58 protein-coding genes and 2 pseudogenes (1 of these 60 cut by a window edge) are annotated in these 57671 nt (G+C 41.4%); 56 read left to right on the plus strand and 4 right to left on the minus strand.

What is annotated here, in order from left to right; all coding sequences use genetic code 11:
- Nucleotides 1-138 precede the first annotated feature (138 nt).
- The 19 genes from AC58QG_RS02025 to AC58QG_RS02115 all read left to right on the plus strand — a co-directional run bounded on the left by AC58QG_RS02025 (nucleotide 139) and on the right by AC58QG_RS02115 (nucleotide 16064).
- Entirely contained in the window at nucleotides 139-597 is a 459-nt protein-coding gene (locus tag AC58QG_RS02025) for a cupin domain-containing protein (protein ID WP_497360260.1), read from the plus strand.
- A 697-nt stretch (nucleotides 598-1294) separates the two neighbouring features.
- Nucleotides 1295-1864 (plus strand): dihydrofolate reductase family protein, encoded by a 570-nt coding sequence (locus tag AC58QG_RS02030; protein WP_497360262.1) that lies wholly within the window; start codon nucleotides 1295-1297, stop codon nucleotides 1862-1864.
- A 300-nt stretch (nucleotides 1865-2164) separates the two neighbouring features.
- Nucleotides 2165-2413 carry a hypothetical protein gene (locus AC58QG_RS02035; protein ID WP_497360264.1) on the plus strand — a complete coding sequence of 83 codons (249 nt, stop codon included), beginning with the start codon at nucleotides 2165-2167 and terminating at the stop codon, nucleotides 2411-2413.
- A 342-nt stretch (nucleotides 2414-2755) separates the two neighbouring features.
- Nucleotides 2756-3328 carry an SF0329 family protein gene (locus tag AC58QG_RS02040; RefSeq protein WP_497360266.1) on the plus strand — a complete coding sequence of 191 codons (573 nt, stop codon included), beginning with the start codon at nucleotides 2756-2758 and terminating at the stop codon, nucleotides 3326-3328.
- A 510-nt stretch (nucleotides 3329-3838) separates the two neighbouring features.
- Complete coding sequence (locus AC58QG_RS02045) at nucleotides 3839-4870, plus strand: NADH:flavin oxidoreductase/NADH oxidase (protein ID WP_497360268.1); 1032 nt, start codon at nucleotides 3839-3841, stop codon at nucleotides 4868-4870.
- Between the two features lie 192 nt (nucleotides 4871-5062).
- A complete protein-coding gene (locus AC58QG_RS02050) occupies nucleotides 5063-5233 on the plus strand; it encodes a helix-turn-helix domain-containing protein (protein ID WP_497360270.1) in 171 nt (56 codons plus the stop codon).
- A 119-nt stretch (nucleotides 5234-5352) separates the two neighbouring features.
- Nucleotides 5353-6834 (plus strand): spore germination protein, encoded by a 1482-nt coding sequence (locus tag AC58QG_RS02055; protein WP_497360272.1) that lies wholly within the window; start codon nucleotides 5353-5355, stop codon nucleotides 6832-6834.
- A 32-nt stretch (nucleotides 6835-6866) separates the two neighbouring features.
- Complete coding sequence (locus AC58QG_RS02060) at nucleotides 6867-7952, plus strand: Ger(x)C family spore germination protein (RefSeq protein WP_497360274.1); 1086 nt, start codon at nucleotides 6867-6869, stop codon at nucleotides 7950-7952.
- A 37-nt stretch (nucleotides 7953-7989) separates the two neighbouring features.
- The gene (locus tag AC58QG_RS02065) at nucleotides 7990-9081 is read left to right on the plus strand and encodes a GerAB/ArcD/ProY family transporter (RefSeq protein ID WP_497360276.1); all 1092 of its coding nucleotides are present in this window, start codon (nucleotides 7990-7992) and stop codon (nucleotides 9079-9081) included.
- A gap of 259 nt (nucleotides 9082-9340) precedes the next feature.
- On the plus strand, nucleotides 9341-9865 hold the full coding sequence (locus AC58QG_RS02070; RefSeq protein ID WP_497360278.1) for a hypothetical protein: 525 nt from the start codon (nucleotides 9341-9343) through the stop codon (nucleotides 9863-9865).
- A gap of 201 nt (nucleotides 9866-10066) precedes the next feature.
- A complete protein-coding gene (locus tag AC58QG_RS02075; RefSeq protein ID WP_497360280.1) occupies nucleotides 10067-10738 on the plus strand; it encodes a class I SAM-dependent methyltransferase in 672 nt (223 codons plus the stop codon).
- A gap of 175 nt (nucleotides 10739-10913) precedes the next feature.
- Nucleotides 10914-11201, plus strand: a complete 288-nt coding sequence (locus AC58QG_RS02080; protein WP_497360282.1) for a hypothetical protein — start codon at nucleotides 10914-10916, stop codon at nucleotides 11199-11201.
- A gap of 135 nt (nucleotides 11202-11336) precedes the next feature.
- A complete protein-coding gene (locus AC58QG_RS02085; RefSeq protein ID WP_497362761.1) occupies nucleotides 11337-11543 on the plus strand; it encodes a hypothetical protein in 207 nt (68 codons plus the stop codon).
- Nucleotides 11544-11763: 220 nt separating this feature from the next.
- On the plus strand, nucleotides 11764-12264 hold the full coding sequence (locus AC58QG_RS02090; protein ID WP_497360284.1) for a hypothetical protein: 501 nt from the start codon (nucleotides 11764-11766) through the stop codon (nucleotides 12262-12264).
- Nucleotides 12265-12450: 186 nt separating this feature from the next.
- The gene (locus AC58QG_RS02095) at nucleotides 12451-12903 is read left to right on the plus strand and encodes a helix-turn-helix domain-containing protein (protein WP_497360286.1); all 453 of its coding nucleotides are present in this window, start codon (nucleotides 12451-12453) and stop codon (nucleotides 12901-12903) included.
- Between the two features lie 443 nt (nucleotides 12904-13346).
- Nucleotides 13347-13739, plus strand: coding sequence for a hypothetical protein (locus tag AC58QG_RS02100; protein ID WP_497360288.1), 393 nt, complete (start codon nucleotides 13347-13349; stop codon nucleotides 13737-13739).
- Nucleotides 13740-14052: 313 nt separating this feature from the next.
- The gene (locus tag AC58QG_RS02105) at nucleotides 14053-14691 is read left to right on the plus strand and encodes a GNAT family N-acetyltransferase (protein ID WP_497360290.1); all 639 of its coding nucleotides are present in this window, start codon (nucleotides 14053-14055) and stop codon (nucleotides 14689-14691) included.
- 627 nt (nucleotides 14692-15318) lie between these two features.
- The gene (locus tag AC58QG_RS02110) at nucleotides 15319-15540 is read left to right on the plus strand and encodes a DUF6440 family protein (RefSeq protein WP_497360292.1); all 222 of its coding nucleotides are present in this window, start codon (nucleotides 15319-15321) and stop codon (nucleotides 15538-15540) included.
- A gap of 224 nt (nucleotides 15541-15764) precedes the next feature.
- Entirely contained in the window at nucleotides 15765-16064 is a 300-nt protein-coding gene (locus AC58QG_RS02115; RefSeq protein ID WP_497360294.1) for a hypothetical protein, read from the plus strand.
- 992 nt (nucleotides 16065-17056) lie between these two features.
- On the opposite strand, the gene AC58QG_RS02120 is transcribed toward AC58QG_RS02115, so the two are convergent.
- Nucleotides 17057-17641 (minus strand): TetR/AcrR family transcriptional regulator, encoded by a 585-nt coding sequence (locus tag AC58QG_RS02120; protein ID WP_497360296.1) that lies wholly within the window; start codon nucleotides 17639-17641, stop codon nucleotides 17057-17059.
- A 195-nt stretch (nucleotides 17642-17836) separates the two neighbouring features.
- Here AC58QG_RS02120 and AC58QG_RS02125 point away from each other — a divergent pair, with 195 nt between their 5' ends.
- From AC58QG_RS02125 to AC58QG_RS02150, 6 genes are all read left to right on the plus strand, one after another.
- Nucleotides 17837-18517: an NAD(P)H-dependent oxidoreductase gene (locus tag AC58QG_RS02125; protein ID WP_497360298.1), complete on the plus strand. Its 681-nt coding sequence runs from the start codon at nucleotides 17837-17839 to the stop codon at nucleotides 18515-18517.
- A gap of 110 nt (nucleotides 18518-18627) precedes the next feature.
- Entirely contained in the window at nucleotides 18628-19620 is a 993-nt protein-coding gene (locus tag AC58QG_RS02130) for an LLM class flavin-dependent oxidoreductase (RefSeq protein WP_497360300.1), read from the plus strand.
- Nucleotides 19621-19640: 20 nt separating this feature from the next.
- Nucleotides 19641-19883: a DUF896 domain-containing protein gene (locus AC58QG_RS02135; protein ID WP_497360302.1), complete on the plus strand. Its 243-nt coding sequence runs from the start codon at nucleotides 19641-19643 to the stop codon at nucleotides 19881-19883.
- Nucleotides 19884-20221: 338 nt separating this feature from the next.
- A complete protein-coding gene (locus AC58QG_RS02140; protein ID WP_497360304.1) occupies nucleotides 20222-20722 on the plus strand; it encodes a DUF4871 domain-containing protein in 501 nt (166 codons plus the stop codon).
- A 535-nt stretch (nucleotides 20723-21257) separates the two neighbouring features.
- On the plus strand, nucleotides 21258-21785 hold the full coding sequence (locus AC58QG_RS02145) for an RsfA family transcriptional regulator (protein WP_497360306.1): 528 nt from the start codon (nucleotides 21258-21260) through the stop codon (nucleotides 21783-21785).
- A 56-nt stretch (nucleotides 21786-21841) separates the two neighbouring features.
- Nucleotides 21842-22057, plus strand: coding sequence for an alpha/beta-type small acid-soluble spore protein (locus AC58QG_RS02150; RefSeq protein WP_497360308.1), 216 nt, complete (start codon nucleotides 21842-21844; stop codon nucleotides 22055-22057).
- A 313-nt stretch (nucleotides 22058-22370) separates the two neighbouring features.
- Here the strand turns inward: AC58QG_RS02150 and AC58QG_RS02155 are convergent, their stop codons facing one another.
- Nucleotides 22371-22568 carry an alpha/beta-type small acid-soluble spore protein gene (locus AC58QG_RS02155; RefSeq protein WP_497360310.1) on the minus strand — a complete coding sequence of 66 codons (198 nt, stop codon included), beginning with the start codon at nucleotides 22566-22568 and terminating at the stop codon, nucleotides 22371-22373.
- 288 nt (nucleotides 22569-22856) lie between these two features.
- Here AC58QG_RS02155 and AC58QG_RS02160 point away from each other — a divergent pair, with 288 nt between their 5' ends.
- The 24 genes from AC58QG_RS02160 (at nucleotide 22857) to AC58QG_RS02275 (ending at nucleotide 49065) form a co-directional block, all read left to right on the plus strand.
- Complete coding sequence (locus AC58QG_RS02160; protein ID WP_436236338.1) at nucleotides 22857-22988, plus strand: hypothetical protein; 132 nt, start codon at nucleotides 22857-22859, stop codon at nucleotides 22986-22988.
- 167 nt (nucleotides 22989-23155) lie between these two features.
- On the plus strand, nucleotides 23156-23341 hold the full coding sequence (locus tag AC58QG_RS02165; RefSeq protein WP_497360312.1) for a hypothetical protein: 186 nt from the start codon (nucleotides 23156-23158) through the stop codon (nucleotides 23339-23341).
- Nucleotides 23342-23758: 417 nt separating this feature from the next.
- Nucleotides 23759-24208: a hypothetical protein gene (locus AC58QG_RS02170; protein WP_497360314.1), complete on the plus strand. Its 450-nt coding sequence runs from the start codon at nucleotides 23759-23761 to the stop codon at nucleotides 24206-24208.
- Nucleotides 24209-24432: 224 nt separating this feature from the next.
- Entirely contained in the window at nucleotides 24433-24966 is a 534-nt protein-coding gene (locus AC58QG_RS02175) for an RNA polymerase subunit sigma (protein ID WP_497360316.1), read from the plus strand.
- A 155-nt stretch (nucleotides 24967-25121) separates the two neighbouring features.
- A complete protein-coding gene (locus AC58QG_RS02180; RefSeq protein ID WP_497360318.1) occupies nucleotides 25122-25253 on the plus strand; it encodes a hypothetical protein in 132 nt (43 codons plus the stop codon).
- Nucleotides 25254-25327: 74 nt separating this feature from the next.
- Entirely contained in the window at nucleotides 25328-25915 is a 588-nt protein-coding gene (locus AC58QG_RS02185) for a hypothetical protein (protein WP_497360320.1), read from the plus strand.
- A 219-nt stretch (nucleotides 25916-26134) separates the two neighbouring features.
- Nucleotides 26135-26695 (plus strand): hypothetical protein, encoded by a 561-nt coding sequence (locus tag AC58QG_RS02190; protein ID WP_497360322.1) that lies wholly within the window; start codon nucleotides 26135-26137, stop codon nucleotides 26693-26695.
- 140 nt (nucleotides 26696-26835) lie between these two features.
- The gene (locus tag AC58QG_RS02195; protein WP_497360324.1) at nucleotides 26836-27258 is read left to right on the plus strand and encodes a hypothetical protein; all 423 of its coding nucleotides are present in this window, start codon (nucleotides 26836-26838) and stop codon (nucleotides 27256-27258) included.
- A 523-nt stretch (nucleotides 27259-27781) separates the two neighbouring features.
- Entirely contained in the window at nucleotides 27782-28606 is an 825-nt protein-coding gene (locus AC58QG_RS02200; RefSeq protein ID WP_497360326.1) for an XdhC family protein, read from the plus strand.
- Nucleotides 28603-28920, plus strand: coding sequence for an XdhC family protein (locus tag AC58QG_RS02205; protein WP_497360328.1), 318 nt, complete (start codon nucleotides 28603-28605; stop codon nucleotides 28918-28920). The genes AC58QG_RS02200 and AC58QG_RS02205 overlap by 4 nt, the downstream gene beginning before the upstream one ends.
- 115 nt (nucleotides 28921-29035) lie before the next feature.
- Nucleotides 29036-29644 (plus strand): nucleotidyltransferase family protein, encoded by a 609-nt coding sequence (locus AC58QG_RS02210; protein WP_497360330.1) that lies wholly within the window; start codon nucleotides 29036-29038, stop codon nucleotides 29642-29644.
- A complete protein-coding gene (locus AC58QG_RS02215; protein WP_497360332.1) occupies nucleotides 29634-31796 on the plus strand; it encodes a xanthine dehydrogenase family protein molybdopterin-binding subunit in 2163 nt (720 codons plus the stop codon). Before AC58QG_RS02210 ends, AC58QG_RS02215 begins: the two co-directional genes overlap by 11 nt.
- Complete coding sequence (locus AC58QG_RS02220) at nucleotides 31789-32256, plus strand: (2Fe-2S)-binding protein (protein WP_497360334.1); 468 nt, start codon at nucleotides 31789-31791, stop codon at nucleotides 32254-32256. The genes AC58QG_RS02215 and AC58QG_RS02220 overlap by 8 nt, the downstream gene beginning before the upstream one ends.
- A gap of 26 nt (nucleotides 32257-32282) precedes the next feature.
- A complete protein-coding gene (locus AC58QG_RS02225; protein ID WP_497360337.1) occupies nucleotides 32283-33104 on the plus strand; it encodes an FAD binding domain-containing protein in 822 nt (273 codons plus the stop codon).
- A 264-nt stretch (nucleotides 33105-33368) separates the two neighbouring features.
- A complete protein-coding gene (locus AC58QG_RS02230; RefSeq protein ID WP_497360339.1) occupies nucleotides 33369-34334 on the plus strand; it encodes a PLP-dependent cysteine synthase family protein in 966 nt (321 codons plus the stop codon).
- 218 nt (nucleotides 34335-34552) lie between these two features.
- The gene (locus AC58QG_RS02235) at nucleotides 34553-35368 is read left to right on the plus strand and encodes a sugar phosphate isomerase/epimerase family protein (protein ID WP_497360341.1); all 816 of its coding nucleotides are present in this window, start codon (nucleotides 34553-34555) and stop codon (nucleotides 35366-35368) included.
- Nucleotides 35369-35495: 127 nt separating this feature from the next.
- Nucleotides 35496-36392, plus strand: coding sequence for an ABC transporter permease (locus AC58QG_RS02240; RefSeq protein WP_497362762.1), 897 nt, complete (start codon nucleotides 35496-35498; stop codon nucleotides 36390-36392).
- An 18-nt stretch (nucleotides 36393-36410) separates the two neighbouring features.
- Complete coding sequence (locus tag AC58QG_RS02245; protein ID WP_497360343.1) at nucleotides 36411-37298, plus strand: carbohydrate ABC transporter permease; 888 nt, start codon at nucleotides 36411-36413, stop codon at nucleotides 37296-37298.
- A 62-nt stretch (nucleotides 37299-37360) separates the two neighbouring features.
- Nucleotides 37361-38974, plus strand: a complete 1614-nt coding sequence (locus AC58QG_RS02250; RefSeq protein WP_497360345.1) for an extracellular solute-binding protein — start codon at nucleotides 37361-37363, stop codon at nucleotides 38972-38974.
- Between the two features lie 118 nt (nucleotides 38975-39092).
- A complete protein-coding gene (locus AC58QG_RS02255; RefSeq protein WP_497360347.1) occupies nucleotides 39093-42866 on the plus strand; it encodes a beta-galactosidase in 3774 nt (1257 codons plus the stop codon).
- Between the two features lie 17 nt (nucleotides 42867-42883).
- Nucleotides 42884-44872 (plus strand): alpha/beta hydrolase family protein, encoded by a 1989-nt coding sequence (locus AC58QG_RS02260; RefSeq protein WP_497360349.1) that lies wholly within the window; start codon nucleotides 42884-42886, stop codon nucleotides 44870-44872.
- Nucleotides 44848-45888, plus strand: a complete 1041-nt coding sequence (locus AC58QG_RS02265; RefSeq protein WP_497360351.1) for a zinc-binding dehydrogenase — start codon at nucleotides 44848-44850, stop codon at nucleotides 45886-45888. The genes AC58QG_RS02260 and AC58QG_RS02265 overlap by 25 nt, the downstream gene beginning before the upstream one ends.
- A gap of 63 nt (nucleotides 45889-45951) precedes the next feature.
- Nucleotides 45952-47121 carry a GNAT family N-acetyltransferase gene (locus AC58QG_RS02270; protein ID WP_497360353.1) on the plus strand — a complete coding sequence of 390 codons (1170 nt, stop codon included), beginning with the start codon at nucleotides 45952-45954 and terminating at the stop codon, nucleotides 47119-47121.
- A 12-nt stretch (nucleotides 47122-47133) separates the two neighbouring features.
- A complete protein-coding gene (locus AC58QG_RS02275; RefSeq protein ID WP_497360355.1) occupies nucleotides 47134-49065 on the plus strand; it encodes a family 20 glycosylhydrolase in 1932 nt (643 codons plus the stop codon).
- On the opposite strand, the gene AC58QG_RS02280 is transcribed toward AC58QG_RS02275, so the two are convergent.
- On the minus strand, nucleotides 49055-51130 hold the full coding sequence (locus AC58QG_RS02280; protein WP_497360357.1) for a helix-turn-helix domain-containing protein: 2076 nt from the start codon (nucleotides 51128-51130) through the stop codon (nucleotides 49055-49057). The two genes, AC58QG_RS02275 and AC58QG_RS02280, sit on opposite strands and share 11 nt — an antisense overlap.
- 305 nt (nucleotides 51131-51435) lie before the next feature.
- Between AC58QG_RS02280 and AC58QG_RS02285 the strand changes: the two genes are divergently transcribed.
- The 5 genes from AC58QG_RS02285 to AC58QG_RS02305 all read left to right on the plus strand — a co-directional run bounded on the left by AC58QG_RS02285 (nucleotide 51436) and on the right by AC58QG_RS02305 (nucleotide 56393).
- The gene (locus AC58QG_RS02285; protein ID WP_497360359.1) at nucleotides 51436-52581 is read left to right on the plus strand and encodes a Gfo/Idh/MocA family protein; all 1146 of its coding nucleotides are present in this window, start codon (nucleotides 51436-51438) and stop codon (nucleotides 52579-52581) included.
- A 64-nt stretch (nucleotides 52582-52645) separates the two neighbouring features.
- Nucleotides 52646-53923 (plus strand): Gfo/Idh/MocA family protein, encoded by a 1278-nt coding sequence (locus tag AC58QG_RS02290; protein ID WP_497360361.1) that lies wholly within the window; start codon nucleotides 52646-52648, stop codon nucleotides 53921-53923.
- Between the two features lie 105 nt (nucleotides 53924-54028).
- A complete protein-coding gene (locus AC58QG_RS02295) occupies nucleotides 54029-54772 on the plus strand; it encodes a glucosamine-6-phosphate deaminase (RefSeq protein ID WP_497360363.1) in 744 nt (247 codons plus the stop codon).
- Between the two features lie 174 nt (nucleotides 54773-54946).
- Nucleotides 54947-55366, plus strand: coding sequence for a hypothetical protein (locus AC58QG_RS02300; RefSeq protein WP_497360365.1), 420 nt, complete (start codon nucleotides 54947-54949; stop codon nucleotides 55364-55366).
- Nucleotides 55367-55529: 163 nt separating this feature from the next.
- A complete protein-coding gene (locus tag AC58QG_RS02305; RefSeq protein WP_497360367.1) occupies nucleotides 55530-56393 on the plus strand; it encodes a phosphotransferase in 864 nt (287 codons plus the stop codon).
- 116 nt (nucleotides 56394-56509) lie between these two features.
- Here the strand turns inward: AC58QG_RS02305 and AC58QG_RS02310 are convergent.
- Nucleotides 56510-56706 (minus strand): annotated as a pseudogene (locus AC58QG_RS02310) (SPFH domain-containing protein); the annotation flags it as partial.
- Between the two features lie 658 nt (nucleotides 56707-57364).
- Here AC58QG_RS02310 and AC58QG_RS02315 point away from each other — a divergent pair.
- Both AC58QG_RS02315 and AC58QG_RS02320 read left to right on the plus strand, forming a co-directional pair.
- Nucleotides 57365-57523 (plus strand): hypothetical protein, encoded by a 159-nt coding sequence (locus tag AC58QG_RS02315; protein ID WP_497360369.1) that lies wholly within the window; start codon nucleotides 57365-57367, stop codon nucleotides 57521-57523.
- Nucleotides 57524-57535: 12 nt separating this feature from the next.
- A pseudogene (locus AC58QG_RS02320) lies at nucleotides 57536-57671 on the plus strand (Imm30 family immunity protein); its annotated part runs 188 nt beyond the window's last position; the annotation flags it as partial.

Genomic DNA, 57671 nt, shown 5'->3' on the forward strand with positions numbered 1-57671 from the left:
AAGCAATTTATCCTATTAAATCCGTCTAAAGCGGCTCTATAATTTCGGTAGTCCGACAACATTCTTTCAATGTGCTTTTTTACTAGTTGCTGTCGCTACATTCATTGGAAAACATTATCAATTAGGAGGTAATTATATATGTCAAAATTATTAGATGTAATGGGACCACAAATTCAACTCGTTACGGATTTATCGGGAAATAAGGATTATTGCCTAATGAAGGCTGAAGTTCCACCTGGTGTTATTGTACCTGTTCATAGTCATGATGATCGTGAAACCTTTGTTGTTCTAACAGGGGAACTTGAGGCGTTTACGGAAGACAGCTGGAAAACAGTTAAGGCTGGCGATACTGTTGATATTCCGGGAGATGTAAAGCATGCTTGGAGAAACTCCTCAAACGAAACAGTAAAATTGCTGGTGGTATCGACAGTGAAAATGGGAGAATTTTTCAATGAAATTGGTGTTCCGGTTGAGAATGTGAAACCAGGTCCTCCTACGCCAGAAGTTTTACAGCATTTTGTTAAAGTAGCGATAGCTTATGGCTATTGGCTGGGAACACCTGACGATAATGCTTCGATCGGTATTAAGCTAGGCTAACACTTTTCATCAGAGAAAAAGGGAAATCCGCTTTAAAGTAACAGGTTCCGTTTTGAGGTGCAAATTTGAAATTGACACCGATTTCGGACGCATATTTGGCTTAGACCTGGTATAGGCTCTGCTTTTTGCATTGCTATTACAAAAGTATCTATTTTCATTTGATCCTGAATGATCCCTGCGACTCCCTTATTTCCATTGGCATCTTTTATAAAGATCGCAATCAAGCATAATCGACTACAACCCTGTCCGGGGCAATTGGTGACAGAGTCAAAACGCACTTTCTTGACTTCTCTGAAATGACTGACGAGGAAGGAAGCGCTTATGGAATCCTTGTTAAGAAATTGTATTCTGTTCACAAAAAAATAACCTAGAATGAGTGATAGTCCTTCAAAGGGTTGAAATACTTAACACAGGATCGGTCATGTGAGGAAAATGATGTAATAGAATGGTACAAGTACTTCGTGAAATGTTTGTACGACGGTGAACTATAGTTCAGGAGCTGCATTGAAGCAGCTCTTTTTTGTTCATTAAAGTAACGGGCAGATTTGCGCAACATTGTTATTTTCGAAGTAAATTCAGATTTCCACTTGACCCTTACGTAACGTAATGATTTATAGTGAACGTAAGAGCAGGACGAAACACGGGCCTACTACCAAAAAATCGAAGAACTAAATTCGAAATCGGAGGAGAAGCAAACATGAGAAAACTCGTATTATTCATGCATGTGTCGCTGGACGGGTATGCGTCGGATTCGAACGGAGGACTAGATTGGATTCCGTACAACGAGGAATTAGAGAAATACGCCGAGGAGGTCGTAGCCGAAGTCGGATCTCCCGTATACGGACGTACGACGTATCAGATGATGGAGAGCTACTGGCCCACGGTGCTGGACAATCCGAATGCGTCGAGGCACGGTATGGAGCATGCCAAATGGCTGCAGGATGTTAAGAAGATCGTCATTTCCGGCTCGATGGACATTGTCGAATGGAACAATACGATGCTGATCAAGGACAATATCGCAGAGAAAATCAAGGCGCTCAAGGAGCAGCCTGGCAAAAATCTCGTTATCTTCGGCAGTCCGGGGGCGGCGAAGACGTTGCTTGAGCTCGGCCTGATCGACGAATTCCTGTTGACGATTTGTCCGGTCATCTTGGGCGGCGGAAAATCGGCATTCCACGGCGACTGTGAGAAAATCAGGCTCAAGCTACTGTCCAGCCGAACGCTCAAGTCGGGCATTATCGCAACCCGCTATGAGTTGGAGAAATAGCCGTGCCGTACAAGATGCTCCACTAACGAGAAACGTTTGTTCAATACACAGCAACGGGAGGCTGCCGGCACGTGTCGGGTGACAAGAACATAGTCCCATTAATTGCCGCGTAAAACGCGGTCTTTTTATTTTATGGGATCTCAGGTCAGAGACTTTTTTTGGCCAGTGGATCGACTGCCTTTTCTCAACTAACGGGCAGATTTCGTTAATAAAGCATCACTTAGAGGAATTATTTAATATTACACCGTCTTTTTCAGCATTAACTTGGATTAATTTATTAATCCAACAGAGTCTAATTCAATGAAGCCTTTTGAAACATTAAATACAATACTAGGATTTAGAACGATTTATTATTTACTTAAAGACATTTTCAAAGGTAAGAGATTAATTGGTCTAAGAGTAGTAGATATTTATTCAGAGGGAGCATTATCAAAGGTATCCTTTGGTTTCAGTGATGAGGTGCGGATTTGGATAAATGAGGAAGAAGTATATCAAGGTTCGTGTATGTGGGGATTTTGTCTTAAAACAGGTATTCAATCGCTCAACTAACGGTGAACGTTAGTTGAATGACACCATAACTAGGTACCTGTTTAATGGGTTCTAGATTTACCTCTAGAGGTTTCCTATGAACAAAAAGCCGCGTGTGATATCCATTGCGGCTGTATCCGGAGGAGGTAAACTACAATAAATCATTTGGGTCCGAATTCAGTTTGAAAATCGGAACGGAACTACTTCGTAGTCGGGGAAACGAGTTCGAGTACATTCTCAAACATAGAGGAGGGAGGATTGGGTTTAAGGTTGTTTTTTGATCGTTGTGTTGGTTATTGTATTATGGATAATAGAACTAGTGCCTCAATGGGTGTTTTTTAATATAAAACATAGGAGGATGAAATGGCCTGGAGCAAATTGAAACAACATCTGGAGAGTTTTCTCAGTCCTGCGCTACATGGAAGGGTAGAATACCTTTCAACCAGCTACCGCTATTTACCAGATAAAGCAGGACTTTGTTATATTGCAGTAGATAAAAAGAACGTACTCAATATGAGTGATACCTTAATCAGATGGTATCAGACGGAGTTGGAAATTAAGAATGATTCAGATATCCAGATTCCTATTAACAATGAAGAAATAGAAGCGGTCAGAAAAGAAACCAAAGGGAGTGTTCCGGAGGATCGTTTAAAAGTAATAGCAAGAAGTAGAAAAATATCGGAATATGCTAAGGAGCTATTGTCAGCACAGTCATCATTAAGTAAATCAAATTTTAGCGTCATAGCTAACAAGTTTTTATCCATTTCTATAGAGGAAAGCATAGAGAGCAATGATATTTTATTGAATATTTTAGCTCTGGTGGACAGACGAGTTGGAAAAAAGCGAATTTTAAACATGACCGAGAAGATGAAGTTAAAGCATCCAATTGTACAGTATTTTTTTGAACTACGACTTAATACATATGAAAATAAATAATTCATTCACCTCCAAACGGAAGGTCTTTTTTGCGAACATTCGTTTATTTGCGAAATGTTTAACTCTTGCTCAATTTAATTGGGATCGATTTAACAAAACAAATTAGATGATTCCATTAAGCTCAACCCCGTGGGGCTGCTGTATGACCGCTGCGACTACAATTGAGCAAACGGGCAGTTTAGCGTGGTAACGCCACCGTCAAGAATTAAACCCCTTCCATATTTTATCGCAAATTGATACACCGAATCGGCAAATGTTTTTTTCTGTACTATGAGATAAGTAACAAAGGCCTCTCTGTCTTGATCCGGTGGAATAAAATGGAGAATCCCTAGTGTAACAAAGTCACGGTTCATTTTTATCAGACCTGATAAGATCATTACTGTGAGAAATAATAAAACAAAATTAGAAAGGAGAAATGTTTCATTTTGACCGAGGAACTGATGCCATTTCCATTTTTCAAGGAAATGTTCTAATGGAAATCACACATACACAACATGAGGAGAAGAGATAATGGATCATTTATTTACACCTTTCAAGATCAAAGGATTAGAATTGAAAAACCGCGTCGTTATGCCGCCGATGTGCCAATATGCAGTTAAGAATAAGGACGGGATAGTAAACGATTGGCATTATCACCACTATGTTAGCCGTGCAATAGGAGGCGCAAGCCTCATTATTATTGAGATGACAGATATTGAGCCGGATGGCCGAATTACTGACCTCGACCTTGGGCTTTGGTCAGACGAGCAAATCGCCCCTTTAAAACGTATTGTCGATGCAGTTCATCAATACGGCGCAAAAGTGGGCATTCAGATTGCCCATGCTGGACGAAAAGCGGAAGATGCAAAAGTTCCAGTAGCACCATCCGCCATTCCGTTTGATGATAAAACTAAGATACCGCGCGCTCTGACAACGGACGAAACGAAGCAAATGGTAGATAAATTCCGTTTGGCTGCGGAACGCGCTGTCAAAGCTGGGGTGGATACGATTGAACTTCACGGAGCTCATGGCTACTTGATCCATCAATTCCAGTCTTCGTATACTAATAAACGTACAGATGAATATGGCCAAGATATGACGTTGTTTGGTCAACAAGTCATTCGAGCCGTTAAAAGCGTAATGCCTGATCATATGCCACTTATGATGCGTATTTCGGCCAGAGAGTATGTCGAAGATGGTTATGGTTTGAAGGAAAGCACTGCGTTTTCCAAAGCATATAAGGATGCAGGAGTTGATGTTTTTCATGTCAGCTCGGGAGGAGAAGGCCCTATACTTGCACATGGAAGACCAGGCACTCATGCAGCGTATCAAGTACCCATGGCAAGAGAAATTAGGAACGCACTGAACGTCCCCGTCATTGCTGTCGGACGGTTGGATGAACCGGCATTGGCAAATGCCGTTATCGGCAACGAAGAAGCGGATCTCGTGGCCGTAGGTCGCGGGATGTTAAGAAATCCCTATTGGGCTATTGAGGCAGCAACTAAGCTTGGCAAAGAAACCAATATTCCAGGTGTTTATGACCTTGGTTTTAAACTTAAGTAAAAAGGTCAGAGCAATACGACGAATCGAGAAGACCAAAAGAAGCACTTGCCCAGAGCAGTGCTTCTTTTGGTTTTCTAAATCGAATAAAACAATATCGATCCGCGCCAAATACCCACTTAACCCCAAATATAACTTGTTCACGGTTTTACTTCTTCAATATATAAAATTAAGTAACGCCAAGTAACAAAGGAGATGAACCGGTTGATTTCAAATCTCCTCAGAACATCCATTGCAGTTGAGTTGGGTACGGCTAGAGAGGTGATCAGCAGAACTTTGAAAAGTCTCGAGAAGGAGGAAATCCTTCAACTTTCTAGAGGGAAAATTACGGTTAGAAAGCTTAACAGCTCTCGAACAATATGTTGAATCATAATTGAAGCCAGCCTTAATACAACGCGAAAAAATTAGGGTGTCTAGATGAATTAACAACATTATTTTGTGCATAATACTGCAATATACCTAAATGTTGGGAGATCGAGATTCGCATGCTGAAAACGGAGCAAACGGACATCGAAGAATTGCTGCGATTGTCGAGTCAATCGAGTGATTTTAGAACTGGCAAAATCTCTTTCTCAAATCATCAGATATACATAGCCTATTACAGTACTTTAATCGATCAGACATTGCTTCAGGAGCATGTTCTTCTGCCCTTGAAGCAATGCTCCTTGGCTGCAATCCATACGCTCGAGGAGCTTCGGGAATTGATTCCAATCGACGAAATCGAGATTACGGATCAGATCGATGTCATTCAGTCCAAGCTGTTCAAAGGCTCTGTCATTGTTCGGCTTCACGAAGTGGATCCGGTATGCGCCTTAATTCATTTGGCAAACAAAAACGGAATGCGAAAAAATAACGATACGGAGAACGAGTTCAGCGTTGTTGGACCTAAAGTGGGTTTCGTCGAGGATCTTGATACCAACCTTTGCCTATTAAGAGCGCAGATCAATATTCCAAATCTAATTGTCAAGGAAATCTCAATCGGTTCTGTGTCCAAAACGAAAGTAGCGATTGTATATATCAATGGTGTGACAAACGAACAGAACGTTCAAACGATTGAGCAAAGATTGCTGGCGATCGACTGCGATGTTGTATTCGACTCCTCCGAGCTCGATCAAATCATTTCGGACAACTCTGCGTCGCCTTTCCCATTGTTCGTAAGCACCGAACGCAGGGATCGGGTTGTGTATGCACTCATTTCGGGACAAGTCGCCGTGATCAGTGATGGATCGCCTTATTTTATAACTGGTCCTTCGAGCTTGTTCGATTTTTTTATTTCCCCGGAAGACTATTATATGCCTTGGATATTAGGGTCGTTTTTTCGCATCATTCGGATTCTAGGAGTTATCTTTTCTTTGTTTGCAACCTCCATGTATGTCGCAGTGATGACGTACCATTACGAGGTCATTCCACATAATTTGTTAGGTCCTCTCGTATTTTCCAGGCTCAATGTGCCTTTCCCGCCCGTGCTTGAAGTGCTGTTTCTGGAAATGACGATCGAGTTTCTTCGCGAAGCCGGAGCCCGATTACCGAGCAAGATCGGCCAAACATTGGGCATCGTCGGAGGAATCGTAGTCGGCCAGGCAGCGGTCGAAGCTGCGTTAACTAGCAATATTCTTATCATTATCGTATCTCTGTCGGCATTAGCCTCCTTCGCCACACCGATTTACAAGATGTCAAATACGATTCGCTTCCTACGCTTTCCGATTATTCTTTTATCCGCCGTCTGGGGCGCTTTGGGAATTTTTATCGTGATCTGCTTCTTGATTGTCCATATCACCAGGCTGCAATCGTTGGGATATCCGTATACGGTGCCGTTATATCCTTTGCGAATTAAAGATTTTCGAGACAGCTTTATCCGTTCTTCATTTCAATATACGGGAAACAGGCCGAGCTATCTAAAGTCGAGTTCAAAGAAACGATACTCGCCAAAACCTGTAAAACGGCGCTTTGAGTGGGACGAAAAATGACGTTCGATTACAAAAAGGAGGGCCGGCCCGTAATGCTAGTTAAAAACCTTCTTGCCACCATGCTGGCTGCGGGACTCCTCACTGGATGCAGCGATCAGAGAGTAGTGAATAAAATCAATCTTATCCAAACCATGGGTCTAGATTCCTCCGATCAGGGGGTGAAAAGTACAGTGCTTATCGGAAGCTTCAAGAAAAAGGGAGAGACTGATATTCAAGTCCTGAATACGGTAGCGGATACCACTTTTGATATCGCTCCGAAATTAAACTTACAATCGAAAAATATAATAGAATACGGCCAACTCGGTCTGGTAATCTTCAGCCAAAGCTATGCCCGGCAAGGTATCGGGCCAGCTCTGGAGAGCCTCTGCCGTAGCCAGAAAATATCTAGCAGTATTCTGCTCGGAGTAACGGATTCGACGGCCTCAGAACTGTTAGCCAAAGCACAGAAATCCCAGGATTCGTATTATCTATGCGATATGATCGATCAAAATATTAGATACGGCATTTTGCCGAGAATTAACCTGCAGGAGACGTTGTTTCAATATTTCGGCGAAGGCCGCGATCTGTATTTGCCGTATTTCGTGTCGGAAGGGGACGATATCCGGATCGAAGGATTGGCCTTATTCAGAGATGACAAATTTGTAACCAAAATCGGAAACAATAAGGTGTTTTTATTAAAGCTGCTTATGCAAACCACGAAGAACGGGGATTTTTTAGTGCCTTTAGCAGGGGCGGACCATAAGGAAGAAAATTATATTCAATTCAGTAGTACGGGTTCCAAAGCAGCTTTTAAGTTGGATCGACTGGAGCCGGTTCCTTCTATCAATATCAATGTGCGACTGAGCGCTCAAGCCAAACAATACCCTAGCCGCATCGATTTCAACTCCAAGGAACAAATATCTAAGCTCGAATCGGACATCGGTGCGTACTTTGAAGACGAATTGCAACAGCTTCTTGCTTTCTGCCAAAAAAAAAGTTTGGACCCGGCAGGCATCGGAGACTTTGTCCGAAGCAAAACGAAGGATTGGAACGCCGAGTATTTTGGGGAAATATACCCAAAAGTGGAGTTAAAAGTGAATGTTCATTTTACTATCGTCCAACCCGTCATGACCCAATAAAATGAACGACAGGGGCGAATACCTGCAGGAGGCTTCGATGAGACAACCCGCCACCAATGAATGGACAGTATCCCCATTCCTCGTATTCTTCCTGCTTTACGCCAGTATGGTCGAGGTTGGGGTTTTGAATTATCAGAAAGCTTTGATGCAGTATGCAGGCTATAATGCTTGGATTTCCATTCCGATAACGGGAATTAGCATTCATATCATCATCTGGATGATTTATCAAATCTGCTCATCCAACGGGGGAATGGGCATTTACGAAATTAATCAGCATTACTTCGGCAAATGGTTCGGCAGAGCCCTTAATGCAGCCATCGTTTGCTACTTCGCCTTTGGAGCGTTCATAACCTTCAGAGTTTATTTGGCTATTATTCAATATATGCTTTTCCCGGAAATGAACCTGTTACCAATAAGCTTAATATTTGCTATTCTATTGTATTACACAGTATCAGGAGGATTTCGTACCATTGTAGGGATCTGCTTCTGGGGGGTGCTTTTCTCTTTAGCCTTCGTCATCCCGTTAAATTTGTTAGGTCTTTCATATTTGCATCTTCAGAATCTGTTTCCGTTGTGGAACCATTCGACAGCTGACCTGCTTCTTTCCGCTAAAAGCATGGTGCTTCAATATTTGGGTATCGAAGCGTTACTTGTTTATTACCCATTTATTCAGACACCGGCCAAATCAGAAAAATGGGCCCATTGGACGGTATTAATAGTAACCGTTTATTATTTGATCACGATCTTGATTACTTTTATGTATTATAGCGAAATCCAACTACAGAAAGTAATCTGGCCGACTCTTCATAGGGTTGCGTTACTAAAACTTCCATTGATTCAAAGGTTGGAGTATTTAGTTATTTCCGTATTGTTTATCAAAATCGTAGCCTGCATAGCTCTTGGATTATGGGCCGCTTGCCGTGGAGCAAAGCTGAGCCTGCGAATGAAACAGCCTGTCAGCTTAATCTTGATTCTGGCTGCATTTCTGATCCTGGCGGTTTTTGTAAAAGACATGATATTGATCAAACGTATGTCCGGTTTCTATGAATCAACCGGATTTTATTTTATTTATGCGTATGTCCCGCTATTGTTTGTACTTACCCGCATCAGAAAAATAGGGAAATCCTAGTGAATGCGAGATGCGTTAAACTGACGGTCAAGGTAGCTCCTCTTTTGTCTATTATAGTAATCAGAGTTTAAAATAAGTGGAAATTGAAACTTTTTCCTTTTAATTTGCGTCAAAACTTCTGAAGAGAATTTAATAGCAAGTAATTACTTTTAAACCAACGGGTACAACGTTTGATATCACCAAAAAATTCAAATTACAACTTCTATGCATCTCAGAACGTTTGCTTACTAATAATTCGGTACTAATAGGAGATAAAAATATGAACAAAAAGTGGATTACTATTACAATTACTGGAGCGGTTATTGCAGGAATATTCTCCCTTAAACCTGCATTCGCTACTTCTACTCCAAAAGAAAATGCAACGACCATTAAAGTAGTAACTATACCAGCAGAGCAACAGCAAAAGAAGGAAGTCGTAGATCGATTGTACAAATCATGGGAAAATGGAATTATTAAGATCGAGGAGAGTAAAGGTGAAAAATTTAAAAAGGATGACTGGGATTTAATATACGGAGTTGATATTGACAGGCATTTCACAAACCAACTTTCAGAAGTTGAAGCACAATCGTTCTTTATGGCACTTAACGAGGCTAAAAAAGCATATAAAAGAGGTGACTCTCAATATGGAATTTTGTTGAGTAAAGATCACAAGGCAGCCAGAGTAGTATGGGAACGTTCTAACGGAAGCTTTCATATAGCGGATCTCGTTTTAAAAATCAAATCCACGATATTGAATAAAGAAGAAAATATATGGACACTGGTTAATCAAGAGGAACTGCAATAGGTAATGACCACGGTTTATATTTAAGCAATAAATAATCGTTCAACTAACTAACGAGAAACGATAGTTTTACCTCTGAAGGGCTGCCGCGTGGCAGCCTTTCACTCCGCTAACGGGCAGTAATGTTGATAACAAGTATCGCTAACATGTATATGGTATAATATGGAATGAATTTATAATCTCTTTATTGAGGTGATGATAGTTTTGAATTGGACAGAACGAAGTATTCAAATTATGGATGCAGAAGCCTCTAAATGGGATGAACAAAGCGAATTATGGAAACAGGGACCACGAGCAGAAATGTTAGAGTTTTTTTATCAATTTGTTACAACTTCAGGAATTAAGGTATTAGATTTAGGATGTGGTCCTGGTGAAAGCACAAGGCTAATGAAAGAAAAAGGTTATAGAGTTGTTGGCGTGGATCAGTCTCCAAAGATGGTAGAGGCAGCTAAAAAGAGAGAAGTAGCGGCTTTTGTAAGTGTTTGTGACCCACTTCCATTTGATGACCAAGAATTTGATGCTATTTTCGCATGTACATCTTTGGAATGGTCGGAACAGCCACATAAAATTGTGAAAGAAATGGTTCGGGTATTGAAACCTGGAGGATTTGTTGTTGCAGTTACACTTGGTCCGTCTGCACGTCCTCGTTGGACTGCTTATCGAAGATTATATGGAGAACCTGTCATTAACAATATGATGATGCCTTGGGAACTTCTAAAATTAATGCAAGAACAAGGTTTAACTTGTAAAGATATGCGTGGTGCATATGGTGGACCAAACGGTCCAGACGAGCAAGTTTTGGAATTGATTAAAGACAACTGGGTTAATAAAGCATCGTTATCTTTCCTTTGGGCATTTGGTATGATCAAAGAATAAGTAATTGTTATTCATTTGTTACTCATTTAAAGAAGAACAATAGTTAAAAAACAAGGGCTGCCGCGAGGTGGTCCTTTGCTCAACAAAAGGGTAGATTTGCTCAAAAAAATGTATTCCCTCTAGTAACGTATTCAAATGAAATTATTATGATTCAACCTTTAGATGGAGGGATTTGGTGAGTAGATATAAATTACTTTCTAACATAATGCTCGGGCTTCTATTTTCAGTTTTATGGATTTCAATTGGAAGTATTATTTACATTAATTCACTTTCAACAATGCCAAGAATTTTAAACTCCAACAGTGGAATGAAGTTCTTGCCTTATTTCTTATGGGGCATTCCCTTTTTAGTAGTTGTATTTGGTGTAATTTATATAAAAAAACTTGGCTATAAAGTTTCATTAATCTCATTCTTGGTTGGAACCATATTTTTTTCTTTAATGATTCCTGTCCTGTTAGAGTAAAGCTATACTAGTTAGCCCATTACGTTAACGAGGAACAAGAGCATCACCATCTCACTGTCTCGTTACTTATTCCATCAATATTAGCGTAGAGGAGGAAATGTTATTAATTCTCAAAGAGACAAAATACATAAAATCATTGCAGAATGGGATCCATTTGATTTAGAGATCTACGGTATCGAAAGTGGTGAAATACTAAAATGCATTCACTCTAGCGGGTCAAGGGATCCTGAGAAAATAGCTGGTTTTATTGAATCTATGCTTCGACATTTGGATCCTTCGCGAAAATTAAATAAAAGTGAATGCTTATTAATTGCTAAAAAAATTATTGAGATATTGGATTAATTTTAAGTCATTCCGCTAACGCAGAACGTTTGTTGAATACTCATATAGCGGTAGCCGGCCACCCGATCGGCTGTCGTTGCTATTCAAGTAACGGTCAGTTTAGCACAATAGAGGATCCTCGCTTTCTTTCTAGCAATTGCAAATACAGGTTTCAAATATTATGGTATTATTTTGATTAAAACACCAAGATTAATGAAAGCGACTATGAGGAGAATTTTAATTGGAGACAATATTGTATTCCTTGATGCAAGAATTAATGGAGAAATATAAAAAGTTGAAAATACCAAATAGATTTACCTTAGAAGAAGTTGAAAACATCTTAAAGAAAAAGTATTTAGTTATTGAACTTGATAAAAGGGAATTTGGGGATTATGAAAAAATAAGTAAGTGTTATTCAATTCAAAATGAAGAAGTCCTGAATAGTTTGTATAGTGCAGAAGAGAAGATATCCATTTTCATTATGCTTGAACATTTAAAAAAAGAAATAAAATTAAGTACCAAAGATATTGATGAAATTCATGCGGGAAGAAGAATAAATATTATCCTTGAAAGCGAAAACCAATATATAAGCAGCTTTACAATTCAAGGAATGAGTAACAAATTAGTAAATGAACTTATAGTATTAAAAGGGATTGATTCAGAAAAATGTACATTAGAAAATCAAGAATTTCTATACTATCTACAAGCTCTGTTAAAAGCAGGCTATATTAATAATCAATAGATAAAATCTAGCGTCGTTGAAAGCCTTCATTCAAGTAACGGGTAGATTAGTTTAAAGTGAAGACCCTTAACAAGCCCAGCATTGATCGCAACGTGAGGTTGCGGGGCCGCGCAACCAAAGCGATCTTTACTTCTGCAAGCTATTAATTCACTATAGGCTTATAAATTGCAGAAAGGCAGTTGCGCTATGATATTTGGGGAGAAGTTAAAAACGGAAAGAACTAAGAATGGTTGGTCACAAGAAGAATTTGCCGAGAAGTTGTTTGTAAGCCGGCAGTCGGTTTCGAAATGGGAGAATGGTCAAAACTACCCAGGCATTGGAATCATTATTAAAATAAGCGATCTGTTTGGGTTAACTATCGATGAGTTACTAAGGAGTGACGAGGAGTTGACAAAAACGGTGATCAAAGAAAGCAAGCAATTGGCTTACCCGAAAATAAAGTTTCTATTTGATGTCTTCGTTTTAGTAGGCCTTGTGTTGTTAGTGATCAAACTCGTTGTCCTCTTTCTTAACAAGGTAACGGCGCTGGAGATTACCTTGTATGGAGGGTCATTCTTCTGGAACTTCGGTTCTTTGATACTCATGGTTGTCGGGGGAATCGGCTCCAGTATGCTGAAAGAAAAATATAAACAAGACTAATCAAACGACAAGGGTTCGCGGTACGATCCAAATGAAAACTTTAGAATTGAGTTACATTGTACCTTGTTAAACTCTAACGGATAACGATAGTTAAACATCTGAAGGGCTGCCGTCGTGGTAGCCCTTCACTCCGCTAACGGGCATTAGAGCGTGGTGGATATAGCGAGTCGGTTGGGCTGTTAAGAGTATTAATTGATCTCATAATACGGATGGGCAGAATTACACAATCGACAAGGTTAGACTCACTTCTATTCCAAATTGTGGTAAAATATTACGGATGTTCCAATAAACCATGGATTTCGTTTAGGGGGTAAAACAAATGAAGAAGAGGATTGGAATTACAATATTAATTCTAATCGTTATGGGTTCTATCTACTTCTGGGGTTCGAATTTTTCCCCACGATATTACTACACTCTTATTACAGACAATACAAATTTGAGTAATGAAAAATATCAATGGCTTAAAGCTACACCAAAGTATGAAGGATGATTGGTTTATCGGTAAATACGGTAAGGAATATGAAAGAATAGAAAATGCACTTTTTGACTATTACAAATTAAAAGATGGTCTGGTGATTGCTACAAAAAAGGGGAACGATAAAATTATCCGCATTAGTATTACAACTTTAAATGCTGAATCACTAAGAACTAATAAAGGAATAGGCATTGGAGAATCAATTGACAAAGTAAAGCAATTATATGGTGCTAGCTACTATACAAGGTGGGAACAAGGTGGAAGTATTATTGGGTATGTTGATGGGAAGGAAACTTTGGAATTTTGGTATGTTAACAATGAGGTAGACCAAATACGATATGATATTGCCTCTATGAGTTAGTATGGTAACCAGTAGCATTAATAAAAGTCAGGACATAGAGCTAACGTGAAACGATAGTTGAAACAAATTAAGGAGAAGATGCCACGGCAGCTGCTCCTTTTTGCATTAAGCAATTGGGCAGGATTGCGTGTTGGAAGATAGCGATCATTCCTTAGGGAATACGCTTTGATCGGTAATAAACTATTCGCCTGTGCGGGCGGTTCTTTTTTAATGAGCGATCCGAGACCGCCAGCTCGATAGACTAAACGTGCTCAGTGATAATATACATCAAGTATACTGTGAAGGTTTAACCGTCGGACGAGGAGCGTTCACTATGAATGTGGCTGAGCTTAAGCGATTTATCATTTCAATCGAGATTAAAGCATTAGAGAAAGCATTAGTTGATGGAGAGGGTGAGAGTCAAATCGCCGAGTTGATCCGAGACAGGATCGAAAACCTCAAGCGAGAAGGAGAGTGGATTCATCAGTTTAACGATGGGATGCCGACCTCACGATTCATATCGTCTGACCTCGTCATTCGGAGCGCGGTCACGGGCGACGTCGACACGATACGTGACGTCTATCGCCGAGCTTCGCTGACAAACAAAGCCGACCACCAGCTAGTCGCCGCTCATCCCGAATGGCTCGTGTGGGACGTCGCGATGCTGCCGTTCGCGAATGTTGCTGTTGTTGACGGGCGGGTCGTCGGCTTCGCATCGGCGCGTCCGGTCGACGACTTCATCGAACTCGAGGATCTGTTCACTGATCCTGACTATAGGAGACAAGGCGTTGCCAGTACGCTGATCGCTGACATTGCACGTCGCGGTTTGCGTATAGAGGTGTCCACCAAACACGCGAAGGCTTTTTATGAATCGGTAGGGTTCGTCGTCATCGGCGTCGCCAACTCAAACGGCGGACCCCTGCTACGGATGCGCCTCGATGTTACACGTAATCGGCCTTTGACGAGCATTTGATGAGGTTATATAAAGGGGCGGATTTATTTACAGGTTTAACATAAGCCTTTTTAAAACTCCTTTGAGATCCCATAAAGCATTGGATTTTGTAATAAACTAACGGTGAACGATAGCACAATAAACAGGGAGCAGAGTGCCGTGGCAGCTGCTCCCTGTTTTCATTCGAGTAACGGGCAGTTTAACACAACTTACGGCACTTCTCATATTTTTAAAAATAAGCTCTGTTAAACGAAATTGGTTGATTTTCTTCCCAAAAAAGCCACTCAATTGAGTGGCTCAACGTTATATTCGTTAAACAATCGTTTTCCGTTAAAGTTCAAACATGTCAAAGAAAATATCTACGAGATATGAGCGATAGCGTCAATTTGAACCATGACGGATCCCATAGCAGCAGGTGCTATTGTTCTTGCAGGATATGGTTGGGAAAAATATTCTTTATAAATTTCGTTGAAGGGGTCGAAGTGTGCACCTTCGCCCAGAAATACTGTTACCTGATATTGTATTTGAATATAATAACGCTAGTGATAGTTAAGCTTTCAAAAAACGAAACAAATTAATGACAACAGGCTGCTGGAATAATCGGCAGCGAATTAGGATTTACCCAATAATGAAAAGGGACTGATAAATATGAGAAATTTAATACTAGCACTAGGATTAATCGTATTTTTGTCTGGTTGTGGTACTTCTTCTGCTTCTATAAATGATGGTACGTTAAAAAACATCTATTCCAGCGAAGATTTTATCATAGTAAAAGATGTTAAAACTGGCTGCGAGTACATCGTTTATGATGAAGGTGGTATTACGCCGCGGTTAGAGATTGACGGAAAACCACGTTGTGTTCTCGACTAATTAAAAAGTTATAAAGTTGAATATCAACATTATTGAATAACAAAGCCAATTGAAAAGTAAACCACCTTATTCCGCTAACGGATAACGAAACTTTAACGGCTGCTAAAGGGCAGACGTATTATGTTAAATCGCAGGATGGTTTAAATTTTTAGCGAGTAGAAACAATACTACCGAGTTAAAGAACGTATCATAAATTCATAATCTAAGAAAGGATTGAATGATCAATGCATCAGAACGATAAAAATTCTGAAGATTCACTATCTTGGTTTGTTGAAGATATGCAGTTCGAGACTATTCGAGAGGCGCACGAGTGGGTGTATAGTGAAGCTTATAACCAAATCGGTTACTTATTTGATGGTTATAAAACTAAGGACTCGAAATTAGCTTATGCCCTACTGTTTGAATTAGTAAGATCAAACACAATTCATGGACAACGACATGATGTTCATTGTGACCAGGAATATTTAGATGGAACTATTACCTATAAAGTCTGGGTGACAAATAAAACATATGACTTCCGTTAAAATATCAAATTTAACTGCATCGCTGCCGCTCTTTGCGGTCATTACGCTAACGTTGAACGAGAGTTCAATAACAACAAGAGGCAACCGACCCTATTGGATCGGTTGCCTTTTCTCAACTAACGGGCAGGTTAGTGGAGTAACATTGAAAATTACTATATACAAAGTGAAAATGAATTACAAGATTTTTGTGGAAACTATCCCCAACAAAGAGCGTCTAACATTAAGAGTGAAAGGCTCACAAAAAGAATCATGTTTTAATGGTATCTGATTTCGTTGGAGGTGGTAAGCGTTATGTTTCTTCTAAGAAAAATCACTTTTTGGTTCTCAGCAATGAGCATAATAATATGTTTAATTGACTATTTTGGTAGTGGATTAGCAAATATTATTCTAAGTCAATTTCCTCCAATTACTTGGTTGATAAGGGCTGCACCTTACAGAGACTGGATGATAGATAAAAGCGTATTTCGGGCTAGCAGTATTTTAGTTACCTTTCGTTTCACAGCATATTTAATCCATTTCTGTTTTTTCCTTATTATAGGACTTGTTTTGGATTACATTATCCATTTATTCAAATCGCGGCAGCTCCTCTTTAGTTCATTAAAGTAACTGGCAGTTATCCGAGGTAAAATCGAGGTAATTTGATTTACAGGTGGGGGAAGTTATGTTCCCATTAAGTATGCAAACAAGATTGAAAGAATTATTTCATGCCCATCATGCTTCGCGAAAAACATTATTTTAATGCCATCCAACAGTTTTCCGTTCAACTAACGAGAAACTTTAGCGAAAGAAACCCGCCGGTTTAGTTACAACAATCCCGGCGGGCTTTTTTATTTCGGTCGAGAGAAGAATCGGATAATAGTCTTGTGTCATTTGCTTCAATTATCAATACCTAAATCGTAAAGATCCCTTTATTTCCTGTTCCACAATCGCGCCGAGATTGTTTAGTAACGCTTAGTAAGATAAATGGATATTGAGGAAAAAATGGTCAATTATCATCCTTTAATATTATTTATTTCCGTCACTATAAAAGGTAAGGCTTTTTTTATATATTGTTCTGCTGAAAGAGAACTATTATTTTCCCAATCCACAGATGCTCCGTAAATTCCCCAACTCAACACAGTAGTACCAATTTTTAAGGCTTCCGAATCCAAGTTAGGTTGTTGTTTTAAAAATAGGGTATAAAATAATTCTCCCAGCTTTTTTTTTATTTTTTGTTCAATTATTGAATAAAAGGATTCCATACTTCTTCTACATTGTGAGCTATATTCTGTACGTTTTTTTGTATGAAACTTAGTTAATGTAAAAAAGATTTTTTCAATAGTCTCTTCATTTAACCTATCGTAATGATTCAAGTGTTTCACAATGCTTTCTAATATATCTTCTGTAATGGAGGCATCCATTAAGTCGTATTTATCTTGAAAATGAGAATAAAAAGTGGCACGATTTACGGTTGCTTCCTCCGTAATGTCGTTTATTGTAATGTCTTTGAACTCCTTTTTTTGAGCTATTTTGTTAAAGGCATCCATTAACAATTTTCTTGTTCGAATAATACGTGGATCTACTTTCATCTCTTCCATATTTATCACTCACTTTTCTATGAATAGACGACAATTTAATTTGTTTGTTGTTTAGGCGATAAAACACCAAAACTGATGATTGAGCATAAATGAATTTTACTTTAGAATCAATCGAGTATACAACATTCATTGTTTAAACAAAAGATGTTGGCTTAACTGGATGCGTTAAAAAAACTAAGAAGGAAGTGTTCGAATATGACACAACGAATGATAAATAGAGAAGAAATTCTTGATGCGTTTAATTTTAGACGTGCTATAAAAAGCTTTGATCCAACAAAAAAAATCTCAGAGGAAGACTTTAATGTAATCTTAGAAGCAGCCCGACTTTCACCAAGCTCATGTGGTATTGAACCTTGGAAATTCCTCGTTGTCCAAAATCAGGAATTCAGAGAAAAGCTAAATGAGATTTCTCCAGGTGCACAAGGTCATCTGCCAACTGCGAGCCATTTCGTTATCATTCTTTCAAGAACAAGCAAGGATACAAGGTACGACTCAGAATATGTAAGAAATCACTGGCTTAATGTTTGGGGTGTTCCAGACGAAAAATCTGATCAAATAATAGAGGGTATAAGAAATTTTCAAGTAAACCAACAGAATCTGTTTGAAAATGAGCAAAAAGCGCTGGATTGGGCTAAAAGACAAACCTTTCTTCCCTTTGCCAATATGATGACTGTAGGAGCGTTACTAGGAATTGACTCTTGTCCAATAGAAGGATTCTATATCGATAAGGTAGAAAAGCTCCTTGCTGAAGAAAACTTACTAGAGGATGGTCACTTAGCTGTTTCGGCTATGGTCGCATTTGGATACCGAGCAAATGAGCCTGTATTCCCAAGAGGAAGAAAAGACATGAAGGATATTGTGCAGTGGATTAATTAATGACTTCAGACAGGACAGGCTGACAGGCTGGAAAGAGTAAAGACAGAATCGTCAACAGTGCAATTATGGATATTAAGAATCTATATTAACTACGAAAGAAGGGCTTGTTTATGAAATTAAGCGTTTTGGATCAAACTCCAGTTTCAAATGGGCAGGCTCCTCATGAAACTATACAAAATACTATTGAATTAGCTAAATTAGTAGATGATTTAGGATATCAAAGAATATGGTATTCCGAACATCATGGATCTGCAAACTTCGCTAGTGCTTCACCTGAAATATTGATTGCCCATATTGCATCAGTGACAAACCAAATTCGTGTTGGTTCTGGTGGAATCATGATGATGCATTACTCGCCATTAAAAATGGCAGAAATATTTAAAACATTAACGACATTATACCCGAATAGAATTGATTTCGGTGTAGGCCGTGCACCCGGTGGTGACCAATTTTCTACTCTTGCATTACATGAAGGAAAACAACCGAACCTGTTCAACCAGTACGATAAATTAGCAGATACAATGATGTTTATGTCAGAAACGATGCCTGTTGACCATCTATATAATCGTACAGTTGCAGCTCCATTGGGTGCTCCATTACCTGAAGTCTGGCTATTAGGATCTAGTGGCAGCAGCGCTGCACAAGCAGGACGATTCGGTATTGGTTATTCGTTTGCTCAATTCATTAGTGGACAATTATCTGCCGAAATGTTGGAGTCTTATCGTACAAATTTCATTCCTTCGGAGTTTTTGCAAAACCCTCAAATTAATGTTGGTTATTTCGTGATGGTGGCAGAAACAGATGAAGAAGCTGAATATCATGCAGCTAGTTTAGATTTAAACTTATTATTTTTAGATAAAGGGATGCCTTTTCAAGTATTATCTCCTGAGGAAGCATTAAATTATTCTTATACCGAAATGGATAAGATGCATATACAGAATAACCGTAAACGACTCCTAGTAGGGAGTGCAAAAAATGTTGCAAATACATTACGTGCACATGATGAAAATTTTGGTATTAATGAAGCTGTGATTGGGACAATCAGTCATAGTCATGAAGCAAGACTACAGTCTTATCGATTACTTGCACAAGAACTTTTATAAAAAGAAAGGCGGAGAAAGAAATGATTGAAATTTTAAATCGAATTAACATATTAGCTAAAAAACAAAAAGAAGATGGTTTAACACAAACAGAATTAAAAGAGCGTCAAGAATTACGTCAAGAATATCTTCAAATTATTCGCGGACAAGTAATCAGCACAGTTACAGGGTTAACAATATTAGACCCTTTAGGTAATGATGTTACACCTGAAAAATTGAAAAAAGAACAGCAAAAGCAATCACTAAAAAATAAAGATGACGCATGAAAATGACGGCTTGCGTGGAACAAGCTGTATATGCTCATTTTGTTGCTTAATCGTTTACCTAAGCAGGCTATGTTATCATCGGGTTATCCCGATAAAGAGTTAAAAGCTTATCTCCAACGAGGATCATGTTAATCAACCTCAAAATGAATACGACATCGATTTAACTAACGAGGAACGTTTGTTGAATAAACATAATTAGAGAAGCTGCCGTTACGATTGGCAGCTTCATTACGTAACGGGCAGCGTTTCGAAATTTAAAAATTGTTAAAATATGGTAATAGTGATAAGTTTAGAGCAACAGTGTGCAAAAATTTCATCCAATTACAGGAGGTGGCATTATGAGATTGAAATTAGGATTTATAGTTTTGCTGTTGTTCTTAATCGGTTGTTCTAAAATTGATACCACCGTAATGACCAAGGAAAGTCCAAAAGTATTAAACGAAGATAAATCATGGCAAATAAGCAGTATGTTTAAAGCCGATGATTATATGCTGTTAGGTGAACAAGGAAAAATAGGATTCATTTATAACGATCAAGAGGTAGATCGGTTTTATCCTGGGAAAAAACAAAAGTATATGTGGCATTTTTGGGCTGATACACCACAAGAAACGCAAAATTTATTTGGTAAAAAAGTAAAGATTGTTGGAGTTAGCAAACAAACTGGAGAGAAAGTAAATGTATTTGAAGGTAGTATTGGTATTCCAAATATAAATATAAAAGATAATAATAAGGCAGGTAAAATGCCTACAACGATGACTTTACCTTCAAAAGGTTTATGGAGACTAGAAGCTTATGTAGATGAAAAGCTATTTGGTAGCGTGGTTGTAGTAGTACACTAATGCTGCTATTTTAATCCAATATTAAACTAACGAGGAACGAGAGTTTAATGATAGCTGAAGAAAACCATGAGATTGACATGAGGGAGTGGTTAAAGACGGGGATTTTAAAGAAAAGAGCTTATACATATCTATTTTATTGCGTTCTTTTAGATATTCGGAGCGCCTCTTATACTCATCATATTAAATGGTGGAATCCTGCAGTGCGACTTCCGGAGAAACATGAGTATTATTATAAAGTTTTTAATGAAAAGTTAAAAGAAAAGATAAATTGTTGAACTAACGCAGAACGATAGTTAATACTATATTCTCTCGTCCTTGTCTATCGCTGTTTCTATTTTTGGTTCAGTATAAAAGTAATTTTACGAAGGCTGCCGATTTTGAAATTCTAAAAACGCGAGGGACTAATTTACTTATATATCTGATTATAAAAGACTTACATATACTATATGTGGGTCTTTTATGCATTAACTTTGAATAAATTTAATATTACAGGTAAGAATTCTAATAAATACTAATAGAGAGAGGTGACTAGAGTTTGGGTGAGAAAAAACGTGAGGACTCATGGAATGACGAACATGATCAATTATTAGCTAAAACAGTATTATCTCATATTAGGACTGGGAGTACACAATTGGCTGCGTTTGAGGAAGCCGCCTCTAAAATTAATCGCACGGCAGCAGCATGCGGATTCAGGTGGAATAAAGATATTAGGAAGAAGTATGAAAACGAAATACAAACAGCTAAACAAAACCGTTCATCTAAGCAGAAGCCAACACATAAAGAAATAAAACAAGTAGTTACTGTATCTAGTGCTAATGTATCCGCGGATATTCCTATTAATCAGTCTATTTCTTATAATGAGGCTTTGCATAAGATCATTAAATTAGCCAATGAACACTTGCAAAAGTATGATGAGTTGCTTCAAGAAAACATGAAGCTTAGGGAAGAAAACAAAGAATTAAAATCACAAAAACAACAAGCGTCCCTTGAAGTTTTAGCCCAAGAGGATCTTGATGCATTCCTTCAAATAATGAAAAGGGCAAAAAGTTTAACGCATGCATAAATATTCCTTAAACTCCACAATATAAAATCACACCAAGAAAAGGAGTGAATTACATCATGGCTAACAACAACACATTGGCAGTTCCACAAGCGAAAGCAGCATTGGATCAACTAAAGTATGAGGTCGCTCAAGAGTTAGGGATTCAGCTTCAAGCATATAATGGAGACCTCGCTTCACGCGATGCCGGCTCTATTGGTGGCAACATTACTAAGCGGTTAGTACAAATCGCAGAACAACAACTTTCAGGCTCTACAGGAAGCTTCAGACGCTAATTTGATGATATTTGCAGGCAAGCAAAAAAGACTACAAGCACCTATTCCTCCTGGGGTGAATGCAGTCTTTTTAATTTTTCCTTAAAATGTCTAGAAAACATGAGGTTCATGTTTATTGCATAGCCGAAAATATTTACGCTACAAGAATCTAAAGGTGAACGTTAGAGGAAATATCTCTAATATATTAAATTGATACGTATTTCGAGCGGTTGACAACGTTTTATTCATTACTAAATTTCGAGTGACAAGAACTTGATCCCATTCCCGATTTTGACAAGAACTAGCTGAAAAAGATATACCCTTTCTGAAAGCGCTAATTAAGGGTTGCGAGGTTGTAACGAATCCGTGGGAAGTTGTATTGAACTAATCCATTGTAGCCATTTGGCTGAAGAGGGATGCCCAATTCTTGCGCTACTTCATACTTTAGTTGGTTTATTGCCGCTTTAGCCTGTGGTACAAGTAAAGTGCTGTTATTGTTTAATTTCGCCGACCAACTAAGTGATTGGCACAATGTGTCTGCTTATATTACTTCTTAAGTGAGTACAATATATATGTTTCAAATTACTCAAAGGGGTGTGCTAAAGTTATGACTAATCAAAAGAAAAGCGTGAAATCCGAAAAGCAAAAAAACCAAAAACCAAATCAAAAGGGTAAAATTGATGAGGCAAATAGTAATTAAGGTGGTTAGTTAACAAAATGATTCACATATAAAGCCCTAAAATAGCCTGAGGAAACTTTCCCACAGAACAGGCTAAATTTTTTAGCTTATTTCATCCAAAATAGAAAGGAGGTAATCTCAATGTCCAATAAAACTAAAACTAAGATAACCAAATCTCAGCGTACCGTAGATAAGGAACTGCAATCTCGAACTCGAAAATCACCTGACCAGTCTGCACAAAATAATACACACGATCAACCAGGTGATGCTTAAAAACATTTCAGCGAACCATTAAATTAACAGTAGCTGAGTCTGTTGGTGTTGATTACACAATTGCATGAGGCGAAAACGAACCAATGAGGCTCTATGTTTAATAAGGGTGGAAAATAGCATCATAATTTAGTAGGGAGATCAACTTTCGAATTTGGAGGATAAATACAATGACATCCAGTAGAGGACATCAAGGAGCTCATGGCACAGGACAAATTGTTAAGCAACTGAACAATCAAGCCCAAGCCGCGGAGCAAATTCAAGGAAGTAATAAGGTCGATCAAGAAGTTATTGCAGCCGCAAACGAACATAGTTCAGAACTGGATGAAATCATTGATACGGATGTCAGTTCCTAAGTTGAGCTTCGGCATGGAACGATCTAAAGTAATACGAGTTAGAGACCTGCGGCATGCTTCATGCTGCGGGTTTTTTTCTTGTTCGGCGGCACAAACATAATCAGTAAGTAAAAAGTGCGTAACCACGAACACCAGTTGAGGGGCTTGCCTCTGCTTTTAGATCAGTATGGACAGAATAAAATTGATTTTGTCAAAGGGGAACGGGTGAATCCTAGTTAAGCTCTAACGAATAACGATAGTGGAACAGCGGATGCCGATGCATCCGTTTTTTGTTTGCTGTGCAAACGGGTAGTTTAACGCAACTTTCCAAGCTCTGGAATCGTAAAACTAACGAGGGTGAAGTCGAGGATAAAAATCTCTTTGGGAAGTTATGTTGGATTAACGAAGTGGTCAGTTTTTAGTAAAGGGGGTAGAAGCATGGTAATTTTAAAACATAGTGTTATTACAGTTGTTGCTATAATCGTTATAAATATTTTAAATAGTTTTTTTAACACGAAGCTTCAATATTCAATATCAGGTTTTGTTATTTCAACACTATTTCTTGTTACGTGGTTTTTATGCGGAGCAATACAACGTAAAAGTAATGCGTATGTTTTGTTTCTTGCTTTATACCCAATATTAGGCATTGTTTTAGGGCTTTTGTTTGAATTCCTTTCGATATCAAAACTTGCAGAGACATTACAATTTTTATATGTAAAGCCAATGCGAGGATATTATTTTATTGTACACTACTTTAATAATCATAAGATTTTGGTTGAATATTTAATCTTATTTTTATTACCGAGTACATTTGGATTGTTAGGTTACATCATGAAAAAAGCGGTAACATTCAAACGAATTAATAAAATCACTAGAAAAAGTGATTGAGCTAACGAAGAACGATAGTTAAACATCTGAAGGGCAGATTAACGTAAGTTGCAACTTAAACCTTCTACATTTCGTCTCCTTAAGAAGAAAGTGATGAGTATAATCTCAGTGATACCGTCTGTTAAAAAAAGACAATTGCGAATATATATAAGAACGCAAAAATGTGGCTTTCAAAACAGCTATCAGGTGCGTAGATTACGGAAATGAAAAGGAGCTTTTAATTAATGGAAATGAAGTTTAAAATTATTTTAACATTGGCGGTAATACTTGTCGCACTTACAGGTTGCTTAAACAAGGAAAGCAAGATTGCTGACCCAACACCACTTCCGACTTCAGCTCCAATCTCATCATCTGATTTTAAGTTATCATCCAAAGAACAAGAGGTGTATAACAACTTTCAAAAAGATTTAAATGAACAGCATTTAAAAGGGTTAGAACAAATTAGTATAGCTAAGATATACGTTCAAGCCTCACTGGATAATAAAAGAGATGTCATTTATGCTCTGTACACGGATAGAAAAGGGCATGTTCTATGGACAAAAGAAGAGTTTGAAAAATTTCCAGTTTCAGACAGAGGGACAAAAGAAGAGATTCTTAAACCATTTAAAAATATTGAAACAGGCAAGTTCATACAAACAAGCGATTTTGAAGGATTTATTGAGTATCAATCAAGAAAAGACGCAGAAGCTAAGTCGGGTTTCCAAATGATTAAAGACGAAGATGGTATTTGGAACGTTGCATTTCAACCTATTCAATAACTAAATCGTTTAACTAACGGTGAACGATATCTAAATAGACGACCAAAACATGGCTGCCGGTGAATCGGTGGCCTTTTTTAACCTAGCGGGCAGCAAAGCGATACAGAAATCACCTTCTTTAAAGAAAGTGACATTTCAATATAACGGGGAAAGAGATGAGTAAAAATAAGGTGTTTATATCACTTATAGTACTTTTAGCATTTTTATTCGGATATGTGATTCGAGGGTTGACTAATCTTACGCTAACGGATAACAATATTTTTGCGGCTGCCGCGGCAACCTTCTAGTTATTAATGTCAAAATAATTGAAACGAAGATATAGAATGTAACAAAAGGCTTTATGTGCCAATTGGAGGGAAAGATGAGGAAAAAAAGATTAGGAATTACAACTGTAATCTTCTTATTGTTGATTTCTTCATTTTTATATTTAGGGGAGTACAAATTAGATGCATTAAGTGCTGCTAGAGCTAACTCATTTGTACCGAAAGATTCAGTTTTATTAGATCAAGTTGAATATCCATGGGGAAAAGTATTCATTTTTGATTCACCAGATAAACCTATTACAGCAATAAGTTTCAAATCATTTGGGTTTTTATGGGTTTCGAGAACATCCACGTATTATTTTCATACCGATGACTCAATTAAAACAATCGGCGGAGTCTTATACTCGGATGACAAAGATAGGGCCGCGACTGTTATCAGTGTTTTGTTGAATGACCCGCAGATATCGTATTTAGAAATCGGACCCGAGGGAAACAGAATAAGAAAGAAAGCAGAGTTAAATATCCCTATTACATTTTCTTGGGATAAATCATTCCCTTGGAATGATTTTAATGCCAGGGCGTTAAATGAAGAAGGGAAGGTTCTCTATGAATATCGCTACGCCAAATCAAATTATACTAGATCTGAGGATTTAAAATGGTATCCTATATCAGTAAAAAGTCCATGAGAAATAACCAAGAACGAGAGCTTTTTGAATAAGAGAAGGCAGCCGGTGTTTCCTGCTGCCTTTTCAGCTAACGGGCAGTTTTGCTTGGTTTCACACAGTTCAAAAGAAGGGGAATGGAAATTTTTATGGAAGATATATATCCTGAAATAAATATTTTCCTTAAAGGAAGTGTTTAAGTGGTTTAGATTTCCTGACTCATTCACAAGCTTTTACCCAGTTTTGAGTGAATTATTAATGAAGGCACGTATAACTAATGTTCAAGTTAACAATGAATCCTATCAATTATTAGGATGGTCTGACCTTGAAGGGAATTCTTTCGGTTGGTTAGTTAAGCCTCCTGCAATTGATATTAATAAGCCGTTATGCAATGAACATAAATTACTTTTAACATATTTCGGGGGAATAACTGAAAGATGGAACGAGACTGGAATAAGTTGGTTGTTAAATTTGAATTCAGCATTAACTCTTGAAGATGCAGAAGAAGGTTTTCAAGGGTGGGAAAATTATATCGCGGATGTAAGTAATCATGAAGAGTTCGAAAGCTATATCAATCCCAACGACTACATAGCCTTCGCCTTTGAGGCTAACGGCAATATGACACTATACCATAAGAATAACTCATCAATAATAATGCTTGTTCATGACCACTGTTTTGAGCACATAACACCCCTTGATGGTTATCCAGAAAATACGATATACAGAATTAATGATTGCCCAAATTTTGTTGCTTGGGTTGAAGAAGTTGCTAAGCAAGAACTAAGTAGATTGATAACAAAATGAATGATTAAGCTAACGGGTAACGATAGCACAATACTAGTACAGGCTGCCGGGATTAAGGGCAGCCTGTTCAAGTAACGGGCAGGATAGTTTAATGAGATGAAAACACGGGTATAATGGCGCTAAAAACAAAATGAGGTGAGTTGAATATCCCAAAAGTCTTTGTGCTTGTTACCTTTGTGGTAATTCTCGGCATTGGTTGCGTAGCGAGTAATTTAATTAAAGAATCGAAAACTTCTAAAGCCGCTTCATTAAATACTTCAGGGTTAAATGAGCAACCAAGTCTAATTGGAGAATCAGAATCGTGTGATATTCCGCCAAAAACATTGAAATGGAATGGTCAAATATATACCTTGTCACATTCAGAAGAATACTCCGAACCAACTGTTAAACTTGGATATATGCAATGTATTAATGGCGACTTTATATCCGCGATAGATGATGGGGGAGAAAATCATTTTATAATTAATCTAAACGGCGTAAATGATTATGAACTAATGATTTTTGGGAAATGGGGAAAAGCATTATATTCCCCAAATAGATTAAGTGATTGTGAATTTAACTAACGGATAACTATAGTTGAACAGAAATAATGATTAGTTCTGCCACGGCAGTAAATTTAACAATTAGTGTTCGTTCGCTAGAAAGGATTGAAACTGAATGAATGTCAAAAATTCAAGCTGTATTTTTAGATCGTGACGGGACTATCACTCAATCATTTCGGTTGTTGTCATTAATGACTGTCCAATGACACAAATGTGCCTACATAATTTTAAACGTAAATGCCTGAGGAATCAGGCTTTTTTATTTTAATGTGGGAGGAATTGTGTCATCAAAAAGTGCACAAATGTCCCAACATTGTAGTCTTGCGACACAAATTCACCTACTTTATAGTGAGTTCAATTTTCGGGTCGGATCACACTTGGACTGTGTCTAAAGGAACGAGCATGGCACAAGCTAAGTAGATTTTGCCTTCTTTGAAGTAGTTATAGTGAAAGTATCTATGCTCTGAAAAAAATTCTGATAATTATAACTGTTAAATAATATATATCTATAAATGAAGTTTCGTTATAAGAGAGGGCGAGATGCATGGAACTTTACCAGAGACTGATCTCCTCAATTGAAAATCGATTAGGGGTTACCTTAATAACAGTCACAAAGATCAGTCTTCATGATCCAAACCTAGATTGTCAGCTAAGGGAAGTTACTGTGGGAACCAAGCTGCTGGTTTACTCTGATGGAAAAGTATTTTGTGAACAAGAATTAGCAATGGAAGAATGGCAGCCTTTATTGGAAAATGCAAGGATGGCGTTTGCCAAACAAAAATCAAATACGTACATCTCACAAATAATGTCCTGCGAAATTGAATATTTTGTGGAAGTGTATCCGCAGCCGCTGCATTTAATAGTTGCGGGAGCTGGCCATGTGGCGAAGCCTTTGGTGGAAATAGGTAAAAAGCTTGGGTTTTATATCACTGTCATTTGCGATAGGCCTCAATTTGCGAATTTTGAACAATTCCCTCTGGCTGACGAGGTTGCATGTAGACCTTATAATGAATATTTCCGAAGTTTGGACATAACGGATAGGCCTTATATTTTGTTGCTCACACGGGGCCATCAGTATGATGTTGCGATCCTTCGTGAAATCCTGCATCTTTCTGTTCCCTACATAGGAATGATTGGAAGCCGTAGACGCATTTCAGGAGTATTTTCTCAACTCCATAAGGATTTTCCAGATGTCGGATTTCAGAATGTATATGCTCCTATTGGCCTAGATATTGGCGCACAAACGCCTGAGGAAATAGCAATCAGTGTATTGGCGGAAATTTTAAAGGTGAAGAATCATAAATCGGGAAAATCACTAAAAGAAGAAATCGGCCATTTTATCGTGGATAGGCAGGAGGAAGCTGAATGAGCGAACTTGAGCTGCTGAAACGGATCGTGAGGATTAAATCTACCTGTGCAAATGCGGCTCTGGCTACCGTGATTCGAACGAAGGGTTCTACGCCCAGAAAGGTCGGCGCGAAAATGATTATTTATGCCGATGGAACAATAGACGGGACGATCGGAGGCGGCTGCGGGGAAAGCGAGGTGATTGAAATAGCCATGCATGTTATAGCCACAAAAATGAGCACCCAGCACACGGTTGATCTGACTGCAGGGCTGTTTTATGAAGATGGAGGTATTTGTGGCGGCATTCAGTATGTATTTATTGAGCCAATACATTGAGGAGATAGAATCGATAAATGTACAGAACGTGTAATAAAGTTTATTCAGGTTATACGCAATATTCAGGAGCATATATTATATTACATTTTAATAATAGGCCAAAGAGGTGGAATCGATGGAAGCGATCATCCTTGCAGCCGGATATTCAAGCAGAGCAAATGATTTTAAAATGACATTAAAACTAGGGGAAATGACAGTATTGGAGCATACCATCTCCAAATTTGAAGGAATATGTAAAAGGGTTATCGTGGTGAGTGGTTTTCAGTGGGAACGGATAAAAGAAGCAACATCTGAGATGCAGAAGAATAACAAATATGCCATGGATATCGTATGTGTGGTTAATCCAAGTTTTGACCAAGGTATGTTTAGTTCCGTTCAAAGAGGTTGCAGAGAAGTGGAAGCATCTAGTTTCTTTATAACACCTGGGGATTGTCCGCTTGTAGAAAAAGAAACTATACGGAATTTAGCAATAGCAGAGGGGAAGGTAGTGATTCCAAGTTATCATTTGAAAAGTGGACATCCCATTAAATTATCTGGCGAGATCAAGAACCGCATTCTTGAAGCCAATACAAACAGTAACTTGCGAAAGATTATTCAAATATATGAAAAGAATTATTTGAATGTAAAAGATTTGGGTGTCCTTATGGATCTGGATACTCCAGAAGATTTCGAAAAAGCGACCGAATATTACAACCATAAGGGGTGCTGTTCCGATGAATGCTAAGGATATTAGTATCTCTGTGAAAAAAAAGGATCACGATGGGAAAGTATCAGGTCAACTAGCTTATATCGGTGATGTGAAAGTAGAATCTATGCTTTATGGTGTTTTGTATCGATCGCCAACCGCATACGGTAAAGTACGATCCATCCAGCTGCCTCCATTGCCTGAAGGTTATGAAAAGATTGGAGCAGAACACATCCCCGGGGCTAATTTTGTAAAACTGTTACATAAGGATCAGCCCATTTTTGCTAATGAATGGGTCAATTATATTGGGGAACCCCTGTTCATGCTCGTTGGCCCAAAGTTAGACATTCTATATCAATTATTAGATGAAGCCCAAGTGGATATTGAAGAACATCAAGCAATCTATACATTAGAAGAAGCGATTAAACAAAAGGATCAAACAGGCGTATTTGCCAGTCATGAATTTGGAGAAAGTCTCGAAGTGATACAATCTATAGAGGAAAATGCACATCAAATCATAGAAGAAGTTTACGAGACTGGTTATCAAGAACATGTCTATTTGGAACCCCAAGGAATGCTAGGGATTTATAAGCAGGATGAAATCCTTGTAGAAGGATCGATGCAATGTCTTTATTATGTGAAAAAGGCATTGATTAGCGCTCTGGCATGTGAGAATGATGAGGTAAGGGTGATTCAAAGTCCTACAGGCGGCGGGTTTGGCGGGAAAGAAGATTTCCCTTCTATGATGGCTTGTCATGTTGGCATAGCTGCGAAGGTTGTCAAAAAACCGGTTATGCTTTTGTTTGACCGAGCAGAGGATTTTGAAGTAACGACAAAGAGACATCCTTCCAAATTTATATATCGAACAGCTTTAAATGAAGAAGGAAATATTCTAAGTATGAATGTAGAGCTCTTTCTTGACAGCGGAGCAAATGCAGGTTTGAGTCCTGTTGTTTTGCAGAGGGCATTACTGAACAGTGCAGGCGTATATAAAATTCCGCATTTTCATGCGAAAGGCTATGCGCTGAAAACCAATACTGTGCCCAATGGAGCTTTTAGAGGCTTTGGCGCACCGCAAAGTTTTGCAGCAATTGAAAGTCTTATGGGACACATTAGTAAAAAGCTAAAACGAGACCCCATTGAATATAAAAGAAACTATTTGGTCAAACAAGGTGATGCCACCATTACCAACGGGAGATTTAAAGACCCAGTTTTGATAGAAGACATGATCAAAGAGTTAATGCTTACAGTCGACTACACAAAGAAAAAAGAAGAGTTCCACGGCTTTAACCTGCAAAACAAACGCTACAAAAAAGGGATAGGCGCTTCCTTTTTCTTGCACGGCTGTGGATTCACCGGCAGTGGGGAAAGAGACCATATAAAAGCTACAGTAAAGTTAGCAAAAACAGAAAACGATCAAGTGCTGATCAAGATCTCAAATTCAGATATGGGTCAGGGCGCGCTAACCATTATGAGCAAAATTGTAGCGCAAGAGCTTGGACTGCCTTACGAAGACATATCGTTTCCATATCCGGATACGAAAGAAGTTCCTGATTCTGGTCCAACCGTAGCATCCAGAACCACGATGATTGTCGGCAAATTACTGGAACGGGCAGCAAGCAAACTGAAAGCTGGATGGCTTTCAGGTGTAGCTCAAGAGGTAGTAGAACACTATGTACATGAAGAAATGATTCCATGGGATGAGGAAAAATTCTCTGGAGATGCTTATCCCGCTTATGCGTGGGGAGTAAATATGATTGAACTAGAAGTGGATACCATAACTGGAAATGTTCAAGTGGAAAAGATTTACGGTAGCTTTGATATAGGAAAAGCAATTGATGAACAAATTGTTAAGGGTCAGATCGATGGTGGCATGGTCCAAGGAATCGCTTATGGTTTTATGGAAAAAATGACGTCTAAATCAGGCAAGATCCAGCAAAAAAGCATTTCAGACTATGGCCCTCCAACGGCTATGGATGTAGTCCATATTGAAAGTAAACTTTATGATAATCCTTTTGCTGGAGGACCATATGGCGCGAAAGGTGTCGGTGAATTGCCACTAACGGGAGGAGCTCCTGCTGTGCAAGCAGCGATAGAAGATGCCTTGCAAAAATCCTTTTTTCAAATTCCTGTTACGCCAGAATTGATTATCGAAAGTTTGGCGAAGAAGGCGGGGGAGGCAATTGATTAAATTTCACCTTAATGGAAGAGAAGTAATAACAAAAGCTCCATCCACAATTAGATTAATTGATCTATTAAGAGAGGAATTTCAGTTAATTGGTTCAAAGGAAGGCTGTGGGGATGGAGAGTGCGGGACTTGTAGTGTCCTTGTAAATTCTCTTGTTCAAAATAGCTGTCTCATTCCCATTGGCGCCATTGAAGGAGCAGATATTATTACCATTGATGGATATTGTAAGACGACACAGTTTCAAATGTTAAGTGAATGCTATTCGGAAGCAGGCGCAGTTCAATGTGGTTATTGCATTCCAGGAATGGTTATGGCAAGTGCAGCCCTTCTATCCCAAAATCCTCATCCGACAGAAGAAGAGATTCGTGAAGGAATCTCCGGAAATTTGTGCCGTTGTACCGGCTATAACATGATTGTGGATGCGATTGACTTAGCAGCGAAAAAGGGTGAAGGCTTATGGTAATGAAGACCAACACATCCTACCGATTTATGAGTTTAGAAGAAACCATCTCTCAATTAAGCAGAGAAGATTGCCAAATTATTGCGGGCGGCACAGATGTCATGGTACAGCATAAAAGTCCTAAAGGAAGCCCTGCCAAGTTTGTTAAACCCATTGTTTTTATCGATCATTTAAAGGAATTAAAACAGATTTATAAGGTGAATCATGACATTCATATAGGTGCTTGTTGTTCCTTTAGCGAACTGTTGAAACACGCCCTCATACCGGTAATACTAAAGAAAGCAATAAAAGAAATTGCCGCGCCAGCTATTCGAAATAGAGGAACGATTGGCGGGAATATTTGCAATGCATCCCCTGCAGGAGATACTTTGCCATTGCTATATATCTATAACGCTAAAATACGACTGAGATCCGCTAGAGGTGAAAGGGTATTAGATATTCGAGATTTTATTCAAGGACCAAGAAAAGTGAACAGATTGAAAGATGAAATCGTGACAGAAATCATTTTGCCAGAAGTGCAAGAGGATCATACTTATTTTGTTTATGAGAAAGTAGCTAACAGAAGAGCAGATGCAATAGCAAAAATATCGTTTGCGGGTTCGATGCGTTGGGATGAAGGCAGGATTTGTGATGCTCGATTTGCTTTCGGTGCTGTAGGTCCGACCATTGTACGTTCCATGGATATTGAAAAAAAATTATTGGGAGAAGCATTTCCGTTGGATAATAAGTTAATTGATGGGGTTGTTGCTGATTTTGAAAGTATATTAAAACCAATAGATGATCAACGCTCTACAGCGGTTTATCGGAAAACAGTGGCACTAAATTTATTGCGTCATTTTCTAGAAAAATAGTCGATCAAAAAACACTTGATAAAATTCTGGGCAAGTTAAGAAAAAACCTTGATGATTCAAGGTTTTTTCTTTTTCAATATTGAAATAGCCTCCCCAACTAACCGACAAATTACTTTCATGTACTCAAAGTATAGAGAGGGATTGGGAGCATCGCCTCGAATAAAATAATTAACTAAAAACATTATTAGCTGCACCACGCAGGGATTTCATGGTTCTCTTATTAACTTTAAGAAGTCGAAAGAGAAATGGAAAGGAGTGGGGCAAATGATCGACTATCGTAGAACAATTCTGGATGGCGCTCATCAAGCGATAGGAAACACACCAATGGTTAGATTGAGCCGGTTAACCAAGGAATTAGACGGAGAAATTTATGCCAAGCTCGAATACCTCAATCCTGGTTTTAGCAAGAAAGACCGTATTGCGCTTCAAATTATAGAAGAAGCAGAGCTGGACGGTACGCTTACTCCAGGTCAGACCGTCGTGGAGCTGACTAGCGGCAATACCGGAACTGGGCTTGCTATTGTCTGCGCGGTGAAAGGGTACCCGTTTGTTGCTGTTATGTCGAAGGGGAATTCGATGGAGAGGGCGCGGATGATGCGTGCGCTAGGAGCCGAGGTCGTACTGGTCGAACAAGCGACTGGCTCAATGCCCGGACAAGTGTCTGGCGAGGATCTTGCGGCTGTAGACGCAGAAACGCTTCATATCGTTCAAGAACGAGGCGCATTCCGTGCGGATCAATTCCATCATCGCGGGAGTTTGCTCGCTCATGAGTTACATACAGCAGAAGAGATATGGGAGCAAACGAGTGGCGATTTCGATGTGTATCTTGACTTTGCAGGAAGCGGTGGAACGTTTGCTGGCTGTGCCAAAAGGTTGAATGCCTATAATCCTGTCATTCGCAGCTATTTGGTAGAACCGGAAGGGGCACCTTATTTGGCAGGTGGAACCCAGACCAATCCGAACCACAGGCTGCAAGGCGGCGGTTATAGTATGGAGTTGCCATTGGTTGATCGAAACTTGATCACTGATTTCTTGACGGTTACCGATGAGGAGGCGATTGAATCTTGTAGGAGATTAGCGCGCGAAGAGGGGATTTTCGCGGGTTTTTCTTCCGGGGCCAACGTTGCTGCAGCCCTGCAACTGCTGAAGTCGCGAGAGAAAGGCGCACGGATCGTATTGACCATTAACGATTCAGGATTGAAATATTTAAGCACCGATCTGTACGCGTAGACGAATAATTAATAATTCAAGAGCGGAAGTAACGAATGAGCATTCGTTATTTCCGCTCTATTTGCACCTAGTAGGATTTATCACTTCTTCACTCTTTTTTTGATCATCAGAAAATCAATGAATAAATGAAAAAAGCGGCTGTATCCTTTAAGCCCGTGCTTCTTTATGATTTAGATTATAAACGTGAAAGCCATTCTTTTAATAAAGGGAGTGCTGTAGTGAAGATTTCTTTTACAACCTTGGCTTGTCCGGATTGGACCTGGGAGCACATTGTGGCAGAGGCATCTCGACTCGGCTATGACGGAATCGAAATTCGTGGCGTAGAGGGAGAGATGTTTGTACCGAAATGCCGACCGTTCCTGCCAGAAAATCGGGCTAATACGATGAAGGATCTGAAAAGCAGAGGACTTGAGATCTGTTGTTTGGACACCTCATGTGTGTTTCATGACGCGGATAAATTTGACGCTTCAATCGTGGAAGGCAAAGCAACAATCGATCTAGCCCGGGAGCTAGGCGTTCCTTTTATTCGAATATTCGGCGACGCGATTCCCGACAAAAGCAACAGAAATGAGACAATCGCACAGGTAGCGAACGGGGTGGAAATGCTCAGCAGCTACGCGGTGGACAAAGGCGTTACTGTACTGCTCGAGACGCATGGCGACTTCTCGGACTCTGAAGTGCTGCTTGATGTGCTCCGCAATATAAAAAGCCCCGCGTTTGGTGTTTTATGGGACATCAACAATCCTTATAAATATGGTGACGGCGAATCAATATCGGAAACATTCGAAAAACTTCGTCGCCATATCAAGCATACACACATGAAGGATTCGAAAGGGAGAGACTCTGCGGAAACGATCATGCTTCCCGGTGAGGGTGACATTCCGATTGCGGAATGCGTCGCCTGCTTGAAAGCTGAAGGTTATGAAGGCTGGCTTTCTTTCGAATGGGAAAAAAAATGGCACCCGAATATTGAAGAGCCAGAAATTGCCCTTCCTCGATATATCGAATATATGAAAGAAACTATTCTTAGATAAGGCAGGCGGAGCTCGAATGACAAAACGAGTCAATGTTGCCATTATCTGATGTAAAGGAGGAGCTCGGTTGGATCCTACCATTGTGAATGCCGATGTTCAATCGCCACAGCTCGTACGTAAGCGCAGTCTGGGTTCCAGGCTGTGGAGAGAACGGTATTGCTTTTTACTACTGCTGCCGGGCCTCGCTTACTTTATCCTGTATCGCTACGTGCCAATGCTGGGCAATATTATCGCGTTTGAGGATTACAGCCCGTTCCAGGGCTTTCTTCACAGCCCTTGGGTCGGTTTGAAGCATTTCAAACGTATCTTTGAGGATGCCGAAGTCGTGCGCGTTCTTTGGAATACGCTGCTCCTTTTTTTTCTGCAAACGGTATTTGTATTCCCGATTCCGATCGTACTTTCACTGATGCTGAACGAGCTTCGAAACGAGCGATTTAAGCGAATCATCCAATCGGTCGTGTACTTGCCGCACTTTTTGTCTTGGGTCGTCGTGATAGGAATTGTAACCATATTCCTCAAAAGCGAAGGATTAATCAACAAATTGCTTCATCTGATGTTCGGTATGGAGGCGATCCCGTTTTTACAACAGCCGGAGTGGTTTATGCCGTTGATCGTGCTGGAAGTAATTTGGAAAGATTCCGGTTGGGGAACGATCATTTTCCTCGCAGCGTTAGCCGGCGTCAATCCGAACCTGTACGAAGCCGCCATCATGGATGGTGCCAGCCGGTGGAGGAAAATTTGGCACATCACGTTGCCTGCCATTCGAGGTACGACTGTTATTTTGCTCATTTTGACGTTAGGCACTGTTCTCGACGTCGGTTTCGAACAAATTTTCCTGATGCTTAACCCGTTCACGATGGAGGTTGGTAATGTGCTTGATACCTTCGTGTATTACAAAGGGATCCAACAGTCCGATTTCAGCTTTGGTACCGCTGTCGGCTTGTTTAAAGGCTTAGTTGGTCTTGTTCTCATCATCGGTGCTAACTGGCTTGCCAAAAAATTCGGCGAAGATGGCGTTTTCTAAAGGAAGGAGGAACACCGTATGTTCAGGAGAAAAAAGGTTTCGGAGCACATTTTCGATATAGTAAACATTGTCTTGCTGACCATCATCGGCCTCGTTATGTTCTTTCCTTTCTATTACATCATTGCAGTTTCATTCACCTCATATTCGGAATATATGCAATCTGACCTCGTTTTGTGGCCTAAAGCCTGGGTTCTCGATTCCTATCAGTTCATTTTTAGCTCCAAAGAATTCATTCGCTCCATATATATAACCGTCTTTGTAACAATCGTCGGTACCGCTTTCAATTTATTAATGACATCCACGATGGCCTATTCGCTTACACGCAAACTTTGGGGACAACGATTCTATCTGTTTCTGGTTCTGTTCACCTTTATTTTTGGCGCGGGACTTATTCCAACCTATTTGATTGTGAAAATGACGGGGTTGATCAATTCATATTGGTCACTAATCATCCCGAGCGCGATTAATTCGTACACCCTAATTGTTATGCGGCAGTTTTTTCTTAACATACCAGAAGAACTGAATGAGGCAGCATATATCGATGGTGGAAACGAGCTGCAAGTCTTTACACGGGTTATCATCCCTCTTTCCAAGCCAGCATTGGCGACATTTGGGTTATTTTACGCAGTGCAGCACTGGAATACGTATTTTTCCGCTATCTTATACCTGAACGACCCGGCTAAATGGACGCTGCAGGTTGTACTTCGGCAAATTGTCATACTAAATGATGCAACGAACACACTGGCCTCTGCTGCAAGGGAGGCTGCCAAATCAGCTCATCTGCCGCCGCCGGAAACAATCGGAATGGCAGCCATATTGCTTGCAACAATCCCGATTCTGATTGTTTACCCATTTCTGCAAAAGTATTTTGCAAAGGGGGTGATGCTTGGTTCTGTAAAAGGATAATGGGTTGCCGGACAACGAAATTTCGCTATATGTCAATCGTTCTAAAATTGGGAGGGGAAAGCATGAAAACGATGAAAATGATAAAGGGCTCGTTAATCACCGCACTTGCAGTTGGCATGATTGGTTGTACTTCGACGAAAAATACAGATGTGGCGTCATCCTCGCCTACTGCTGTAGACAAGAACACAACTGCACCGACAGCAGCTGCCTCGAAAGAGCCAGTGGCGCCAAAGAAGCATGCCGTCACAATGATTAATGGCTCCTGGGCCAATCCGCTCCCTGCATCGACAGGTGAAGGGATCAACATGATCAACCAGAAGTTCAACGTCGATTTTAAGCCCCAGTACATTCCTTATGACGAACTGACCAACAAGCTGCCGGTTATTATGGCTGCAGGCGATTTGCCGGATATGATTGGCACCGAGTCCGTGGACGCAAACTTCGTCAAATGGGCGAAACAGGGAGCATTCCTGCCGCTCAATGATTATATCGATAAATATCCGACACTTAAGCAAGTACCGAAAAGCGTTTGGGATGCCGTCACCGTGGACGGTAAAATTTATGCAATTCCGCAATACTTTCCACTCAAATACGGGAAGAAACCGATCATTCGCAAAGATTGGCTCGATAATCTAGGCCTCAAAATGCCGACGAATTACGAGGAACTGAAGCAGGTCGCGATCGCTTTTACCAAAAACGATCCCGACAAGAATGGTAAAAACGACACATACGGGCTTGGCATGGCGAAATTGATTGTATATGGCGCTGCCATGGGCGCTAGTTGGGATAACGTTTGGTATCACAAGAACGCACAAGGTCAGCTCATTCCGGGAGTAGTATCGGATGGCTTTAAGCAGCAAATAACCGTATTACACGACATGTATCAAGCAGGTGCCATTAATAAGGACTGGGCGGTTTCCAAAATCGCAGACGTTCGGAAAGAGTTTTTCTCCGGTAAATTCGGCATCTTCTATGAACAGCCGTACGACATTTCCGAAACCCGCTTTAAGGATTTGAAAAAAGCAAATCCGGGTGCCGAGCTTGCAATCATTCCGGCCTTTAAGCAGGAAGATGGACAACAAGGGTATACCGGACTTCCCGGATACTATCAAATGATAAGCCTTAACGCCAAGCTGAAAAGCGATCCTGACAAAATCGATCGAATTTTGGCCATAGAAGACTATTTCCGCACTTTTATACCACCGAATCAACAGAATCCGCAAAATCCCGATTTCGATTGGAAGAACGGGCGTGTCGATAAGGCGTATACGATTCAAAACGGAATCGCCATCGATAAAGAGAACAACACCGATCTTAAACCGGAATCCTATATCATCGACCGTGGCTGGGCCCCCAGTGATGAAGCGAACGATCCGGCGGCGGCGGTACAGGATCCGTTTACGAAGAGCTTCGTTCAAGGAACAGTCGAGCAGCTGAAAACCACGAAATTTTATATCGATCCCGTTAGCCGCATCCACTCCGAGGTGCTGGACGCGAAAAGCTCGGAGTTAAACAAGGTGGTCAACGATACGCAAACGAAGATGATTGTCGGTCAAGAGCCGATCGCGAATTGGGATAAAATGGTTCAGGAATACATGAATAAAGGCGGCAAGGAAATCGTTGAAGATGTCAATAAGCAACTGAAAGCTGCCGGTATAAGTGGCGAATGGAAGTAATTCATGAGGATAAGGGGAGTTACCTCCCCTCAGACTATCTAGAAAGGCTCGAGGGGAGCTGGCTCGCTCTTTTTCTTTTACATCATCAAAATTAATTTGTTGGAGGAGGCTCGAGTAGGTGACCGACAAACTATTTGATATCAGCTATTCCACCCGGATTGATGCCGGACACCCGGAGAAGCTGAAGTCATTCGCGAATGCTGCTATGAAAGTGTTTTTTGTGCCAGGTGTTAGGTATGGCAGAGAGGTCGTTGAGCTCGTTCAGCGTACCGGACTTGATTTCGAAACCGTCACCTACGACCGGGCATGGGATTTAAATAAATGGGGGATCGGCGATTATTATGACATAAGAGCGGCTATTGACGATTTTCGCGCAATCCTCGGTAATTTGGAAAGAGCTTTGACCTCGGATGTGCATTATGACGTCATGGTGATACCGGGTATCAATGGCTGGTCCCATTTCACCCAGCAAACGAGACAAGCGATTTTACGAAGGGTACAAATGGGGGCTGGATTAGTCATCATAAAGCCGTTCCACGGAGACGGGATGGAGAGGGCGGAGGAGCTCGAGTTGCTGTCGCCGTTGGCAAATCAGTTCGAGGAGGGTTTCGGAGTCGACCCGAACGCGGGAAACGGCTTTCCTCGCATTGCGTTCGATTCGTTAAAATCCGAAAAGTGGCTTCCCGAAAAGCATTACATCACCGATGGGATTCCATTCGACCTGTTTCCATATTCCGAGCTTGCTTATTATCCCTATGAAGCATCCGGAGAGGTGATCCTTCGCAGTGAATCCGGCGATCCGATTGCGGCAGTTAAGAACTATGGTAAAGGTAAGGTTGTTTCGTTCGGATACTATCCACGGGACATTTTGCCGCAGCACAGCGAGTTTACTGGCAAAGAATCGACTTATGATGCCATTATTGACGGTTGGAGCGGAGCGCATCATAGCCTTTCATTCGCATACTTGGAATACTTCTATGAGTTGATTTACCGGAGTATGATCTGGTCCTCTGGGAGAATACCGGAGCGACTAATCACCTCCGCAGCCGTTACCGAAAATCAATTAATTATTGAACCGAGTTCGGATCTCGGCATCAGTTTCAAGTATACGATCAAGGATTCATACGACTCGGTCATAGAAGAGAACGAAGTTCCTGCTGGTCCGATTGACTTACCAAAACGAATGGCCGCAGGCGGATCATACCGGGTGGAGCTGTCGTTGATGTACGGAGATCGCCTATCGGATTGGGCAACGGTACCTGTGAGCTACCCGCTTGTCACGGAAATCGCGGAAGTAACGCTGAGCGAAGAGGATATCTGCGAAGGCGATACTTTGTCTGCAGTGATTCGAGTTAAGGGAGCTCCAAGCGAATGCCTCGTCTCAGCTATCGACGATTTTGAACGGATTGTCGCGTTGAAATCGTTTCTTTTTGATGGCAGCGGTGAGGGAGAGTTTGTTTTCAGCTATACCGCTGATCAGATGAAATCGCTTCATGTCCGTATTCGCGCCGAACTCTTCATGCAGGGCGAACTAGTCCACAGAGTAGATTCGCATCAAGTCGTAGTGACCCCGTCACAGCGGGCTTTAACTGATTTCGAAGTGTTCATGTGTCCGCAAAATCGGGGTCAGGGTGACTGGTTGCCGCTGGTCGGACAATTATCCCGTGAAATGGGCGTTACTGGATTGTTTCCTGGCAGTTCAAAGACACTAACGATGTCCGGCGCTCACGGACTTGGTATATATTGGTACCACCGTGAAAATTACGTGAAACGGAAAGAGAAGTATATGCGAACCAAGGACAAATCGTTCCTGCATCGTCTTCCGTGTTTGAATGATCCGGTTTTCTGGGACGAAACTCGGGAACGGATCACGCACACCATCCACGAGCACAAGAAATACGGTCCCGTTTCTTACTTTGCTAATGACGAGGGATCGCTTACCTGCTACGTAGATGAATTGGATTTGTGTTTTTGCCCTCATTGCATGAAAGCTATGAGAATGTGGCTGAAGGAAGAGCACCAGAATCTCGATGACTTAAACAGCGTTTGGAGAACCAGCTATACCAGCTGGGAGGAAGTCGTTCCGTATACGCTAGAGGAAGCGCAGAAGAGCGGAAAGTTCGCGCCGTGGGGCGATCATCGACGTTTCATGGAAAAGACCTTCGCTGATGCTTACCGACTTATTCGAACATTCATTCGGGAGGTCGACCCGGACGGAGTCATTCGCATGTCAGGCTGCCAGGCTTCTACTTCATTTTCTGGATATGACTATTACCAGCTGCACCGGTATGTTGGTTATTTTGAGGCTTATGGTGTAGGCAACCAGTTTGAATTTCACCGATCCTTCGCAGAACCTCGGACGATAATTGGCGGCTGGTTCGGTTATGGAGCTGAAGGGATTGCGGTGCAGAACCGGATATGGAACGCCCTGTACCACAATATGACGTTGATTAGTATTTTCTGGGAGTATAGCTGCTTGAATCCGGATTTTACTTTCAGCCGGAGTGCAAAGGATATGAGCGAAGCGTTTATCGAGATTAGAAGGGAAGGGATCGGAAAGCTTTTACTCTACAGCGCCAAAAGAGACACTCTTGGAATCGCAGTCCACTATTCAATGGCCTCCATTCACGGAACAAGGATTAAGGAAGATCACATTAAATTCGAATCAAATCGGCAAGGTTGGATCGACGTTCTGGAGGATTTGGGCTACCAATATAATTTCGTGGCCACGCAGCAAATCGAAGAGGGTGGCTTAATTCGGGACGGATACAAACTGCTTATTCTTCCTTATTCGATCGCCATAAGCGAACGGGAAGCAGAGGCAATCAAACGGTTCGCAGATAACGGAGGCATCGTTGTGGGGGATTTGCAAACCGGTATCATGGATGAACATTGTGTAGCGACGGAAGCAGGACAGCTGGATGAATTATTCGGCATCGAAAGGCTGAATACGAAGGCGAGTCCCTTCTACATTAACGGCGGATTTTTGACGAATGAACATTTTCCTTATTTCCAATATAATCTGGCACATATTCCGGGGCGCGAAGATGAGGAATCCGGCTTAACGATGGCCGAAATCGGCACGAGGGAAAAAGAAGGCATGGCTGCTTATCATGACGATTTTATGAGGACGGTTGCCTCCGTTGTCGTCAAAGCTCATGGGCAGGGTAAGGGTGTATATTTGAACCTGTCGCTGGATAAATATCCCTTGCTCCGAAGCAAAGGTGGAGGATTCGCATTGCGTGGGCTAATTGAGCGCATTGTCGGACTAGACGGTATCGTAAAACCCGCATCCTTAAACAGGATGGACGGTACACCTGTCGATTTAGGCTATGAGACGGTTTATTACCGGGATGGCAAAGCCTTGTATGTATGTGTTCAAAGTAGGCTTGAGGAGCGAACGTTAGGGCATGACGGACTGTCTGTAGGCGGAGGACGAGAATCGTCCGTACGTTCGGAAGCGCTCGTAGTTGAATTTGCGTCCAAAGGACATGTGTATGACATTCGGGATCAAACATACATCGGCTTTACGGACCGCACGGAAACACAAATTTCTTTAGGAGATACACGCATTTTTGCTATTTTGCCCTTTCGGGTGAACGAAATTGCCGTCGAGATGCCTTCAAAGGTAAGCAGGGGCAATAACGTTGACGTGATGATACGGATTGGGTCAGACGAACCGAATCGCGGGTACGGGCATGTGCTGAGCATCCATGTTAATAATCCTCAGGGAGAGTACGCATGGATATATTCCGGTAATCATTCGGTAGAAAGCAATACCTATGGTACGTCATTTGCCATTCCATTTAATGAACAAACGGGTAAATGGAATCTACGTGTCAAGGACGTTGCCACCGGCGTCTCGACAGATCAGGTATTTGAGGTTGTTTGAGCAGGAGGGGACATTTGATGAGTAAGGTACCCACATCGAACTGGGAGGAAGCGGCTGCCAGAGCTCGTGAGCTGTCGTATATTGACGCGTATCCTGACATTGAGGACTTCCATTCGAACGATTTTCTGAAATATTTGGACAGAAGAAATATGGATTATCTTGTTGCGCGTAAGCGGATGACGCAAACCGTCGACACTGCGGAGAAAGCACGTATCTATGCAGCTGGCATCCGCGAAAAATTCAGCAGGTGCTTAGGTCCTTTGCCGGACGGTGAAGCCGGCCACATACAGATATCCAGAACAGTGGATCAAGGCGATTATTTGATCGACGCGGTGTATATCGAAAGTTTGCCGGGTCAATTTATTACGGCAAATTTCTATTATCCTAAATCAATAAAAAAGCCGCTGCCTGCCATTTTGTTTCTCTGCGGTCACGCACCGGAAGGTAAGGCGGCTGTGCCTTATGTTTCGTTCTGCGTAGAAGCAGTGTCAAACGGCTTCTGCGTGCTGAGTTTTGACCCCGTGGGACAGGGGGAACGGAGGCTCGCTGTCGGCAGTAGCTATTTGGATCCGGTTGAAGCTCACTGCAGACTTGACCGGCAGCTAAGCTTAACCAATGAGCATCTCGCTCAGTATATGATGAAAGACAATATAAAGGCGTTGGATTATTTGCTCTCTAGGAACGAGGTTGATTCCGCGAGAGTTGCCGTAACGGGAAATTCTGGCGGAGGAACGATGGCTGCTTATATGGGAGCGTACGACGAGCGGATTATGGCGGTGGCGCCATGCTGCTATATCACTGAACTCCGTTCGATGCTGTACAGGATCATGGCGCAGGATGCGGAGCAATGCATACCAGGCTTTATGAAGGAAGGGTTGGATCACAGCGATCTAGTGACAGCAGCCGCCCCGAAACCGTATTTGATCGGCTCCGCGCTGTTCGACTTTTTCCCGATTGACGGCACTCGTGATGCCTATATCGAGGCAAAGAAAATGTTCCGCCTCCTAGAGGCTGAGGACCAACTTAACATCTGTGTTGTTACGAAAGGTCACGGGTTATGGAAAGAGTTGAGGCAGCAGGTCATCCGATTTTTCCTCCATCACTTTCATGAGGAAGATCCTGGCGTAAAAATTGATTATGACTGTCTGCCCGGCGAGGAGGAGCTGTTGTGCTGTAAGAACGAGGCGATACTGCCTGACATGCAGGCAACGCTCATGGATTGGCTTGTCAACCGCTCACCTAAGCGTTTCGGAAGCAACTCAGCCCAACTTCTCTCACGGGAACAGCTTCGGGAACAATTAGCAGATGTTCTGAATGTGAATTCAATTCCGCATGTTCCCGATGTGGTCCAAGCGCCGTTATGTCTTGAAGGCCGAACTTCTGAGATCTCCTTTTACCAGGAGAAGGAACTGCTTATATCTGGTTCGTGGCACAGGCTGACGAGTAGCTGTGAAAATATCCTGCTAATCGTTGGAGAGACAGACGTACAAAATGTCGATGCCTTGTCCGCTGGTTTCTCAGCAGCGATGACAATCAACCCGCGAGGGACTGGACCAACAAAACCGAATATGCGAAGTACATTCATTGGTTTTGATCCTGAGACAGCAGCGGGAAATAACGTGCGGATGCTGGGTCAAACATTGCAGGGATTGCGGGTGACGGATGTACTTGCTGCGATTCGATTCGCAAGATCCGTTCCCAGCTTCGAGTGCGCCAAAATCACCCTATACGGCAAAGAAGAGCACGCTTTAACCGCTCTGTACGCAGCATTTCTTTCCGACTTGCACGGTGTTGTACTTGACAATTTGCTATACAGTTTCCGTGCTTTTGCAGACTATGTAGAAAACGCCTGGGATCCGGGGATCTTCGTGCCTGGGCTGCCTGAACACTTTGATATAGGCGATCTGCTTTCTGCGATGCCGACCGGTACCGTTCAGGTGAACGGATTGCTGGATCCTATGAAGAAGGAGATGGCGAACAAATGGACACATCCCATGCAGTCGTGAAAGGCAGCAGAATCGTATTTCCGAAAGCTTACCAATGTGAATTCGAGCCATCGGAATGGTCGTTGTCCTCCTTACCTGACGACGGTATTCTCATTCGTACCGCATACAGTCTAATTAGTCCCGGGACAGAGCTGGCCTTTTATACAGGCACCCATTTCGATATTGACAATCCTAAGAACAAATGGGCCAAACTGCCGTTTTATCCCGGTTATGCTTCCATCGGGGTGGTCATTGGCGTTGGTCGGTCGGTTCATCGGGTTCGTGAAGGCCAGACGGTACTCGCCTTAGGCCATCATGCCGATTTCGACATGCTTCCCGATTCGGAGGAGTATGTTGTGCCCATTCCGGATCATATGGATCCGAAGCACGCTCTTTTTGCCAGATTGGCGGAGATCTCGACAAGCGCCATTGTGCATGCAGCCAGATTTAAACCAGGTTATGTTGTCACGGTCATTGGCATGGGGTTAATTGGTAATTTAGCAGCTCAGCTATATGCCCTTCAAGGTGCACGTGTGATCGGGGTGGATTTGGTCGAGCAGCGGTTGGCAACCGCGAACACTACGAATATCGCACTTACGATCCAATCAGGCTCGCATGTAGATTTGAAAGAGAAGGTCGAAGCGCTATGCGGGGGGTGCTCGCCTGATATTGTAGTTGAAGCTACGGGCAATCCGGCTTTGGTCAATGCGGCTCTGCATCTCGTGCGGCGCCGTGGTCAGGTCATTTTGCTCGGTTCTCCGCGAGGCTCTGCAGAGATCGACATCTATAGGCATATTCATAGCAAAGGAGTTTCGTTAATCGGTGCTCATGCGAACGCAAAAGGTGAGGATGGTCTGCCGTCTAACGCCGAAATGCTCCGATATTCATTGGATTTGATTCACAGACGCCAGTTGGCGATTGACGCACTCATCAGTCATGTCCTCCCGGCAGAAGAGGCGTCATCTGCATATGACATGTTGCTGCATCAACAAGAGGATGCGCTTGGCGTCATCCTTGATTGGCGGGGCCGCTGGTGAGGATTTAAGAATTGAGGGGGACTTGCACAATTATCTGATCTGCCCATCGGAGGGGAATACGGAATGATTCGGAAACTTAAACGAGAGGATATCGACCAACACTTCGAATTAACACAGGCCGCTTTTTCCGTTACGTTCACAGAGGCACAATTGGAGGAAAAGAGGAAGCAGATCGATCCAGAGCTAATCTGGGGCTATTTTATCGAAGAACGGTTGGCAGCACAGTTAGCTATACTTCCGATGCAAATCTATATACAAGGTGTTCCTTTTGCAATGGGAGGGATCGCGCATGTCGCCTCATATCCGGAGCTGCGAAGGCAGGGAATGGTGGGTAAGCTGATTTTGCAAGGATTAGAGGCAATGAAGCAAGCAGGTCAGTCCGTTTCGCTGCTCAACCCATTCTCGCATTCTTTTTATCGAAAATACGGATGGGAACATCTGGCAGAAGTGATAACATATCAACTGGAGATGAGCGGCATCCCAAGGTTTCCCGCTGCCGAAGGCTACGTGTCTCGAAAAAAAACGGGGGACTGGGAGACGGCGAACGCGATTTACAATGATTTTGCCCGCCGCTATAACGGTATGCTGATTCGCAGCGAGAAGCATTGGATCAACTCGGTTTTCCCCCGAAAGGCTGGCGTTCTTGCTGTATATCATTCGAAGGATCATGTGCCTGGCGGATATTTACTTTATCAAGTGAAGGACAGTTTTATGAAGATCCATGAGTTCATCTATACGGATGAAGAATCACGGAGAGGCTTATGGCAATTTATCGCTAATCATGATTCAGCGGTCAAACGATTGTCATTTCAGGCGTCGATCGATGATCCGTTTTCCTATACACTGGCGGAGCCGGCAATAAGTCAGGAAATTCACCCGAGCTTCATGATCCGGGTCGTAGACGCTGGTTTGTTTCTCGCGGAATATCGGTTTCTGCCTGCACCAGAAGGTACAACACTGTCCGTCGGGTTGGTGGATGAACATGCAGAGTGGAACAATGGCATTTGGGAAATACGATGGATGCAAGATGGAAGCACCCTCGTCAAGAAGATGCCCCCATCAGCAGCTGCTGATGTAATATGTACGATCCAAGCTTTTTCCAGCATGATCATTGGCCGAATACGGCCGACAAACTTATTTCGGATGGGTCAGCTTCAAGGGAGTAAAACCAGTGTAGAGCGATGGGAACAGTTAATTCCGCGCAATGTGCCATTCTTAACCGACATGTTCTAGGAGGGAAAAAAGGTGAGCGATTTCTTAACGACGCATTCTTCGTTTGATAAGTCAAGCAATCGATTCACAAGAGCTACTCGTATCGATTGCGAATACGCAGCCATACACGAGATTGTAACAAAAGCGATTAGCTCGGAAGAACAGCCTACGGCTGGTTTCGATTATGTCGCCTTTCAGCTTGGAGTACCTGACGATATCCGAAATAAGCTAAAGAATCGGCTGCAATGTGATTACAAGCAACATGATGAGGGGTATATTGTCGATATTACGCAGGATAGCATCACCGTCTACGCCGAACAGCCTAGAGGGCTCATATACGGTGCAGTCACGCTGACGAAGCTTGCTGATAACGGGACGATTCGCAATGGAATGGTATACAATGTGCCGCTCGCATCTATAAGAGGACTCAAGGTATATCTCCCGTCCGCGGAGCATCTAAGCTATTTCAAATCCTTCGTCGATATGCTCTGCCACTACAAATACAATACGATTATTATCGAAGTCGGCGGAGCCATGGCCTATAAGAAGCACCCGGAAATCAACGAAGGATGGGTTCGTTATTGCGAAGAAATGTATGCTTACAGCGGTAAGACTGTTCAAATTCAGGAGCAGACATTTCCTTGGTACAAAAACTCCATGCATGTGGAAAATGGCGGCGGGAGCTTTCTTTCCCAGGATCAAGTCAAAGAGCTTGTTCGCTATTGTAAAGACCGTTTTTTTGATGTCATTCCTGAAGTGCCATGTTTAAGCCATTGCGATTATCTGCTTATTAATCACCCGGAATTGGCAGAAAGGAGCAACGATCCGTATCCCGACACGTACTGTCCTTCGGACGAGAGGTCTTATGAACTGCTGTTCGATGTAATCGACGAAGTACTGGATGTGTTTGAACCGCAAACCGTTCATATCGGACATGACGAATACTACTCGATCGGACTTTGCAGTAAGTGCAAAGTCAAGCCAGCAGAGCAAATATATGCGGACGATATTGCGAGAATTCATCGGTTTTTACAGAGTAGAGGCGCTAAAACGATGATTTGGAGCGAGAAGCTGCTTAATGCAATAGCAAGTAACGGCAGAGGTTATGGCGGCGCCGAAGTGAGGATGATCAATCATGTAACAGGAGCCTATTTGGGGGAAACGGTGCCTCCCACCTATAAAGCAATCGATCTTGTTCCAAATGACATTCTAATGATGCATTGGTATTGGGGGATTAACCGTACGTTTGAGCAACAATTTTTGCAACGAGATATGTTCATGTTATACGGTAATTTTGATGGTCCATCCTTCGCAGACTGGAAAGGGAGGCTCGCTCAAGGAGCGAAAGGCGGTGTCATATCGAACTGGAGCGCGTTGAAGGAAGAAAATCTGCAACGAAACGGCATCTTTTTCTCAATAGCCTATTCCGCATATATGTTTTGGCGGGATGATTATGAAGACACTCGGCATGAGGAGATAGAGGATCTAGCCTTTAAGGATTTGTTTAACTATCACTATGGACAACTAACCGTTCAACAACGCGACTGCTTGGGCACATCCTATATCGAGGTTGTTCATGCGACTGACGAAACAAGGGAACGCCAACTGTTTTTCGATGGTGTTTTTCTGGACAATAGCGATTATGTGATCGGGAACTATGCGTTGGAATACGAAGATGGGACCGAGATCAAAGTTCCGATTGTTTACGGCCTGAATATTTCCAACAAGGACCGGTTCTGGGGAAGAACGGACAACAACGACCCACTTGGTAGTGGATCGTATGTGGTTGATGCGTCCTTGCTGGAAACAGCCTATTCTACATTGCCTTTAAAATACAATGAAGAGACCTATTATCGATGGTTGATCGAGAATCCGTATCCGAACAAAATTGTCTCTAAAGTACGATTGATTGTTGATAATCCCGCGTCATACAACATTATGGTTAAGCAACTATTTATCCGGTGAGCTCCTTACGGAATTCGCTCGGTGTCAGACCCGTAAATTTCTTGAACATGCGGTTGAAGGAGTTGATATTCTGATAGCCAACTTTAGCCGCAGCATTCTGAATTTTGACGTCGGAATTCATGAGAAGCTCCTTCGCTTTATTAATCCTTACTGAATTTACATAATCCACAAAGTAAACGCCGGTTTTCTCTTTGAAATAAGTAGATAAGTAACTGCGAGTGATGCCGAGTTTATCCGCCAGCACATCTAACGACACATCCTTATCGTAATACTCTTCTAAATAGTCGAAGACAAAGCTCGTAATATGATCTCGCTTTTCTTTCTTGGATTTGACCAATTCCGTTACTTTCAGTATCCACTGTTCAAGATAAGCTTCCATTTCCTCGAATGAGCAGGAGATCTTCATCTGCTGCTGCAGCTGTTGAAGACACCCGGCATCCAATTTATGGAACACTATTGCCTTTTGCGATTTCAATATCAGGCTGTCGATAAACGATCGTACTTGTAGTTCCGTGGCCTCTTTCTTCTTCATATGCATACATTCACGTAAAATGCTTTGTCTCAGAAGAGCCTCATTCCCGTTGTGAAAGCCTGACTCGATCTCTTCATCTTGAATAGGCGGGAGATAATAGTCGTCTGACTTCGGCATATTTTCGAACATCACAATTTGGATTTCATCATTAAACTTTCTACAACGGAGAAGTTCTTGGACTTGTTTGTACGAGATGCTAAATTCTTCCTGACGTTCATAACGGATGCTTACGGCTATCGTCACGAAGCAATAGGTATTGTCAAGATCTAGCGTCTGTTTGAATTCTCTCAAAGACTCCAGCAAAATTTTCTCGCTGCGCTCTTCAAATACAACGGATAAAATTTGATCATTTTCCATATGAAAGGTAAGGGAGCCTGGACAGCGGACCGACAGCAATTGATTGATATACTCCTTAATAAACGCGGAACCGCGTTCTGCGTCTACCTCAATCTCATCAAGGCTGGCCTTGAAAGCCAGTTTAAATAAGACGAACCGATAAGGCTTCTTGACATCGATGAGATTGTTTAAATAGCCGATATTATCGCGGATATTTTTCAGTTTGGTGATATAAGCATATTGACGCAATAAGGAATGATTAACTTCCATATGGTGATTGATATCGCGGTTGGTTTGAACGATATGCTTGACCTTCTCCTGGATGAGATTGAATTCTTTAATATTACTCTGCCTGGGCAGGCTGAGCTGCATTTGTAGTAGGGAATTGAGCATTCGTTGGAACGGTTTATTCAGTTTCATACTGAATATGAATGAGGCCATGACGCTGAGCAGGATGGAAAGGATAAGCAAAAAGACGAAGGTGAAATTCCATTTGATCTGAGAGGACATGGACTCGTCTTGGATTATGTTCACGTACGTCAGACCGGAAACAGCGCCTTTTTTATAAAAAAAGTAATTCTTGCCTTCTTGTATGTACCCTTGAGCATCTTGGAATGTCGGAAATGGAGCCGAATCAATCGAGCGAGCAGGATTATAAGATCGCTGGTTGCCATCGAGAATGTAAAAATCGTCGTTGATGGACCGATGAAAGGCATTGAACAATCTTTGTGAGTCAACAAGAGCAATGATATAAATGGAAGGATATGTTTGATTTTTAATGACAACCGGTATAAGAGGCTTTGAATTAAGACGTTGGGAAGCATTATCCACTTCTGCAAAATCCGAGTATGGCAAAATGCTCATCGACGTGAACGGTTTATCAAACTGAGCGTTCCAAAAGTCAAAGGAATAATCGGAGCTGTTGAAAAAGCGGGTGAACATTTTTTGCGCATCGGTGCCTCGAGATTTTTCTAGTGCTATCCCGCTAGATTTGAAATAAATGATCATATTGTGAATGTACAGGGACTGGTTAGACAAAAAGCTCTGGATATGATCCATTAGCAAATGCCCTTGGAAATAGTCAAATTCGGCGTTATCAAGATTAGAGAATTTTTCGTTCATAGAGAAGGAGAGCACCGCATTTTGAATGAGTTGAAATTGGTGTTCGTAGCCATCCGTCGTATTTTTGAGATTCAAATTGTTATATTTGATAATCTCATCCTTTGTGTGCCCTCTAAAAAAAAAGAGGGAATACAAAATAAAGGAAAAAAGCAGAAGCACGATGGCTAAGAAACAGATTAAGAGCCAGAAGAACAGGGAGGGGGGCTTTTTTTGGAAGATTCTACTTGGGAAAGATTTCATTTTTGCAATCACTTGCATCGATGATCACCCTATTGATTTGACATGGTATTTCTATTCTACAAGAGGAGCTTAACTCCTTTATTATCATTGTATTCGCTCACACTCAATAATCATTCGTTTGACTGAAAGGGGCCTAACATATGGTGAGATTAGGCGTAATCGGTTATGGAAGAAGAATGCGCATGATGTTGAAAGAAATATGCCGCCTGGAACCGGAAGCTCGATTGATATCGATTGTGGACCCGCAAAAGGATCAAATCGCGGAAGAATTGAAGGGAAGCCTGCATAGCTCCGCTCAATTTTTCGATACTCCGGAAGAAATGATCGAACATGGTGACATAGACGGCATCCTCATCGGTACTCGCTGCTCGCTGCATACGGAAATGGCGCTAAAAGTTTTTCCCAGCGGACTTCCGCTCTTCCTGGAAAAGCCCGTCGCTACAAGCTTAGACGATTTGTCCAGGCTTCAATATGGGCATGAGCAGTCGTCGACCGAAGTCGTCGTCTCGTTCCCGCTTCGAGTGACCCCTCTCGTACAACTGGTCAAGGAAATCGTTGATTCTGGGCGGGTCGGAACGATCGAGCATGTCCAGGCGGTCAACAATGTACCTTACGGTTCGGTTTATTTTCATACCTGGTATCGGAACGAGGGGGAGACGGGCGGACTGTTTTTGCAAAAGGCCACTCATGACTTTGACTACCTGAACCATATTCTCAGAATTCCTCCTGTCATGATCAGCGCTATGACCTCCAAGCAAATATATAAAGGTGACAAACCAACCGGTTTACACTGCACCATTTGCGAGGATCGGCTTCATTGCCCGGAAAGTGCAGTGCTGAAGCGAAAAAGAGGAGAGCATCCACGCGGTGAATCTTGTGTATTTGCCCTCGATACAGGCAACGAAGATTCCGGGAGTGCCATGATCCGTTACGAAACGGGCATGCACGTCGTCTATTCACAAAATTTTTTCGCACGGAATACGGCTGCTCGTCGTGGCGCAAGGTTGCTCGGCTACAAAGGGACATTAGAATTCGATTTCTACACCAATGAAGTCACTGTGCACATGCATCAAACGAACCGAAAGGAAACCTACAATATTAATATGCCTAACGACCAGCATGGAGGTGGAGATACCATTCTTGCACAAAATTTCATTGACGTGATCAAGGGAACGAGCGCATCCGTTTCTCCGCTAGATTGCGGCATGATGAGCGCACTAATGTGTCTGAAAGCAAGTGAGTCCGCCCGGACGAATTCATTCCAAAGAATAAGAATGGACCAATAGGAAATTGGAGATTTGAATACAATGTCGAAGATCAGCTGCCTGAATATGATAGGAGGTTTCTAGGATGAAGAAAATAACGGTCATTTTAATCGGTGCGGGTGATCGGGGCCATGCGTACGCAAATTATGCGATTGACCAGCCTTATGAGGTTGACATCATTGCAGTTGCAGAACCGAATGCTGAACGAAGAGAGAGCTTCAAGCAAAAACATGGCATTGCGGATGACATGTGTTTTGAAAGTTGGGACCAAGTGCTCGATAAGCCGAGGCTGGCGGACGCCGCAATCATTTGCACCATGGACCGTTTGCACTACGAGCCGACGATGAAGGCATTGGAGAAAGGATATCATATTCTGCTTGAAAAGCCGATGGCGGTTGATCCGCTGCAATGTATGCAAATGGCTGAATTTGCGGAACAAAACAACAGGATTTTGTCCATTTGTCATGTGATGCGCTATACAAGCTTTTGCCGGAAAATAAAGAGTTTGTTGGATGAAGGAAGGATCGGCAAGCTGATGTCCATTCAGCATAATGAGAATGTGTCATATTGGCACTATGCGCATTCATTCGTCAGAGGCAATTGGAGAAATACGAAGGAATCCAGTCCGATGCTATTGCAAAAATCTTGCCATGATTTGGATTTCCTCAGTTGGCTTATCGAATCTGAAGTCACGAAGGTTTCATCCTTCGGCTCTCTATCCCATTTCACAAAAGAAAATGCACCTGAGGGAGCTCCCGATCGCTGCTTGGACGGTTGTCCGGCCGAAAACGTTTGTCCTTATCATACGAAACGCCTGTACTTGTCACCGTCAGCGGAATGGATCAAGGATATGATCAGCTTGGATACAAGTCTTGAAGGTCGGACGAAGGCGTTGAAGGAAGGACCATACGGTAGATGTGTGTACAAGTGCGACAACGATGTGGTCGATCATCAGGTTGTCAACATGGAATTTGCCAATGGGGTTACGGTTATGTTTGCTATGCATGCTTTTAACGTGAATCATGGACGATCATTGAAAATTGTCGGAACGAAAGGCGAAATTCGTGGTTACTCTGAGAAAAACGAAATAGAGATCACCGATTTCTTAACGGAAACCAAGGAAGTCATCTCGTTACAGCAATCCAATTACTCGCATGGTGGCGGAGATTACACCATTATGCAAGATTTTGTGAGATTAGTGCAGATGGACGGCAAAGCCAAAAGTGTATCTTCGGCAGAGACTTCCGTCCAGAGCCACCTGATGGCGTTTGCTGCGGAAAGGTCCAGATATGAAGGCAAAGTCGTTCATATGAGAGAGTACGTGGAGGAAATAAGAGCGAATGCCGTATCCGTAGGGGAGTGAGTGGGATGAAGAAAACAAATACCACGTATATCAATGCAACCGTATCTTGTTCGCGAATATCTTGCAGAATGGCTGCAAAATTAAAGTGAAAATGGGAGGGATCCTATGAAACTGGATATTTCAAAAACAAGCAAGGAAATGGGCGAAAAAGCGGCAAAGGAAGCAGCCGACTATATTCAAGAACGGATCCGGAGTCAAAATAACGCGAGAATCGTGCTCTCAACCGGCGCATCGCAGTTTGAGTTTTTGGAAGCTTTCGTTGCCAAGGATTTGGATTGGAGCAATATAGAAATGTTCCATCTTGATGAATATGTAGCGATTTCCGACACGCACAAGGCGAGCTTTCGCAAATATTTGAAGGAGCGCTTCCTCGCCAAAGTCAATATCGGGAAGTATCACCTAATTAACGGTGAAGGCAAAGTGAGCGATCACATCGCCGAGTTAGCACATGAGCTCCGTAAGCAACCTGTAGATTTATCTTTAATCGGGATCGGTGAAAACGCACATATCGCTTTCAACGACCCTCCGGCGGATTTCGAAACGAAAGAAGCATACATCCTTGTTGATCTAGCTCAGTCCTGTAAAGAACAGCAGGTTCGAGAAGGCTGGTTCTCATCTATCTCCGAAGTTCCGAAACAGGCCATTACTATGACAGTTCATCAAATTATGCAGAGCGAACGGATCATTTCCGTCGTACCTCATATAGTCAAAGCTCAGGCGGTTGTAAGTACGCTGCAGGGTGGCGTAAATCCACTTATCCCGGCTAGCATTTTGAAGACTCATTCCAATTGGTCGCTCTTTTTGGATAACGAATCTTCATCAGGACTAGATCCATCCATGTTGGATTGATAAAGCCTATTTTTTTGCTTTTCATAAAGGTTTCTCCGAAAAAAACGGCTGCATTAAGCGGCAATTTAAGGATGTCGAAGTGCTAGCGACTATCTAATTGTTTGCGCCAGTTGTTCCCTGTTTTTTACATACTTATTCGTATTGCTGGAGAAACTATCTCTGAGGTGATGTCGGTTGAGTTCGTTTAAGATTAATTTAATTATCTTAACTAATTCACTATTTGTTCTTGGGGCAGCTACCGTATATGCTGAGCCGCGAGAAGAATCTCTTGAGCAAGCTTTATTACAGCAATTGCATCCAGTTGTGTATTCTTCTCTGCAAAGTATTTATCACGAACAATACACGCAGTACAAATGCATACGTATTGTCTCGATTAATGAACGAGTAACCGCTTCGAGAAAGCGAGCAAAAGAGCTGCCAGTCGATGCCATACATGGTCAAAAGTATTTTGAGATAACGGTTGGAATCCTTAGAAGCACTGGCGAGTACGTTGAGTTAAATTTAAAAAACGATACGGTGTCAGCTCTATATTATCTTGTAAATTACAAGAAGGATGTACGCCCGGCTGATTTTAAATGCATCCCAAGTTTATGAAAAACCAATTGAAGGGGCGCTAAATGGCGTCTTCTTTTTTCGTTTCGCGAAGAATTTCCTTATTAAGCTAACGGGCAGTATTGTTAAATATATTAAATCTATAAGTATCAATCCGAGAGTATGTGATATAAAATTAATGGGGTGATTTCGGGAGGTAATAAACATGAAATTAGGAATAGATGTTAACGAGATAATAAAAGAACTTTGTGAAAAAGGTGTAATTGATCGCACCACTAAGATTCTTCATAAGATGAATGGAACAACAGAAGGACAAGTATATACTCTTGCAGTAGACGGGAATCCAAAATACGTGTTTAAGCTCGATAACTCAGAAAATATTTCTTTGGTCGAACAATTGCATCAAGCTTATAAAAATAGCACACTATTACCTAAACTTCTTTATACCGATCCTGCTAAAAAGTTCATTGTATATTTCTATACTCCTGGTAAAACGCATTTTAATCGTGATTCAAAAATAAACTGGCTTACTTTGTTGATCAAAGAGCTTTTAAATCATTACGAAATATATCAAAAAACGGATAAGTGGGGCTTCTGGTTAGAAGATCCGTGCCAAACTTGGCGTGATTTCATTGGTCGTGGAGTGGAATACGCTCGAATTAATGTGGGTAGCCATTTACCAATTGAGGATTACTATAAAGTGAAATCATTTGTTGGAAACATATCAACGGGTGAAGGACATGAAAGGTTTTTGCTTCATGGTGATTGTGGTGTTCATAATTTCGTGTTTGATCATTACGTATTAACAGGAGTTATCGATCCTTCACCTATTGTTGGACCTGTATTATATGATTTTATATATGCGTTTTGCTCTTCTCCTGACGATTTGAACCTAGAAACTTTAATTTCAACATTCAAATTGCTAAAGCATGATCCTATTGAAAGATCAAGGCTTATTGAAGAAGTAATCATTCAGCTTTATTGTCGCATAGGGATCTGTTTAAAGCACCATCCACATGATTTAGCCGATTATTTAAAGGCTTGGGACTACTGGAAAGTTCTTATTTAATAAATATCGATAGTACGATTAAGCTAACGAAGAACAATAGTTCAATAAGCTAAGTCAGGTAGCTCTGCTACTTTGACTTAGCTTATTTCATTTCAGGGATATTATTTAATAAGTACTTATTCCTTAGATTTAAACATTTCACCAATTGCTCCAACAGTTCCAAGTGTTTCCACAACTTTGGAAGGAATGAAGACCTTGTTCGCAGAACCTTTCGCAATTTCTGCAAGAGCCTCGAAGGACTTGTAAGCGAGTATTTTTCGTCAAGACCCGCCTCTCTAAGCAATTCTATTCGCGTTTTCTCTGCTGCTGCGATAGTTGATAACACAAGAGACGGATGGAGTGCAGACAAAGGAAAGACGGAATATGTCTGTAAATCAATTCGAATGAATGAAAGAGGTGACGAGTTCTTTGATGTTGAATTATCTAAATGTAATAACTTCAAGGAAGATGAACAACTGAGGTTAATATCATTTAGAAAAGAGATAGCATTAGCGTACGTTAGTTGAGAATTAAGGGGAGTTGTTTGCCACGATCAGCAACAGCTCTATTTTCATTAGGCCCTGTTAAAGTTAGTTGTTGATAATTGGATTATCAGAACAAGATGTTTTAAAATAGTGAAATCATTATATCTTAAAGTTTTAAATAAGGGGTGATTATGTGGAAGTTTTCGGAATTATGGGGTTCATATTCGGACTTGTTGCTTTTACGAATGCATTGACCAGTAGTAAAAAAGTAAAAGAACTTGAAAAGCGAATTGATGATTTAGAGGGAAAATCGTGAACAATGTCTCAAGCAAACGGGTGCTTTGATTGAATAAGACTATATTACAAAATAGATCTCCCAGACAATTGGTAGTTCTATTTTTTTTCACTTACTATCAACATAAAAATTTAACAGAGCCTTTCATTAAAGTAATGGGCAGGTTAACGTGGTAGTTACCTTGAATAATTAGGTAACAAACTTATCTAGGTATGAGAAATGGAGATTTAATGAGTATAGAAAACGAAATTCAAATGCTAATTGAAAATCGGTTGCTTCGTAATGAACAAGAGATTGTTCGTTTTGAAAAATCAGTAGCAACAATTTTGAAAGAAAACCAAGTTGAACACATTAAGTATTTATGCTTGTGATTCCACGATAAAACTGAAAAAGCCGAGGTTATGTTTGGATTGGTTCACGCAATTGAAGCATATGATAATGCTTTTGGTTCCAAGACGACATTATCGGTATTTGCCGATTTGTTACCTAGTATGTTCCCCCTTGCCAGTGAATGGATGA

Source organism: Paenibacillus sp. J22P169 (genome assembly GCF_059691995.1).

Excerpts from the sequence above, each read along its gene's own strand:
- AC58QG_RS02025 (WP_497360260.1), top strand. The coding sequence starts at position 139 with ATGTCAAAATTATTAGATGTAATGGGACCACAAATTCAACTCGTTACG.
- AC58QG_RS02030 (WP_497360262.1), top strand. The coding sequence starts at position 1,295 with ATGAGAAAACTCGTATTATTCATGCATGTGTCGCTGGACGGGTATGCG.
- AC58QG_RS02035 (WP_497360264.1), top strand. The coding sequence starts at position 2,165 with ATGAAGCCTTTTGAAACATTAAATACAATACTAGGATTTAGAACGATT.
- AC58QG_RS02040 (WP_497360266.1), top strand. The coding sequence starts at position 2,756 with ATGGCCTGGAGCAAATTGAAACAACATCTGGAGAGTTTTCTCAGTCCT.
- AC58QG_RS02045 (WP_497360268.1), top strand. The coding sequence starts at position 3,839 with ATGGATCATTTATTTACACCTTTCAAGATCAAAGGATTAGAATTGAAA.
- AC58QG_RS02050 (WP_497360270.1), top strand. The coding sequence starts at position 5,063 with ATGAACCGGTTGATTTCAAATCTCCTCAGAACATCCATTGCAGTTGAG.
- AC58QG_RS02055 (WP_497360272.1), top strand. The coding sequence starts at position 5,353 with ATGCTGAAAACGGAGCAAACGGACATCGAAGAATTGCTGCGATTGTCG.
- AC58QG_RS02060 (WP_497360274.1), top strand. The coding sequence starts at position 6,867 with ATGCTAGTTAAAAACCTTCTTGCCACCATGCTGGCTGCGGGACTCCTC.
- AC58QG_RS02065 (WP_497360276.1), top strand. The coding sequence starts at position 7,990 with ATGAGACAACCCGCCACCAATGAATGGACAGTATCCCCATTCCTCGTA.
- AC58QG_RS02070 (WP_497360278.1), top strand. The coding sequence starts at position 9,341 with ATGAACAAAAAGTGGATTACTATTACAATTACTGGAGCGGTTATTGCA.
- AC58QG_RS02095 (WP_497360286.1), top strand. The coding sequence starts at position 12,451 with ATGATATTTGGGGAGAAGTTAAAAACGGAAAGAACTAAGAATGGTTGG.
- AC58QG_RS02100 (WP_497360288.1), top strand. The coding sequence starts at position 13,347 with ATGAAAAATATCAATGGCTTAAAGCTACACCAAAGTATGAAGGATGAT.
- AC58QG_RS02105 (WP_497360290.1), top strand. The coding sequence starts at position 14,053 with ATGAATGTGGCTGAGCTTAAGCGATTTATCATTTCAATCGAGATTAAA.
- AC58QG_RS02110 (WP_497360292.1), top strand. The coding sequence starts at position 15,319 with ATGAGAAATTTAATACTAGCACTAGGATTAATCGTATTTTTGTCTGGT.
- AC58QG_RS02115 (WP_497360294.1), top strand. The coding sequence starts at position 15,765 with ATGCATCAGAACGATAAAAATTCTGAAGATTCACTATCTTGGTTTGTT.
- AC58QG_RS02120 (WP_497360296.1), bottom strand. The coding sequence starts at position 17,641 with ATGGAAGAGATGAAAGTAGATCCACGTATTATTCGAACAAGAAAATTG.
- AC58QG_RS02125 (WP_497360298.1), top strand. The coding sequence starts at position 17,837 with ATGACACAACGAATGATAAATAGAGAAGAAATTCTTGATGCGTTTAAT.
- AC58QG_RS02130 (WP_497360300.1), top strand. The coding sequence starts at position 18,628 with ATGAAATTAAGCGTTTTGGATCAAACTCCAGTTTCAAATGGGCAGGCT.
- AC58QG_RS02135 (WP_497360302.1), top strand. The coding sequence starts at position 19,641 with ATGATTGAAATTTTAAATCGAATTAACATATTAGCTAAAAAACAAAAA.
- AC58QG_RS02140 (WP_497360304.1), top strand. The coding sequence starts at position 20,222 with ATGAGATTGAAATTAGGATTTATAGTTTTGCTGTTGTTCTTAATCGGT.
- AC58QG_RS02150 (WP_497360308.1), top strand. The coding sequence starts at position 21,842 with ATGGCTAACAACAACACATTGGCAGTTCCACAAGCGAAAGCAGCATTG.
- AC58QG_RS02160 (WP_436236338.1), top strand. The coding sequence starts at position 22,857 with ATGTCCAATAAAACTAAAACTAAGATAACCAAATCTCAGCGTACCGTA.
- AC58QG_RS02165 (WP_497360312.1), top strand. The coding sequence starts at position 23,156 with ATGACATCCAGTAGAGGACATCAAGGAGCTCATGGCACAGGACAAATT.
- AC58QG_RS02170 (WP_497360314.1), top strand. The coding sequence starts at position 23,759 with ATGGTAATTTTAAAACATAGTGTTATTACAGTTGTTGCTATAATCGTT.
- AC58QG_RS02175 (WP_497360316.1), top strand. The coding sequence starts at position 24,433 with ATGGAAATGAAGTTTAAAATTATTTTAACATTGGCGGTAATACTTGTC.
- AC58QG_RS02180 (WP_497360318.1), top strand. The coding sequence starts at position 25,122 with ATGAGTAAAAATAAGGTGTTTATATCACTTATAGTACTTTTAGCATTT.
- AC58QG_RS02185 (WP_497360320.1), top strand. The coding sequence starts at position 25,328 with ATGAGGAAAAAAAGATTAGGAATTACAACTGTAATCTTCTTATTGTTG.
- AC58QG_RS02200 (WP_497360326.1), top strand. The coding sequence starts at position 27,782 with ATGGAACTTTACCAGAGACTGATCTCCTCAATTGAAAATCGATTAGGG.
- AC58QG_RS02205 (WP_497360328.1), top strand. The coding sequence starts at position 28,603 with ATGAGCGAACTTGAGCTGCTGAAACGGATCGTGAGGATTAAATCTACC.
- AC58QG_RS02210 (WP_497360330.1), top strand. The coding sequence starts at position 29,036 with ATGGAAGCGATCATCCTTGCAGCCGGATATTCAAGCAGAGCAAATGAT.
- AC58QG_RS02215 (WP_497360332.1), top strand. The coding sequence starts at position 29,634 with ATGAATGCTAAGGATATTAGTATCTCTGTGAAAAAAAAGGATCACGAT.
- AC58QG_RS02225 (WP_497360337.1), top strand. The coding sequence starts at position 32,283 with ATGAGTTTAGAAGAAACCATCTCTCAATTAAGCAGAGAAGATTGCCAA.
- AC58QG_RS02230 (WP_497360339.1), top strand. The coding sequence starts at position 33,369 with ATGATCGACTATCGTAGAACAATTCTGGATGGCGCTCATCAAGCGATA.
- AC58QG_RS02245 (WP_497360343.1), top strand. The coding sequence starts at position 36,411 with ATGTTCAGGAGAAAAAAGGTTTCGGAGCACATTTTCGATATAGTAAAC.
- AC58QG_RS02250 (WP_497360345.1), top strand. The coding sequence starts at position 37,361 with ATGAAAACGATGAAAATGATAAAGGGCTCGTTAATCACCGCACTTGCA.
- AC58QG_RS02260 (WP_497360349.1), top strand. The coding sequence starts at position 42,884 with ATGAGTAAGGTACCCACATCGAACTGGGAGGAAGCGGCTGCCAGAGCT.
- AC58QG_RS02265 (WP_497360351.1), top strand. The coding sequence starts at position 44,848 with ATGGACACATCCCATGCAGTCGTGAAAGGCAGCAGAATCGTATTTCCG.
- AC58QG_RS02270 (WP_497360353.1), top strand. The coding sequence starts at position 45,952 with ATGATTCGGAAACTTAAACGAGAGGATATCGACCAACACTTCGAATTA.
- AC58QG_RS02285 (WP_497360359.1), top strand. The coding sequence starts at position 51,436 with ATGGTGAGATTAGGCGTAATCGGTTATGGAAGAAGAATGCGCATGATG.
- AC58QG_RS02290 (WP_497360361.1), top strand. The coding sequence starts at position 52,646 with ATGAAGAAAATAACGGTCATTTTAATCGGTGCGGGTGATCGGGGCCAT.
- AC58QG_RS02295 (WP_497360363.1), top strand. The coding sequence starts at position 54,029 with ATGAAACTGGATATTTCAAAAACAAGCAAGGAAATGGGCGAAAAAGCG.
- AC58QG_RS02305 (WP_497360367.1), top strand. The coding sequence starts at position 55,530 with ATGAAATTAGGAATAGATGTTAACGAGATAATAAAAGAACTTTGTGAA.
- AC58QG_RS02315 (WP_497360369.1), top strand. The coding sequence starts at position 57,365 with ATGAGAAATGGAGATTTAATGAGTATAGAAAACGAAATTCAAATGCTA.